General features: G+C 70.0%; 52 protein-coding genes (1 of these 52 running past the window's edge). 28 read left to right on the top strand and 24 right to left on the bottom strand.

Annotated elements, in window-relative coordinates:
* Nucleotides 1-279: 279 nt before the first annotated feature.
* Nucleotides 280-501: a hypothetical protein gene (locus tag ACWDRB_RS38130; RefSeq protein WP_449902125.1), complete on the bottom strand. Its 222-nt coding sequence runs from the start codon at nt 499-501 to the stop codon at nt 280-282.
* Nucleotides 502-511: 10 nt separating this feature from the next.
* Between ACWDRB_RS38130 and ACWDRB_RS38135 the strand changes: the two genes are divergently transcribed.
* A complete protein-coding gene (locus ACWDRB_RS38135) occupies nt 512-1,525 on the top strand; it encodes a DUF4192 domain-containing protein (protein WP_449902127.1) in 1,014 nt (337 codons plus the stop codon).
* 739 nt (nt 1,526-2,264) lie between these two features.
* Here ACWDRB_RS38135 and ACWDRB_RS38140 read toward each other — a convergent pair.
* Complete coding sequence (locus ACWDRB_RS38140; RefSeq protein WP_357748149.1) at nt 2,265-2,612, bottom strand: hypothetical protein; 348 nt, start codon at nt 2,610-2,612, stop codon at nt 2,265-2,267.
* 135 nt (nt 2,613-2,747) lie between these two features.
* Between ACWDRB_RS38140 and ACWDRB_RS38145 the strand changes: the two genes are divergently transcribed.
* Nucleotides 2,748-3,341, top strand: coding sequence for a DUF4870 domain-containing protein (locus tag ACWDRB_RS38145; RefSeq protein WP_449902129.1), 594 nt, complete (start codon nt 2,748-2,750; stop codon nt 3,339-3,341).
* Nucleotides 3,342-4,257: 916 nt separating this feature from the next.
* Here ACWDRB_RS38145 and ACWDRB_RS38150 read toward each other — a convergent pair.
* Complete coding sequence (locus ACWDRB_RS38150; protein WP_449902132.1) at nt 4,258-4,980, bottom strand: septal ring lytic transglycosylase RlpA family protein; 723 nt, start codon at nt 4,978-4,980, stop codon at nt 4,258-4,260.
* 552 nt (nt 4,981-5,532) lie between these two features.
* Nucleotides 5,533-5,949: an IS200/IS605 family transposase gene (tnpA, locus tag ACWDRB_RS38155; protein WP_449902134.1), complete on the bottom strand. Its 417-nt coding sequence runs from the start codon at nt 5,947-5,949 to the stop codon at nt 5,533-5,535.
* A gap of 22 nt (nt 5,950-5,971) precedes the next feature.
* Here tnpA and ACWDRB_RS38160 point away from each other — a divergent pair, with 22 nt between their 5' ends.
* Nucleotides 5,972-7,333 carry an RNA-guided endonuclease InsQ/TnpB family protein gene (locus tag ACWDRB_RS38160; RefSeq protein ID WP_449902136.1) on the top strand — a complete coding sequence of 454 codons (1,362 nt, stop codon included), beginning with the start codon at nt 5,972-5,974 and terminating at the stop codon, nt 7,331-7,333.
* On the opposite strand, the gene ACWDRB_RS38165 is transcribed toward ACWDRB_RS38160, so the two are convergent.
* Together ACWDRB_RS38165 and ACWDRB_RS38170 are read right to left on the bottom strand one after the other, a co-directional pair.
* Nucleotides 7,267-8,790, bottom strand: a complete 1,524-nt coding sequence (locus tag ACWDRB_RS38165; protein WP_449902139.1) for an ATP-dependent DNA ligase — start codon at nt 8,788-8,790, stop codon at nt 7,267-7,269. The two genes, ACWDRB_RS38160 and ACWDRB_RS38165, sit on opposite strands and share 67 nt — an antisense overlap.
* A gap of 856 nt (nt 8,791-9,646) precedes the next feature.
* Nucleotides 9,647-10,021 (bottom strand): FKBP-type peptidyl-prolyl cis-trans isomerase, encoded by a 375-nt coding sequence (locus tag ACWDRB_RS38170; RefSeq protein WP_319720114.1) that lies wholly within the window; start codon nt 10,019-10,021, stop codon nt 9,647-9,649.
* Between the two features lie 72 nt (nt 10,022-10,093).
* On the opposite strand from ACWDRB_RS38170, the gene ACWDRB_RS38175 reads away from it, so the two are divergent.
* Complete coding sequence (locus ACWDRB_RS38175) at nt 10,094-10,849, top strand: SDR family NAD(P)-dependent oxidoreductase (protein WP_449902142.1); 756 nt, start codon at nt 10,094-10,096, stop codon at nt 10,847-10,849.
* A gap of 69 nt (nt 10,850-10,918) precedes the next feature.
* Here the strand turns inward: ACWDRB_RS38175 and ACWDRB_RS38180 are convergent, their stop codons facing one another.
* A complete protein-coding gene (locus tag ACWDRB_RS38180) occupies nt 10,919-12,358 on the bottom strand; it encodes a GuaB1 family IMP dehydrogenase-related protein (RefSeq protein WP_350739319.1) in 1,440 nt (479 codons plus the stop codon).
* Between the two features lie 97 nt (nt 12,359-12,455).
* On the opposite strand from ACWDRB_RS38180, the gene ACWDRB_RS38185 reads away from it, so the two are divergent.
* Entirely contained in the window at nt 12,456-12,908 is a 453-nt protein-coding gene (locus ACWDRB_RS38185; protein WP_449902144.1) for a GyrI-like domain-containing protein, read from the top strand.
* On the opposite strand, the gene ACWDRB_RS38190 is transcribed toward ACWDRB_RS38185, so the two are convergent.
* Nucleotides 12,905-13,423: a TetR/AcrR family transcriptional regulator gene (locus ACWDRB_RS38190; protein WP_363966351.1), complete on the bottom strand. Its 519-nt coding sequence runs from the start codon at nt 13,421-13,423 to the stop codon at nt 12,905-12,907. The two genes, ACWDRB_RS38185 and ACWDRB_RS38190, sit on opposite strands and share 4 nt — an antisense overlap.
* 78 nt (nt 13,424-13,501) lie before the next feature.
* Here ACWDRB_RS38190 and ACWDRB_RS38195 point away from each other — a divergent pair, with 78 nt between their 5' ends.
* Nucleotides 13,502-14,731, top strand: coding sequence for an FAD-dependent monooxygenase (locus ACWDRB_RS38195; RefSeq protein WP_449902147.1), 1,230 nt, complete (start codon nt 13,502-13,504; stop codon nt 14,729-14,731).
* Here ACWDRB_RS38195 and ACWDRB_RS38200 read toward each other — a convergent pair.
* Nucleotides 14,686-15,807 (bottom strand): CaiB/BaiF CoA transferase family protein, encoded by a 1,122-nt coding sequence (locus ACWDRB_RS38200; RefSeq protein WP_449902150.1) that lies wholly within the window; start codon nt 15,805-15,807, stop codon nt 14,686-14,688. The genes ACWDRB_RS38195 and ACWDRB_RS38200 overlap by 46 nt on opposite strands.
* A gap of 119 nt (nt 15,808-15,926) precedes the next feature.
* Between ACWDRB_RS38200 and ACWDRB_RS38205 the strand changes: the two genes are divergently transcribed.
* From ACWDRB_RS38205 to ACWDRB_RS38250, 10 genes are all read left to right on the top strand, one after another.
* Nucleotides 15,927-17,465, top strand: coding sequence for a serine/threonine-protein kinase (locus ACWDRB_RS38205; RefSeq protein ID WP_449902152.1), 1,539 nt, complete (start codon nt 15,927-15,929; stop codon nt 17,463-17,465).
* Entirely contained in the window at nt 17,462-18,445 is a 984-nt protein-coding gene (locus ACWDRB_RS38210; RefSeq protein ID WP_449902154.1) for an NAD(P)-dependent oxidoreductase, read from the top strand. Before ACWDRB_RS38205 ends, ACWDRB_RS38210 begins: the two co-directional genes overlap by 4 nt.
* Before the next feature lie 131 nt (nt 18,446-18,576).
* Nucleotides 18,577-19,926: an FAD-binding oxidoreductase gene (locus ACWDRB_RS38215; protein WP_449902156.1), complete on the top strand. Its 1,350-nt coding sequence runs from the start codon at nt 18,577-18,579 to the stop codon at nt 19,924-19,926.
* Between the two features lie 3 nt (nt 19,927-19,929).
* Nucleotides 19,930-21,189, top strand: a complete 1,260-nt coding sequence (locus ACWDRB_RS38220) for a class I SAM-dependent methyltransferase (protein ID WP_449902158.1) — start codon at nt 19,930-19,932, stop codon at nt 21,187-21,189.
* 317 nt (nt 21,190-21,506) lie between these two features.
* The gene (locus ACWDRB_RS38225) at nt 21,507-21,806 is read left to right on the top strand and encodes a type II toxin-antitoxin system RelE/ParE family toxin (protein ID WP_449902161.1); all 300 of its coding nucleotides are present in this window, start codon (nt 21,507-21,509) and stop codon (nt 21,804-21,806) included.
* Complete coding sequence (locus ACWDRB_RS38230) at nt 21,803-22,138, top strand: helix-turn-helix domain-containing protein (protein WP_449902164.1); 336 nt, start codon at nt 21,803-21,805, stop codon at nt 22,136-22,138. The genes ACWDRB_RS38225 and ACWDRB_RS38230 overlap by 4 nt, the downstream gene beginning before the upstream one ends.
* Before the next feature lie 421 nt (nt 22,139-22,559).
* Nucleotides 22,560-23,036, top strand: coding sequence for an SRPBCC family protein (locus ACWDRB_RS38235; RefSeq protein ID WP_449902167.1), 477 nt, complete (start codon nt 22,560-22,562; stop codon nt 23,034-23,036).
* Nucleotides 23,037-23,161: 125 nt separating this feature from the next.
* Entirely contained in the window at nt 23,162-23,668 is a 507-nt protein-coding gene (locus ACWDRB_RS38240; RefSeq protein WP_350739297.1) for a SigE family RNA polymerase sigma factor, read from the top strand.
* Nucleotides 23,661-24,911 (top strand): hypothetical protein, encoded by a 1,251-nt coding sequence (locus ACWDRB_RS38245; RefSeq protein ID WP_449902170.1) that lies wholly within the window; start codon nt 23,661-23,663, stop codon nt 24,909-24,911. Before ACWDRB_RS38240 ends, ACWDRB_RS38245 begins: the two co-directional genes overlap by 8 nt.
* Nucleotides 24,908-25,285, top strand: coding sequence for a hypothetical protein (locus ACWDRB_RS38250; protein ID WP_449902172.1), 378 nt, complete (start codon nt 24,908-24,910; stop codon nt 25,283-25,285). The genes ACWDRB_RS38245 and ACWDRB_RS38250 overlap by 4 nt, the downstream gene beginning before the upstream one ends.
* Here the strand turns inward: ACWDRB_RS38250 and ACWDRB_RS38255 are convergent, their stop codons facing one another.
* The 6 genes from ACWDRB_RS38255 to ACWDRB_RS38280 all read right to left on the bottom strand — a co-directional run bounded on the left by ACWDRB_RS38255 (nt 25,286) and on the right by ACWDRB_RS38280 (nt 29,678).
* Entirely contained in the window at nt 25,286-25,666 is a 381-nt protein-coding gene (locus ACWDRB_RS38255; protein WP_449902174.1) for a YceI family protein, read from the bottom strand.
* A 214-nt stretch (nt 25,667-25,880) separates the two neighbouring features.
* Nucleotides 25,881-26,477 carry a MarR family transcriptional regulator gene (locus ACWDRB_RS38260; RefSeq protein WP_449902176.1) on the bottom strand — a complete coding sequence of 199 codons (597 nt, stop codon included), beginning with the start codon at nt 26,475-26,477 and terminating at the stop codon, nt 25,881-25,883.
* 268 nt (nt 26,478-26,745) lie between these two features.
* Nucleotides 26,746-27,627 carry a phosphotransferase family protein gene (locus tag ACWDRB_RS38265; protein ID WP_449902179.1) on the bottom strand — a complete coding sequence of 294 codons (882 nt, stop codon included), beginning with the start codon at nt 27,625-27,627 and terminating at the stop codon, nt 26,746-26,748.
* A gap of 1 nt (nt 27,628) precedes the next feature.
* Entirely contained in the window at nt 27,629-28,561 is a 933-nt protein-coding gene (locus ACWDRB_RS38270; protein WP_449902182.1) for a phosphotransferase family protein, read from the bottom strand.
* Between the two features lie 26 nt (nt 28,562-28,587).
* Nucleotides 28,588-29,235 carry an HAD family hydrolase gene (locus tag ACWDRB_RS38275; protein ID WP_449902184.1) on the bottom strand — a complete coding sequence of 216 codons (648 nt, stop codon included), beginning with the start codon at nt 29,233-29,235 and terminating at the stop codon, nt 28,588-28,590.
* Complete coding sequence (locus ACWDRB_RS38280) at nt 29,232-29,678, bottom strand: MarR family winged helix-turn-helix transcriptional regulator (protein ID WP_449902187.1); 447 nt, start codon at nt 29,676-29,678, stop codon at nt 29,232-29,234. The genes ACWDRB_RS38275 and ACWDRB_RS38280 overlap by 4 nt, the downstream gene beginning before the upstream one ends.
* A gap of 80 nt (nt 29,679-29,758) precedes the next feature.
* Here ACWDRB_RS38280 and ACWDRB_RS38285 point away from each other — a divergent pair, with 80 nt between their 5' ends.
* Nucleotides 29,759-30,187, top strand: coding sequence for an SgcJ/EcaC family oxidoreductase (locus ACWDRB_RS38285; protein ID WP_363966322.1), 429 nt, complete (start codon nt 29,759-29,761; stop codon nt 30,185-30,187).
* Here the strand turns inward: ACWDRB_RS38285 and ACWDRB_RS38290 are convergent.
* Nucleotides 30,153-30,701 carry an AAA family ATPase gene (locus ACWDRB_RS38290; RefSeq protein WP_449902191.1) on the bottom strand — a complete coding sequence of 183 codons (549 nt, stop codon included), beginning with the start codon at nt 30,699-30,701 and terminating at the stop codon, nt 30,153-30,155. The two genes, ACWDRB_RS38285 and ACWDRB_RS38290, sit on opposite strands and share 35 nt — an antisense overlap.
* 65 nt (nt 30,702-30,766) lie before the next feature.
* Complete coding sequence (locus tag ACWDRB_RS38295; protein ID WP_449902194.1) at nt 30,767-32,302, bottom strand: long-chain-fatty-acid--CoA ligase; 1,536 nt, start codon at nt 32,300-32,302, stop codon at nt 30,767-30,769.
* Nucleotides 32,303-32,443: 141 nt separating this feature from the next.
* On the opposite strand from ACWDRB_RS38295, the gene ACWDRB_RS38300 reads away from it, so the two are divergent.
* Both ACWDRB_RS38300 and ACWDRB_RS38305 read left to right on the top strand, forming a co-directional pair.
* Nucleotides 32,444-33,988: a GMC family oxidoreductase gene (locus ACWDRB_RS38300; protein WP_449902196.1), complete on the top strand. Its 1,545-nt coding sequence runs from the start codon at nt 32,444-32,446 to the stop codon at nt 33,986-33,988.
* 44 nt (nt 33,989-34,032) lie between these two features.
* Nucleotides 34,033-35,286, top strand: coding sequence for a cytochrome P450 (locus tag ACWDRB_RS38305; RefSeq protein WP_449902198.1), 1,254 nt, complete (start codon nt 34,033-34,035; stop codon nt 35,284-35,286).
* Here ACWDRB_RS38305 and ACWDRB_RS38310 read toward each other — a convergent pair.
* Nucleotides 35,274-36,566: an MFS transporter gene (locus ACWDRB_RS38310; RefSeq protein WP_449902200.1), complete on the bottom strand. Its 1,293-nt coding sequence runs from the start codon at nt 36,564-36,566 to the stop codon at nt 35,274-35,276. The two genes, ACWDRB_RS38305 and ACWDRB_RS38310, sit on opposite strands and share 13 nt — an antisense overlap.
* A gap of 75 nt (nt 36,567-36,641) precedes the next feature.
* Between ACWDRB_RS38310 and ACWDRB_RS38315 the strand changes: the two genes are divergently transcribed.
* A complete protein-coding gene (locus tag ACWDRB_RS38315; protein ID WP_449902203.1) occupies nt 36,642-37,523 on the top strand; it encodes an alpha/beta fold hydrolase in 882 nt (293 codons plus the stop codon).
* On the opposite strand, the gene ACWDRB_RS38320 is transcribed toward ACWDRB_RS38315, so the two are convergent.
* The gene (locus tag ACWDRB_RS38320) at nt 37,513-38,565 is read right to left on the bottom strand and encodes a methyltransferase domain-containing protein (protein WP_449902205.1); all 1,053 of its coding nucleotides are present in this window, start codon (nt 38,563-38,565) and stop codon (nt 37,513-37,515) included. The genes ACWDRB_RS38315 and ACWDRB_RS38320 overlap by 11 nt on opposite strands.
* A gap of 217 nt (nt 38,566-38,782) precedes the next feature.
* Here ACWDRB_RS38320 and ACWDRB_RS38325 point away from each other — a divergent pair, with 217 nt between their 5' ends.
* Complete coding sequence (locus ACWDRB_RS38325; RefSeq protein WP_350739250.1) at nt 38,783-40,024, top strand: cytochrome P450; 1,242 nt, start codon at nt 38,783-38,785, stop codon at nt 40,022-40,024.
* On the opposite strand, the gene ACWDRB_RS38330 is transcribed toward ACWDRB_RS38325, so the two are convergent.
* Nucleotides 40,025-41,932 carry a hypothetical protein gene (locus tag ACWDRB_RS38330; RefSeq protein WP_449902208.1) on the bottom strand — a complete coding sequence of 636 codons (1,908 nt, stop codon included), beginning with the start codon at nt 41,930-41,932 and terminating at the stop codon, nt 40,025-40,027.
* A 562-nt stretch (nt 41,933-42,494) separates the two neighbouring features.
* Between ACWDRB_RS38330 and leuS the strand changes: the two genes are divergently transcribed.
* Nucleotides 42,495-44,945, top strand: coding sequence for a leucine--tRNA ligase (gene leuS, locus ACWDRB_RS38335; protein WP_449902211.1), 2,451 nt, complete (start codon nt 42,495-42,497; stop codon nt 44,943-44,945).
* A gap of 1 nt (nt 44,946) precedes the next feature.
* On the opposite strand, the gene ACWDRB_RS38340 is transcribed toward leuS, so the two are convergent.
* Nucleotides 44,947-45,915, bottom strand: a complete 969-nt coding sequence (locus ACWDRB_RS38340; protein WP_449902213.1) for a TIGR03557 family F420-dependent LLM class oxidoreductase — start codon at nt 45,913-45,915, stop codon at nt 44,947-44,949.
* A gap of 29 nt (nt 45,916-45,944) precedes the next feature.
* Nucleotides 45,945-46,367, bottom strand: a complete 423-nt coding sequence (locus ACWDRB_RS38345) for a hypothetical protein (RefSeq protein ID WP_364258693.1) — start codon at nt 46,365-46,367, stop codon at nt 45,945-45,947.
* Nucleotides 46,368-46,532: 165 nt separating this feature from the next.
* Here ACWDRB_RS38345 and ACWDRB_RS38350 point away from each other — a divergent pair, with 165 nt between their 5' ends.
* Nucleotides 46,533-49,634 carry a S41 family peptidase gene (locus ACWDRB_RS38350; protein WP_449902215.1) on the top strand — a complete coding sequence of 1,034 codons (3,102 nt, stop codon included), beginning with the start codon at nt 46,533-46,535 and terminating at the stop codon, nt 49,632-49,634.
* A gap of 467 nt (nt 49,635-50,101) precedes the next feature.
* On the opposite strand, the gene ACWDRB_RS38355 is transcribed toward ACWDRB_RS38350, so the two are convergent.
* Nucleotides 50,102-51,211 carry a MalY/PatB family protein gene (locus tag ACWDRB_RS38355; RefSeq protein ID WP_449902218.1) on the bottom strand — a complete coding sequence of 370 codons (1,110 nt, stop codon included), beginning with the start codon at nt 51,209-51,211 and terminating at the stop codon, nt 50,102-50,104.
* 65 nt (nt 51,212-51,276) lie between these two features.
* Between ACWDRB_RS38355 and ACWDRB_RS38360 the strand changes: the two genes are divergently transcribed.
* A complete protein-coding gene (locus ACWDRB_RS38360) occupies nt 51,277-52,122 on the top strand; it encodes an aminoglycoside adenylyltransferase domain-containing protein (RefSeq protein WP_449902220.1) in 846 nt (281 codons plus the stop codon).
* A 543-nt stretch (nt 52,123-52,665) separates the two neighbouring features.
* Here the strand turns inward: ACWDRB_RS38360 and lexA are convergent.
* Nucleotides 52,666-53,373 (bottom strand): transcriptional repressor LexA, encoded by a 708-nt coding sequence (gene lexA / locus ACWDRB_RS38365; RefSeq protein WP_221520107.1) that lies wholly within the window; start codon nt 53,371-53,373, stop codon nt 52,666-52,668.
* A gap of 1,021 nt (nt 53,374-54,394) precedes the next feature.
* Here lexA and ACWDRB_RS38370 point away from each other — a divergent pair.
* From ACWDRB_RS38370 to ACWDRB_RS38385, 4 genes are all read left to right on the top strand, one after another.
* Nucleotides 54,395-54,667, top strand: coding sequence for a hypothetical protein (locus ACWDRB_RS38370; RefSeq protein ID WP_449902225.1), 273 nt, complete (start codon nt 54,395-54,397; stop codon nt 54,665-54,667).
* A complete protein-coding gene (locus tag ACWDRB_RS38375; RefSeq protein ID WP_449902228.1) occupies nt 54,658-54,969 on the top strand; it encodes a LysM peptidoglycan-binding domain-containing protein in 312 nt (103 codons plus the stop codon). The genes ACWDRB_RS38370 and ACWDRB_RS38375 overlap by 10 nt, the downstream gene beginning before the upstream one ends.
* Nucleotides 54,970-55,934: 965 nt before the next feature.
* The gene (gene nrdR, locus ACWDRB_RS38380) at nt 55,935-56,390 is read left to right on the top strand and encodes a transcriptional regulator NrdR (protein ID WP_185078046.1); all 456 of its coding nucleotides are present in this window, start codon (nt 55,935-55,937) and stop codon (nt 56,388-56,390) included.
* Nucleotides 56,387-56,827 carry the 5' portion of a vitamin B12-dependent ribonucleotide reductase gene (locus ACWDRB_RS38385; RefSeq protein WP_449902231.1) on the top strand. Its footprint extends 2,400 nt past the window's final position, so only the first 441 of its 2,841 coding nucleotides appear in the window; it begins with the start codon at nt 56,387-56,389; its stop codon lies off the right edge, out of view. The genes nrdR and ACWDRB_RS38385 overlap by 4 nt, the downstream gene beginning before the upstream one ends.

The following is a 56,827-nucleotide window of genomic DNA, read 5'->3' on the forward strand; positions in this document are numbered from 1 at the left end:
CGGCTCAGCCCACCCCCTCCGGCTCCGGTCACCCCCTCCGGCTCCGGCCACTTCGCTTGGGGGCCTCGCGGGCTCAATCACCCGTCATCACCCATCGGGCACCAGCCGTCGCCGCCGCCCGCTACCAGCACCAGCCCTGGCTTGGGCAGCAAGAACCACCATCACCCAAAGAGCCCCAGCCGAAACCGGCGGGCAGTTATCCACAACGCCACTCCTGGACGTCCCCACTATCCCCAGAATCGCATTCGGGCCCGATCCCGCAGCCCTCGCCCGGGCACCCTAAGGGCCCATGACGACCAACCACTCCACCCCCGCGACCACCCCAACCCCCAACCCCACTCCCACTTCCACCTCCAAGGACTCCGACCCCACCACCGTCGCTCCCTCGCCGTCACCCTCAACCTCCCCTACGTCACCATCCCCGCCCTCCCCTCCCTCCTCATCCTCATCCAGCTTCACGTCGCTGGAGCCCTGTCTCACCCTCACCAGCCCCACCGACATCCTGGCCGCCGTGCCATACCTAGTCGGTTTCCACCCGAAGACCAGCCTCATCGTGATCGGCCTCGACCGTCGCCAGGCCAAGCTGGTGGCCAGATGGAGCCTCCCGTTCCCGCCCGGCACTCTCGCCTCCCTGGAGCCGGTCTTCGACCGGGAGGGCGTGACAGAGATCGTCGTCGTCGGCTACGGCCCGGGGGAGCTGGTGACCCCGGCAGCCGACGAGGCCAGACTCCTCGCCGAAAAGACCGAACTCCATGTAGGCGAAGCACTACGAGCACACGAGGGCCGTTACTGGTCTTACATCTGCGATCTCGCGACGTGCTGCCCGGCCGAAGGCACTCCGTACGACCTGACCACCAGCCAGATCGCCGCCGAGGCGACCATCCGAGGCCTGGTAGCCCTCCCCGATCGCGAATCCCTGGAACGTACGATCGCCCCCATCGCAGGCCCCGTACGCATGGCCATGCGCCGAGCCACAGCCGACGCGATCGCAGAATTCCGAGTCGACCTGACAGCCACCACAAACCTCGACACCTTCGCGACACAGTTCATCGCCGAAAGCCTGAACAGAGTCCGATCAGCCCTCCAGACCCACGAGGAAGGCGGCCGCCTGGACGACGCGGAGGCGGTGAAACTGGGCCTGGCCCTATCGATCACCCGAGCCCGCGACGAGGCCTGGACCCTCATGCAAGATTCCCACGTGCTCCTCTGGAAGGACCTGACCCGCAGGCTGGAGCCCCGCTTCATCCCACCGGCCGCATCCCTCCTGGCGATGGCTTCCTGGCGCGCGGGAAACAACGTCCAGGCCACCATCGCCCTGGAACGCGCCCTGACCATCGACCCCAGCTACTCGATGGCCAACCTCCTCATGCACGCCCTCCAAAATCTCCTGTCTCCCACGATCCTCCGAGACCGCCTCCCCACCCCGGCCGAACTCGACGCCGCCATGGGCCCACCCCACGCCTCCTGGCTCCTCCCCCTGGTGAACCTCCTGGACGAAGACGACCCGCACTCCCCACCCGAATAACGCCCACCCACCACCCACAAGCACCCTGCCAAGAGCACCAATCGAGGCCACCGAGCAACAACGCAATGGGGGACGACCTAATCCACGGGGAGGCGCCGATCGTCGCCATCCACCAGCCGCGAAAAAGCGGATCGTCGCCAACTGCCCGCCACGCGGAAGCGGATCGTCACCAACCGCCAGTCGTAAACCACCGACTGCCGGTTGCAGGTCGCGGGCCACCGACCGCTGGCTGTCAATCGCGGGTTGCCGATTGCGGGCGGTTGGTCGCGGTCATGAGCGATTGGCCGCGGGCGGCTGGCGTGAGCTGGGGCGGTCGGTCGCGGGTTGCCGATTGCGGGGTTGCTGATTGAGGGCTGCCGACTGCCGGTTATTGGGGTTGGCTGCCAGTCGCTGGCCGCGAGGCGGCGGTTGTTGGTCGGGTCGCAGTTCGGAGGGTTGTCGGTCGCCGTTTGCCAATCGTGAGCGGTTGGCCGCCAGCCGCGGGCTGCTGTTTGCGCTTGACGGTCGCAGTTGCAAGCGGGGTTGGTCGCCGATCGCCGGTTGTTGGTCGCCGGTCGTGCTGGCCGTGGGACGGCGGCTGTTGGTTGTGAGCCGCAAGCCTGGCCGCAAGTCGGGTGGCTGCCGGTCGCTGGCCGCCGGTTGTGAGTTCGCGGCCGCCAGCGTCAGCAGACACTGCGCCAATCGCCAGTTAGTCAGTGGTCCGCCAACGGGTGACCCGCTGGCGGACGGTTGTCGGGGGTCAGCTGCCGGTGTCTTCTTCGCGGCGGCGGCGCTCGTTGTAAGCGCGCATGCGCGGCGGATAGCCGGTGAGTTGTACGTCATAAACCGGGAGGGCAAGATCGCGGGCAACCTTGTGGATCACGGCAGGGGAACCAACCCTGCGCCTGGTCCATTCGCCGTCGTCGGCGACCGCCACGGCGGTCGTGTCGGTGGCGAAAGTCTCTGGCTCGACGTAAAACTCGACGCCGCGGCGCGAGCGGGCAAAAGCGATAAGCGCTTCGATGTCGGCGTCAGTCGCCTCGCGGTCGAACTTCGCGACCTTGGGGCCGCGCAGTCGACGAATGCCGTAGCGGTCTCGCCATCTCATGCATCCTTTTTATACCGTCTGGAGCCTCCGTGCGTCGGGGATGATCTAGGGGTCACATCCGGGATTCTCCCGATAGCACCGAGGGTCCGAGGGACGCAGTATGAGAGGTGACTGCCCGATTCTCAAAGGAGAGGCATGGCGATTATGGCTGGGGTACCACAAACCCCTGGGCCGGGACAGGTGCAGCCAGCTCATCTGCGCGTCACCCACCAGGACAGAGAGCACGTGGTCGAGCACGTCAAGGCCGCCTACGCGGAGGGCCGCTTCGACAAGCTCGAGTTCGACGACCGGCTGGAGCGCGCGATGACGGCGCGCACGCACGGTGACCTGATGCCCATCATGACCGAGCTGTACGGCGCTCAAGCCGTACCCCGGCTCGCCCCGATCCCGCCCCCGGTCCGCCCTGAGCGGGCGCCGGAGAGCAACGAACGTCTCGCCGCCGCCGTCGGTCACCTGCTGATGGTCGTCGGCATCCCGATCGCCGGCCCTCTGATCCTGCTGCTCACTGGCGCGAAGACCTCGCCCTACATCCGCAGGCAGGCGCTCGAGGCACTCAACTTCCAGCTCACGGTGGTGGGGGCCACGATTCTCCTGCCGTTCACGGTCATCGGTGTCGTGCTGCTCCCGGTCATCTGGGTCGCCGCCGTCGTCCTCTCCATCGTCGGTGGCATTACGTCCCTGACGGAGGGCAACTTCCGCTACCCGATGACGCTGCGCCTGGTGAAGTGACTCCACTCGCCAGCACCCGCCGAGATCGATACGAGCCCGGCCTGGTCCAGCCCAGCAAGGGGCCGCATCCAGTTAGGCCCTTTCGGAGTGGCGGCTGGGTCGGGGTTCAGCGCGAGAAGTGCGCTGATTCGGTGTGACGACCGAACGCTGGCCAGCGTTGGGGTGGGTGTCGGGGCTGGGGTTGATGTGGGCGGGCGTGTGTTGGTTTGGTGTGACGACTGCGCCAGTTGGCTTGGGGTGGGTGTCGGGGTTGGGGGTTGATGCGGGCGCGTGCTGGTTCAGTAGAACGGTCGTGTCGGCTGGCTTTGGGGTGGGCGTCAGGGCGGGAGTTGATGTGGGCGGGCACTGGTTCGGTCGAACGGTCGCGCCGGCTGGTTAAGGGTGGAGGTCTGGCCGGGCGAGGCTTGGTGCGGGGTGGGTGGTGGTTCGGTGTGACGACCGCGCCCCGTCTGGTGCCGTCGCTTGGGTGCGTTGGGTGCGTTGGGTGCGTTGGGTGCGGTGGAAGGGCTGCGGGGCTCCGGCCAGGCGTAGAGGTGCGGTGGACTGACGTCACCGTTGAGCCGGGCGCCCTGTGCCGGCGTCACACTGAATGGCCGCGTGGTTCAGATGCGGTGAGGGGGCTGCGGTAGCGGGGCAGGAGCTTTGAGCGTGCTGGCGGTAGTGGGGCAGGACCTCGGGACGGGGCGGCGTTAGCGGGCAGGGCCTTGGGGTGGGTGGCGTAAGCGGGGCAAGCCCTTGGGTGGGGTGGCGTACGCGGGTCGGGACCTCGGATGGCGCAAGCGGGGCAAGCCCTTGGGGTGGGGTGGCGTACGCGAGTCGGGACCTCGGATGGCGTACGCGGGTTGGGACCTCGGGGGGCGTACACGGGTTGGGACCTCGGGGGGCGTACACGGGGCAGGGCCTTGGGGAGACGGGGTTAGCGGGACAGGACCTCGTACTTGACGCGCATGACGCCGGCGCTGGTGTTGCCGATGGCGGAGAAGGCGGCTTCGGAGAGGTCGAGGCAGCGGCCGCCTACGTACGGGCCGCGGTCGTTGATGCGGACCGTGACCGATTCGCCCGTGCCGGGGTTGGTGACGCGGACCTTGCTGCCCAGGGGGAGGGTCTTGTGGGCGGCGGTCATGGCCGAGGGGTCGAAGCGCTCGCCGCTGGCTGTCATCTGGGGGTCGCCGTAGTAAGAGGCGCCGCAGGTTCCGGATGAGAGTACGCGGGTCTTCGGCTTGTGGGCCGGGGACTTGGCGGCCTTCGTAGGCGTGGGCGACGTGGTCCCGGGGGTTGAGCGCTTGGTCGCCGTGGGCTTGGCGGCCGGGCTCGAGGAGGACTCTGCCGGGGAGGCGGTGGTGTTCGGCTGGGCGGTCGCCGGGGACTTGGTGGGCCTCGGGCGGGCCGCCGCGGGCTTGGGGAGCGGCGAGGGCGACTGGGGGGTCGCCTGGCGAGCGGCTTCGTTAAGCGGCTTGGCCTGGAGTGGGGTGGGGGCTGCCGAGGGGTGGTTGGGGGAGCCGGTGGTGTCCATGGCGGCCCAGGCAGCGGTGGAGGCCGCGGCCACGACGGCGGCGCCGGCCGCGAGGGTGATCCAGCGGCGCTTGCCTGCGATGAGCTTGCGGTACTGAGGGGTCGGCTTGAGGGAATGCTGGCCCAAGGTAAACCACAGTCCTAGCTAGGGGATAGGGCAGGGAAAGGCCGGGCCGGAGGGGGCGGAGGGCGTACGGCGGCCGATCCGTAGGCGGGGAGGGGGATCCCGCGCAGTGAGGACGAACATATGCGACAAAGACTGAGTAAAGGCAACTTAATACGACAGTCAGTGACATATCTCACTTAAGCCACAAGATTGCTAAGAAGGCCCAGCGTGCGCCGTGGATCTTTGGGGGTTCCGGGAAACGCGAGAAAGCAGGCTTGATCGGCAATTGGTGCAGCTCAGGTGGGTGATAGGCGGAGCTGGGTGGGTGATAGGCCGAGGTGGGTGTGGTGATCGGCCGAGCTGGGTGGGTTGATATGCCGAGCGCCTGGTGATCAAGCCGTCAATCGTGGGTGTTTTTGTTCTTGACGGTTGCTGCTTGCTGATTGCAGGCAGGACCGGCTACCGGAATCGTCGGCAGTGCTCCGGCCTTCAGACCGGGGGTGAAGCCGACCAGCCCGCGTAGCGGGGCAGGAACAGCCGTTTCGCCGCCGGGCGAAACGGCGTTCACCCAGCTCAGACGGGCCGGTTTTGCTGCTCGATGTACTGGCGCAGAACACTGATCGGAGCGCCGCCCACCGATCCGGCGAAGTAAGAGCCCGACCACAGCTTGTTCGACCGGTAGTAGTGGCGGGCCAGTTCGGGGAACTCCTGACGCATCCGGCGCGAGGACACGCCTTTGAGGCTGTTGACCAACTTGGACAGGGCCACCTTGGGCGGGAAGTTGACCAGCAGGTGGACGTGGTTGTCTTCGCCGTTGAACTCGCGCAGTTCGGTTTCGAAGTCGGCGCACACGGATCTCATGATCTCTTGCAGTCGGGTGAGGTGCTCGCCGGTGAACACGCGATGGCGGAACTTCGTTACGAAGACCAAATGCGCATGCAGCACGAAAACACAATGTCTGCCGGTCCTGATATCGCCTTCGTCGGCCATAACCCAACCGTAGGATGATCGTGTGCGGTTGCGGTACTCCTTCCGGATCGACCCGACCTCGGGCCAGCGCATCGCGCTCGCGCGGGCGTTCGGGTGTGCCCGGGTGGTGTTCAACGACGCGGTCGCACTGCGCAACCACGCCCATGAGCGGGGCTTGCCGTTCATCACCGACGCGGAACTGTCCCGCCTGTTGATCACCAGGCGAAGCAGACACCCGCAACGCTCCTGGCTGGGCGAGGTGTCGGCGGTGGTGCTCCAGCAGGCGCTGGCCGACGCCTGCGCGGCGTTCCGGAACTTCTTCGCTTCTTTGGCCCAGACCCGCAAGGGGCCCAAGCTGGGGCCGCCGCGTTTCCGGTCCCGCAGGGACAACCGGCAGGCGATCCGCTTCACCGGCAACGCCCGTTTCGCCATCACCGCAGCCGGCAAGTTGCGGCTGCCGAAGATCGGCGATGTGGCGGTGCGCTGGTCACGGAGCCTGCCGTCCCAGCCCTCTTCCGTCACCGTGGTGAAGGATGCCGCCGGGAGGTATTTCGCCTCGTTTGTGGTCGAAGCAGCCGAAACCCCCTTGCCTGCGACCGAGGCCGAGACCGGGATCGACCTGGGCCTGACGCACTTCGCGGTGCTGTCGGGCGGACGGAAGATCGACAGCCCGCGGTTCCTGCGCCGAGCGGAGAAGAAACTCAAGCGGGCACAAAAAGCCCTGTCACGTAAGGAGAAAGGCGGCAAGAACCGGGCCAAGGCCCGAGTGAAGGTCGCCCGCCGGCATGCCAAGGTCACCGACGCGCGCCGCGAGTTCCACCACCGGTTGTCCACGATGCTGATCCGCGAAAACCAAGCGATCTATGTGGAGGATCTGGCGGTCAAGGGACTGGCGCGCACCGGACTGGCCAAGAGCATGCAGGACTCGGGCTGGGCATCGTTCATCGGCATGGTGGAGTACAAGGCGAAGCTGTACGGTCGGACGTTCGTGAAGATCGGCAGGTTCTTCCCCTCCTCCAAGCTCTGTTCGGCCTGCGGGGCGCTGGTCGAACAGATGCCGCTGGGACCTGCCCGTGTGGGGTCACCCATGACCGGGATGTCAACGCCGAGATCAACATCCGGGCTGAGGGACGCCGGATCGTCGCCGCTGGACGGAAACCCGTGCCTGAGATGGGCGGGAAGCGGAGACGGAAAACGCCTGCGGAGACCCGTAAGACCCCTTCGCCCGCTCCTCGGGGCGAGCGCGGGGGCACGGTCGATGAAACAGGAAGCCACAGAAGCGCCGCGTGACATCACACGGCACAGGCTGAATCCACGGCGTTCACGCCGGGGAGCGCGTCAAAGCATCAGAGAGCGCACGGTGTCGACCGTGTCGGCGTCTTCGACGCGCTTGTCCGGGCGGTAGCGCAGGACCCGGGCGAAACGGAGGGCCATGCCGCCGGGATAGCGGGGCGAGCGCTGGACCCCGTCGAAGGCGATCTCCACCACCAGCTCCGGTCGCAGCGTGACCGTCCAGTTGTCGGTGGGCCCCTCGGCCAGCTCGAGGAAGCGTTCGGTCTGCCAGGCCAGCAGTTCGTCCGTCAGGCCCTTGAACGTCTTGCCGAGCATCACGAAGCCGCCCGAAGGGTCACGCGCTCCGAGGTGGAGGTTGGAGAGCTTGCCCTCGCGTCGCCCATGACCCCATTCGGCGGCCAGGACCACCAGGTCGAGCGTGTGACGCGGCTTGACCTTGATCCATCCGGCGCCCCGGCGGCCGGCTGCGTAAGGGGAGGCCAGGGACTTGACCACCAGGCCCTCGTGGCCCGCCTTGACCACATCGGTGAAGAACTTCTCCGCCTCGGCAACGTCCCCCGTCACCAGTCGCGGCGTCAGCAGCCCCTGAGGGACCGCGCGGGCGAGCGCCTCCTGGCGCTGTGAATAGGGCAGGTCGAGCAGGTCGGCGCCGTCCACCCGCAGGGCGTCGAAGAAGAACACGCTCAGCGGCGTCTGCTCGCGCAGCTGGGCGACGTTGGTCTTGCTGGTCGCGCGGCTCGCCGTCACCTGGAACGGGTGCGGCCGCCCGTCAGGACGCAGCGCGAGCACCTCGCCGTCCAGTACGAGATCGTCGTACGGCATGTCGAGCACGGCCTCGACCAGCTCGGGAACCTGCGGCGTGATGTCGTCGAGCGTACGCGTGAAAACCTTGACCTCAGAGCCCGAACGGTGGGCCTGCACCCGCATGCCGTCGAGCTTCCACTCCAGCGCCGCGGGGGTGCCGGCCTTCTCCAGCGCGGCGGCGACGTTGGGCGCGCTGCCCGCCAGCATGGGCGAGACCGCCTGCCCCACCTGCAGCCGGAACGCACGCAGCGCCTCTACCCCGCCGCTCAGTGCGGCCGCTCCGACGGCGGGAAGCCAGCCGCGCAGCGTGAGCGCGCGGCGCACGTCGGCCGACGGCGCGCCGGACGCCTTGGCCACCGCCTCGATCATGACGCCGTCGAGCGCGCCCTGCCGCAGCTCACCGAACAGCAGCCGGCGCATGAACTGCTGCTCCTGGCTCGTCAGCCCCGCGAACAGCTCGGCCACCAGCGCCTTGCGCGCGGCCTGCGAGCCCGGCCCGGAAACCGCCTTGATCCTGCTCAGCAGCTCGTCGACCGCGGTCAGGGTGGCGGTGGCGGCCAGCTTGGGCTGGGGGATGTCCTCCAACGTGCGCCAGCCCACGCCCACCTGCCGCTGAGGCAGCTCACCCGAGAGGTACGAGATCGCGATCTCCGCCTCCTCCGGGCCGACCCGGCCCAGCAGCTCCGCCAGATGGCCCACCTTGCCGAGCCGAGCGGACGTGCGCGCCACCGCCTCGGAAACCCGGACCACGTCGATCAGAAGCACACGCCTATGTTGCCTTATGGTGCCGACATTTCCCCACCCGATATCGGCCAAGTGTCTGCCTTGTTCCCGGCACGGCCCCTCGTGCGGTTGCTCCCTTTTGGGATCATCGCGCGGGTTTCGTAGATGGGTGTCGCGTATAGGGCCCTTATTTGGGGCTTCTCAGGCGGGGGCACTCGGGTGCGCGGGCGGGGCCTCTCGTTTCGGGGGGCGAGGGTGATGCGGTGCCACGGCGGTACATGCGCCAGGGCGGCTGTCGCGTTGAATGGGCGATCGCCGTAGCGGGGTGGGCTGGCGTATCGGGGCAAGGCGGGGCAAGGCGCGTCGGGGACGTCGGTCGGGAAGGAGGGGGGAGGGAGCGGGGGCGTCGGTCCGGAACAGCGGCGCAGGGCGCGTGGGCGCGTCGGTTTGGACAGGCGGCGCAGGACGTGTGGGGGCGTCGGTCCGGAGGCGCGAGGCGGGAGGACATGGGGGCGCGGGTCCGGAAGCGACGGGGGTGCTGGTGTGGCGGCGTCGGGTCCGGGCGGGCGGCCAGTGTGAGGAGGAGCGTCGGGTCCGGAGGGGGTGGGGTGGGTGGGTGTGGAGGCGTCGGGCTCTTACGGGGTGGAGTGAGTGGTGTGGGGACGTCGCGTCCGGGCGGGCGGGCGGCGTGGGGAAGGGCGTCAGGCCCGAGAGGGTGGGACGGGTGGTGTGGGGGCGTCGGGTTCGGGCGGGCGGCGTGGGGAGGAATGTGGAGTCTGGAAAGGGGTGGGGTGTCGGGCTGGAAAGGGGTGGGGTGTCGGGCTGGAAACGGGTGGGGTGTCGGGAGGGAAGGGGTGGGGCGGGCCGTTTTGGGTTGGGTGGCCCGCCCCGGGAGGTGCTAGCTGACGCCGAGCAGGTCGACGACGAAGATGAGCGTCTCGTTCGGCTTGATGCGCGCGCCGGCCCCCCGGCTGCCGTAACCGAGATGCGGCGGGATGACGAGCTTGCGCCGCCCGCCGACCTTCATGCCCGCGACCCCCTGGTCCCAGCCCGCGATGACGCGGCCCGCGCCGAGCGGGAACTCGAACGCGTCGCCGCGGTTCCACGACGCGTCGAACTCCTCACCGGTCGAGAAGGCCACGCCCACGTAGTGGACGCGTACGCTGTGGCCGGGCTTGGCCTCCGGGCCGTCGCCCACGGTCAGGTCGACGATCTCCAGGTCGGCGGGCGGGTTGCCCTCGGGAAAGTCGATCTCGGGCTTTTCGAGTGCCACGAAGTGCTCCTGTTGATGATTGCTGACAATGAGACCCGACGACTCTATGCGGTCGGGATATCGTCATCGTTCATGACCGCCCTTTCTCCGGATGGGATCCTGCTCACCGGGCGCGTCGCCGTGGTCACCGGGGCGGCCAGGGGCATCGGGCTGGCGATCGCGGAGACGTTCGCCGCGTTCGGCGCTCATGTCGCGGTGTGCGACCGCGACAAGCCGCGGGCCGAGCTGGCGATGAAACTCGACGTACGCGATCACGTGGCGGTGGAGATCTTCGCCCAGGCCATTCGTGAGCGGTGGGGCCGGGTGGACATCCTGGTCAACAACGCGGGCGGCACCTTCCACGCGGCGTTCGCCGACACCTCGCCCCGCGGCGAGCAGATCCTCGTCGAGGAGAACTTCACGCAGGTCACCGGCATGATCAGGCGGTTGCTGCCGATGATGTCGCCGGGCGCGTCGATCATCAACGTGACCTCGAGCGAGGCCCACCAGGCGGCCCCTGGGTTCGCGGTGTACGCGGCGATGAAGGCCGCTCTGGAGAGCCTGACGAAGACGCTCGCCCTGGAGCTGGCTCCCAGGGGCATCCGGGTGAACGCGATCGCGCCCGACGCGCTGCGGACCGAGGGCGAGTCGGGCGTGCGTGAGCGCATGCTGGCCCGCCCCCTGCCCTACGAGCCGGTACGCGTCCCGCCGCTCGGCCGGCTGGGCGGCCCGGAGGAGGCCGCCGGCGCGGCCGTGTTCCTGGCCAGCGACCTGGCCAGGTTCGTCACGGGGGCGACGTTGCACGTGGACGGCGGCATCCACGCCGCCGGCGGCTGGCGCCGAAGCTGAAACAGCCGAAGCTGAAACAGCCGAAGCTGAAACAGCGGAAGCTGAAACAGCCGAAGAAGAACGCACAAGTCACCAGCTCTGGTGCAGCGGCATCCCCTCGGCGTACCCGGACGAGCTCTGGATCCCGACCACGGCCTGCGCGTGGAACTCCTCCAGGTTCGACGCCCCCGCGTACGTGCACGCCGACCGCAGCCCCGCCACGATGCCGTCGATCTGGTCCTCCACGCTCGGCCGCTTCGGGTCCAGATACATGCGGGAGGTCGAGATGCCCTCCTCGAACAGAGCCTTCCTGGCCCGCTCGAACGCCGAGTCGTCGGCCGTCCGCAGGCGCACGGCCCGCGCGGAGGCCATGCCGAAGTTCTCCTTGTACTTGCGCCCGTTCGCATCGGTGTGGGTGTCGCCGGGCGACTCGTACGTCCCCGCGAACCATGAGCCGATCATCACGTTCGACGCCCCCGCGGCCAGCGCCAGCGCCACGTCGCGCGGATGGCGTACCCCGCCGTCCGCCCACACGTGCCGGCCCAGCCGCCGGGCCTCCGCCGAGCACTCCAGCACGGCGGAGAACTGCGGCCGGCCCACCCCGGTCATCATCCGCGTGGTGCACATGGCGCCGGGCCCGACCCCGACCTTGAGGATGTCGGCCCCGGCGTTCACCAGGTCGCGCACGCCCTCGGCCGTCACCACGTTGCCCGCCACGACGGGCACGCCGGGGTCGAGGGCCTTGACGGCGCGCAGGGCCGAGATCATCTTCTCCTGGTGGCCGTGCGCGGTGTCCACGACCAGGCAGTCGATCCCGGCGTCGAGCAGCTCCTTGGCCTTGGCGGCCACGTCGCCGTTCACCCCGACCGCGGCCGCGATGCGCAGCCGTTCCTGCGCGTCGATCGCGGGCTGGTAGAGGGTGGCGCGCAGCGCGCCGAGGCGGGTGAGGATGCCGACCAGCCGCCCGCCGGGATCGACGACGGGGGCCAGCCGGTGGCGGCCGCCGTGCAGCCGTTCGAAGGCCGTGCGCGGGTCCAGCCCGGCGGGCAGCGTCAGCAGCTCGCTCGACATGACCTGTGAGAGCTGGGTGTACATGTCGACGCCCTGGCAGTCGGCGTCGGTCACGACCCCGACCGGCCGGTTGTCCCAGTCGACCACGATGATCGCGTCGTGCGCCCGCTTGGGCAGCAGCTGCAGCGCCTCGCCGACGGTGTCGTGGGGGGTGAGCGTGAGCGGCGTGTCGTGGACGAGGTCGCGCTTCTTGACCCAGTCGACGACGTCGGTCACGACGTCCTGCGGAATGTCCTGCGGGATCACGGCGATGCCGCCCCGCCGTGCCACGGTCTCGGCCATGCGCCGGCCGGCGACCGCGGTCATGTTCGCCACGACGACGGGAATGGTGGTGCCCGTGCCGTCGTTCGTCGACAGATCGACTGCGAGCCGCGAACCGACCGCGGATCGCGACGGCACCATGAACACGTCGCTATAGGTCAGGTCGTAATGAGGCTCGAGGTCGTTGAGAAACTTCACGTTCATTCATCTTATGCGGTGACAGCCCATTGAGGGGTTTCCCCCGTTGGATGGGGCTTATGATCGGCCGGGACACTTTTGGGGGAGGGAGGGCCCTGTGGACGTCACCGAACGGGGCGAATTGATCGTGGTCGGCCTCGCCGTACGCACCACGAATGCAGACGAGATGGATCCGTCGCGGGCGAAGCTGCCCGTACTTTGGCAGCGGGCCGGCGCTCCGGGGGCTTTCGCGCACGTGCCGGGGCGCGTGGACGAGAACCTGTACGCGGTGCTGACCGACTACGAGAGCGACCATCACGGCGCGTACACGCAGATCGTCGGCACCGGCGTGCGCACCGTGCCGCGGCTGCCGGAGGGCATGGTGGCCGTGCGCGTGCCGGCGGTCCCGTCGCTGCGGGTGGAGGTCCGCGGCCCGATGCCGCAGGCCCTCGTCGACATGTGGCAGCAGGTGTGGAAGCACACCGAGTCAGGGGGTACGCCGTCCCGCGCGTTCACCACTGACCTCGAGGTCCACCACCCGGACGGCGTGGACCTCTACCTGGCCATCTAGAGACCGAGCGCGGCGGCCGCCGCCTCGACGGCCGCCGGCTTGACCTCTTCGACCGGCAGGTTCGCGTATTCCACCGAGCAGTCGGACATGCCGCCCAGCGCCACCGTCGCCCGGATGTGCTGCGCCTGTGTGAGCTCCGGGCCCAGCAGCAGCGTGATGATCCGCCGCCGCCAGTCGAACATGCGGGTGCCCAGGTCGAGGAAGCCCAGCACGGACAGCTCCCGCACCATCATCATGGTCACCTCGCGGTGCCGCCAGATCAGCTCGAAGTAGTCGTCGAGCAGTTGCCGGGCGTCGCCGGGCTGACGCGTCGCGACGAACCGCTCGATGTCCTCCACCATCGGCTGCACGATGCTGCGGACGAGGTCGTCGCGCGAGGCGAAGTGGTAGTAGAGCGCGGGCTTGGTGATGCCCAGGCGGTCTGAGATCTGGCGCAGGCTCGTGTTCTGAACGCCCTGGGAGACGAACAGCTCGCGGGCCACCTCCTGGATGCGCGTCCTCGTGTCACTGGGCATGGCTGAAGAATACCCCTTACCTATCGTTAAGTAAGCTGCTAGCCTGGCACTTACCTATCGTTAAGTAAGGAGGCGGTCATGCGGATCCTCATCTCGGGAGCGAGCGTCGCGGGCCCGGCTCTCGCGTACTGGCTCACCAGGTACGGCTCCACCGTCACCGTCGTGGAACGGGCCCCGGCGCTCAGGAAGACCGGGGGCCACGCCGTCGACCTGTTCAGGCCGGCGATGGACATCGTCGAGAAGATGGGCCTGCTGGAGCAGGTCATGGCGAAGAAGACCGGCATCGAGCGGCTCACGATGCACCGGGAGGGCGAGTCGCGGCCCATCGAGCTGGAGCTGCGCCGCGTGATGAGCGCCGTCTCCGACCGGCACGTCGAGATCATGCGCGACGACCTGAGCGAGATCATCTACGACGCCACCAGGGACGACGTCGACTACGTCTTCGGCGACTCCATCGCCTCGATCTCCGACGACGGCGAGGTCACCTTCGACAGCGGCAGGACGGACACGTTCGACCTGGTCATCGGCGCCGACGGCCTGCACTCGAACGTCCGCCGCCTGGTCTTCGGCCCGGAGTCGGACTACGCCACGTGGATCGGCGCCTATCTGGCCGTCGTCTCGGTGCCCAACTACCTCGGGCTCGACGGCCGGACGGAGGTCATCGCGGGGGCGGGCCGGATGGCCGGGATCGGCACCGTGGACATGGGCGACGCGCGGGCGTTGTTCCTGTTCAGGACGCCGCGGCAGCTCGACTACCATCACCGCGACGTCCCCCGGCAGAAGGAGCTGCTGCGCGAGCACTTCGAGGGGATGGGCTGGGAGGTGCCGCGGCTGCTGGAGGAGCTGGACCGCACGCCGGCCTTCTACTTCGACTCGATCACGCAGCTCCGCATGGACACCTGGTCACGCGGCCGGGTGACGCTCGTGGGCGACGCCGGGTACTGCCCCGGTCCGGCCGTCGGCGGGAGCACGAGCCTGGCGGTCGTCGGGGCGTACATCCTGGCGGGCGAGCTCGCGACCTACGGCGGCGACCACACGCGGGCCTTCCCCGCCTATGAGGCCGAGATAGGCGATTACGTGCGCCGCAGCCGTACGTTCGCCATCAACGCGGCCAAGAAGATCGTCCCCGGCAGCCGGTTCGACCTCTGGGCGCTGGCCGCGACGGTGCGGCTGATCAACCACCTGCCGGTCGCGCTCACCACGGCGGCCGCCAAGATCAGCAGCAAGGGCGTGCGGCTGCACGACTCGATCGTGCTGAAGGACTACGCGAGCACCCCCTGGTCGCGAAGTTTGTCCGCCTCCTCCTGAGACAGCCCCCACTCCGAAAGGTCGCTGAGGCGGGTGGCGGGGGAGAGGTCCGGCCGGGGCGCGCCGAGCAGGCGGGGCGCGGGCATCGGCTGGGTGACGCCGCCGACCTCGACGAAGGAGCCCCGGGCCGTGTTGTGCGGGTGGTGGGGGGCCTCGGCCATGGACAGGACGGGCGAGACGCACGCGTCCGAGCCCTCGAAGAGCGCCTCCCACTCGGCCCGCGTGCGCTTCCTGAACTCCTCGGCCAGGCGGGCCTTCAGCGCGGGCCACTGCGTCCTGTCGTTCCTGTCGGGCAGGTCGGCCAGCCCCATCAGGCTCACCATCGCGTCCCAGAACTGCGGCTCCAGCGAGCCCACGGCCACGAACTCGCCGTCGGCCGTCTCGTACGTGTCGTACTGCGGGGCGCCGGTGTCGAGCAGGTTCGTGCCGCGCGGCCCCCAGTAGCCGCTCTGCGCCGCCTGGTAGAACATCGAGAACAGGATCGACGCCCCGTCCACCATGGCCGCGTCGATCACCCGCCCCTTGCCCGTGCGCTCCCGCTCGAACAGGGCCAGCAGCACCCCGTACGCCAGCATCAGCCCGCCGCCGGCGAAGTCGCCGAGGATGTTGATCGGCGGGGTCGGCCGGCCGCCCTCGCGCCCCAGCATCGACAGGACACCGGAGATCGCGACGTAGTCGATGTCGTGGCCGGCCGTGGACGCGAGCGGCCCGTCCTGGCCCCAGCCGGTCATCCGGCCGTAGATCAGCCGCTCGTTCACCGCGTGGAGGTCGTCGGGGCCGATGCCGAGCCGCTCGGCCACTCCCGGGCGGAACACCTCGATCACGACGTCGGCGTGCCGCGCCAGCTCCTTGAATGCGGCCACGCCCTCGGGGGACTTCAGGTCCAGCCCGATCGTGCGCTTCCCGCGATCCATGACATCGCCGCGCGGCCGGTCGGAGACCGCCTTGACCCGGTCCACGCGCAGCACCTCGGCGCCGTGGTCGGCCAGCATCATCCCGGCGAACGGCCCAGGTGCGAGCCCTGCGAGCTCGAGTACGCGTACCCCGGCGAGCGGGCCGTTGTGAACTTCAGGCATCTCCCCAGTAGAACAACATTCGGTGATCTATCGCAAGCGGCCTTCGCGACCTTCCGGCGAAGAGGTGGGAGGTATGGGAAACTTGCCCACTGTGTTCGGGTGGTCAACAGGGGTAGGACATGGTTTCGGATAGCAACCGGCTCATCGCGGCCCGCTACCAGTTAGTACGCGAACTGGGCCGCGGGGGCATGGGCGTGGTCTGGGAAGGGCAGGACACCCTGCTCAACCGGCAGGTCGCCATAAAGGAGGTGCTGCTGCCCGACGGGCTGTCGCCGGGCGAGCAGGAGCGCCAGCTTTTGCGGACCGCCCGTGAGGCCCGCACCGCGGCCAAGCTGAGCCATCCGTCAGTCGTCGCGATCTACGACGTCGTCGAGGAGGGCGGCCGTCCGTGGATCGTGATGGAGCTGCTGCGCCACCCCACGGTCGAGGAGGTCGTGCTCACCTCCGGCGCGCTCCCGGTGCGGGAGGCGGCCGAGCTGGGCCGGCAGGTGCTGTCGGCGCTGCGGACCGCCCACGAGGTGGGCATCCTGCACCGCGACGTCAAGCCGAGCAACATCCTGATGGCCGAGGACGGCCGGGCCGTGCTCATGGACTTCGGCATCGCCACCGCCGAGGGCGACCCGTCGCTCACCAAGACCGGCATGGTCACCGGCTCGCCGAGCTTCCTCGCTCCCGAGCGGGTCCGCGCCGAGCACGCGGGACCGGCCTCCGACCTGTGGTCGCTCGGCGCCACGCTGTACGCGTGCATGGTGGGCCGCTCGCCGTTCGAGCGGGGCGACCCCATGTCGACGCTCAACGCGCTGCTCAGCGAGGAGCCCGACTACCGCAGGATCCCGCCGATCATGCATCCGGTCCTGCGCGGGCTGCTGAAGAAGGAGCCGGAGCAGCGGGTCGACGCCGCGGAGGCCGAGCGGCTGCTCCAGGACATCCTCACGGCCAGGCCCGCGAGCGCCGACCGGGACGTGCCGGAGCGGAAACCCGGCGGCGGCCGGGGCCGTGCCGTGCTCGCGGCGGCCGCGGCGGCGGTCCTGGTGATCGTGGGCGGCTCGGTGGCGTACTTCCAGCTCGCGCCCCCGGCGGAGGGCGCCCCGCGGCAGACCGCTCAGCCGGCCGCCGCGACCCGCCCGCTCACGCCGGCGGCCACGGACACGCCTGAGCCGAGCACGACACCCACTCCGACGCCCAGCGTGACCAGGGCCGTCCCGATCACGCGCATGTGGAGGTCGCGTGACGGCTGGTCCATCATGCGGCCCACCGGCTGGCGCGGAGCTCTCAAAGAGGCCTACACGGAGTGGACGCGCCGGGACCGGAACGCGCATCTCGGGGTGGAGGCCGTCTACTCCGTCGTCGACCCGCACCAGATCATGCGCGACGCGCAGGAGACCGTCGCCCAGAACGCCCAGAACGTCGTCAACCGCGGTCGCAGGGTGGTCGTGCACCAGGGTACGAAGGCCGTGGAGTGGGAGTTCTCCTGGACCGCGGGCACCGGGGGCGACGCCCCGTGGGCCACGCCGGGCACCCGGTACCACGAGATCCGCCGCGCCGTCGCGATCGGCGACACGGCGTACGTCCTGTCCTGGACGGTCGACGAGGCCCAGTGGATGCGTAACAGAGGACTGATGCGGCAGGTGATCAGCAGCTTTACTGTGGGGGCATGAGCCCCTGGAACCTGCTCGCTCTGCCCCCGCTCCCCGAAGAGCTCCTGCGCCACCTGCTCGCCCCGCTGGGCGACCAGGTGACCGTACGTGTGCCGGCCGCCCGCGACAGGGACGCGCTCCTGGCCGCGCTGCCGGAGGCGGAGATCGTGCTCGGCGACTGGACGGGCACGCTCGCGATGGACGCCGAGGCGGTCAAGGCCGCGCCCCTGCTGGCGTTCGTGCAGCAGCCGTCCGTGGGCGTGGACGGCCACGACCTCGACGCCCTGGCGGCGGCCGGGGTGCCGCTGGCCAACACGCCGGGCGTCAGCGCGGTGGCGGTCTCGGAGTGGTGCCTGGCGGCCACGTTCTCGCTGTCGCGCAAGCTGACCGCCGCCGACGCCGCCGTACGCGCGGGTGAATGGCCGCAGCAGGGCCTGCAGCCGTACGAGCTGCGCGGGCGCCGCGTCGGCATCGTCGGGTACGGCCCGATCGGCGCCACCTGCGCGGAGATGTTCCGCGCTCTCGGCTGCCACGTCTCCTACTGGACCCGCACGTCCCGCGCGGACCCCGGCTTCGCGGACCTGCCGGAGCTGATCTCCTCCAGTGACGTGCTCGTCGTGGTGATCGCGCTGTCCGACGAGACCCGCGGCCTCGTCGACCCCGGCCGCATGAAGCAGGGCGCCCTGCTCGTCAACGCCGCGCGGGGTGGCGTCGTGGACCAGCAGGCGCTCGTCACGGCCCTGCGCGAGGGGCGTCTGGGCGGTGCGGCGCTCGACGTGTTCGACGTGGAGCCGCTGCCGCTTGACGACCCGCTGAGGGACCTCCCGAACGTCCTGCTGTCGCCGCATGTCGCGGGGGTCACGCCCGAGGCCACAGGCCGTCTGCTCACGGCGACTCTGGACAACCTCACCGCCGCCGTCGAGGGCCGCGAGGTGCATAACGTGCTTAACGGCGTAAGCTCCGTGATCTTTAGAAAGTTTACGCAATCGCCTACCAAGTAGGCATTTCACCTGTCACTATGAACAGTTTTCGTGTCTTTAACGACCCCGGTCTATTCGAGGTCGCTCACGGGAGATACCGTCTTACGGACGATCTCTACCAGCTCAAGGGGGTGCTTGCCGTGCCGACGAAGATGTCGACACACCAACGGGCAGTAGAGCAGATCCGGCAGTCGTACGCCGAGATCCCGGGCGGTGCCGCCCCGCGCCTGGCCAAGTCCACGTCCAACCTCTTCAGGTTCCGCGACGGCGGCAGGACGGCCAAGCTCTCGGCGAGGGATCTCGACGAGGTCATCAGCGTCGACCCCGAGACCATGACGGCCGAGGTCCAGGGCATGACGACGTACGAGCACCTGGTGGACGCCACCTTGCCGTACGGGCTCATGCCGTACGTGGTGCCGCAGCTCAAGACGATCACGCTGGGTGGCGCCGTGACCGGGCTCGGCATCGAGTCCACGAGCTTCCGGGACGGCCTGCCGCACGAGTCGGTGGAGGAGCTCGAGATCCTCACCGGTGACGGGCGCGTCGTCGTGGCCCGCGGCGACAACGAGCACCGGGAGCTCTTCCGCGCGTTCCCCAACTCCTACGGCACGCTGGGCTACGCGCTGCGCATCCGGATCAAGCTCCGCAAGGTCCATCCGTACGTGCATCTCACGCACGTCAAGTTCACGGACGCGGCCAAGTGCATGCTGGCCCTGCAGGAGATCTGCGACAGCATGGTGCACGACGGGGAGAGCGTCGACTTCGTCGACGGCGTCTACTTCAACCCGGGGGAGATGTACATCACGGTCGGCCGGTTCGCCGAGCGTGCCCCTTATGCCTCGGACTACACGGGGATGCGCATCTACTACCAGTCGATCAGGCAGCGCAACCGCGACTGGCTGACCGTGCGCGACTACCTGTGGCGCTGGGACACCGACTGGTTCTGGTGCTCGCGGGCGTTCGGCGTGCAGCAGCCCGTCGTGCGCTCCCTCATGCCGCGCCGCTGGATGCGTTCCGACGTCTACCGCCGCCTCGTGGCGCTGGACAGGAAGTACGGGGTCACCGCCCGCATCGACAGGTGGCGCGACCAGCCCGTGCAGGAGTCCGTGATCCAGGACGTCGAGGCTCCGGTCGAGCGGGGGGCGGAGTTCCTGGAGTTCTTCCACGACAAGGTGGGCATGACACCGGTGTGGATGTGCCCGCTGCGCTCGAATTCGCGCTGGCCGCTCTACCCACTGGAGCCGGGCAGGCTCTACGTCAACTTCGGATTCTGGGGCATGGTGCCGTTGCCGCGGGGGCAGTTCGACGGCTACTACAACCGGCTGATCGAGCGCGAAGTGCACGAGCTCGACGGTCACAAGTCGCTCTACTCGACCTCGTTCTACGCGCGCGAGCAGTTCTGGCAGCTGTACAACGGCGACGCCTACTGGCCTGTCAAGCGGGAATACGATCCGAACGGTCGCCTGCTTGACCTCTACGAAAAATGTGTAGCGGGAAGGTGAGCTGTGGCGCTGGCAACCATCTTTGAGAAAATCGTCGGCTCGGAAGCGAACGTCGCGTTCCAGGCGTACGACGGCAGCAAGGCAGGTCCGGACGGGTCCGACCTGAGCATCGAGGTCAAGTCGCCGATCGCGGTCGCCTATCTGGCGCAGGCGCCCGGCGAGCTGGGCCTGGCAAGGGCGTACATCTCCGGCCACATCGACGTACACGGCGACATGTACGCACTGCTCGACCGCATGTGGAACATCACCACCAACGACCTGACCACCCAAGAGAAGATCGCCGCCGTCCGCGCCCTGGGCGTCAAACCACTCCTCATGCGGGTGCCACCACCACCACAGGAGATGCGGCAGAGCGCCCTGGCCAGGCTGGGCTCCCGTCACGCCAAGCAGCGTGACGCCGAGGCCATTCACCACCACTACGACGTCTCCAACCGCTTCTACGAGTGGGTCCTGGGGCCGTCCATGGCGTACACGTGCGCCGTCTTCCCCTCGGAGGAGTCGACGCTCGAGGAGGCCCAGTACGCCAAGTTCGACCTGGTGGCCCGCAAGCTCGACCTCAAGCCGGGCATGCGCCTGCTGGACGTCGGCTGCGGCTGGGGCGGGATGGTCATGCACGCCGCCAAGCACTACGGCGTCAAGGCCCTCGGCGTGACGCTGAGCCGCCAGCAGGCCGAATGGGCCCAGAAGGCCATCGCGGACGCGGGCCTGCAGGACCTGGCGGAGGTCCGCTTCATGGACTACCGCGATGTCAAGGAGTCGAACTTCGACGCGGTCAGCTCGATCGGCCTCACCGAGCACATCGGCAAGGACAACGTCCCGTCGTACTTCGACTTCCTGTACGGCAAGCTCAAGCCGGGCGGCCGGATCCTCAACCACTGCATCACTCGGCCGACCGGCAAGGAGAAGACGTTCAACAAGGGCGGCTTCATCAACCGGTACGTCTTCCCCGACGGCGAGCTGGAGTCGGTCGGCTGGCTGGTCAGGCAGATGGAGGACACCGGCTTCGAGATCCGCCACGAGGAGAACCTGCGCGAGCACTACGCCAAGACGCTGCGCCACTGGTGCGACAACCTCGACGCCAACTGGTCGGACGCGGTCGAGGAGGTCGGCATGGGCACGGCCCGGGTGTGGGCCCTGTACATGGCGGGCTGCATCGTGGGCTTCGAGCGCAACAAGGTCCAGCTGCACCAGGTGCTGGGCGTCAAGCTCGACAAGAACGGCCGCTCCAGCATCCCCCTCCGCCCGGCCCTCGACTGGCCCTGAAACACGGCCTTCGCCTTGGGAGGCGCTACGCGCCATGCGAGCGCTCAGCCAGCGCCTCCCAAGGGGGGCTGCCGCCCCCTTTCGATCCCCCGCAAACCCCCGCTCGCTGCGCTCGCCGGAGCGCCGGCGGGTTTCGCGGTTACCGGGTCCATTGACTTGTCGGCCAGGTGCGACGCCGGATGAATGAGGTTCGGGCGCGAGACAACGTGCCTCCACCCTGGCCCGCTTGCCGCGCAGGCTTGGTCGCCTGTCAGCTCAGCGGGGGGGTCACCGCCGAATCCGGCGACCGGCAGCCATAATTGTTCAAGCGATCCCGGGTGCAGGTCGTCGATGCCGTCGACCGACTGGCAGAGGCCGGTCCGAGCCTGGGCCGTCCGCTGGTCGACAAATTAGAGGGCTCCCAGGTGCACAACCTGAAGGAACTACGTCCTGGCTCGGCAGGTCGCTCCGAGATCCGGATCTTGTTCGTGTTCGATCCGTGGCGGTCGGCGATCTTGTTGGTCGGCGGAGACAAGTCCGGTGACTGGTCGGACTGGTATCGGCGGACCATCCCCCACGCCGAAGAGCTGTATGCGAAGTACCTGGCCGAACGCGAGGCGGAAGAGAAGGACCGATGACGAACTTTCCCAAGTGGAGCGACGTCCGAGCCGACATCGTGGCCACCTCCGGCGGCGAGGAGGCCGTGGCTGGGGCCCGGCGGCGTAATCAGGCCTACATCGACGGCTACCGGCTGGCCGAACGGCGCAAGAGCCTGGGCCTGTCACAGACTGAGGTCGCTGACCTGATGGGTGTGACCAAGAGCCGGGTCTCCCAGATCGAACGCGGTGAGGTGTCCACCGTGGAGGCCATCGCCCGCTACGTACAGGCTCTCGGCGGGCAACTCCAGATCTCGGCCGTGTTCGGCGATGACCTGTACATCCTGCGCGGCACCGACACTCACGCGGCATAAGCCGAACACCATCTTCACGGCCCGATCATGCAACTCCTGGGGATACGTCCCTGCGCGGGCTTGGCTGCCGGCCTTTCAGTCTTGGAGCTTCCGATCGTGGTCGTCATTCCGCTGGGAACGTCGGAACCGTCCAGAGGTTCGGCGGGCGAGGTGGTGTGCTCGACGGGCGAAGGTTCCTCTCAAATGATCGGCATGGCATGGGGTGCCATTTCTCCTCCAAAGCGGAGGATCCTCCCCCCGAGTAGGAAGAACCTCCACCGTGAGACGTCTCCGGGTGACGCCCTGTCCTCGGAGCGGGACGGCACCGGCAGGGACCCCGTTCGCGAGTTCCGCCCGGAGGAGGACGTGCCGGGCCCGGACCGAGCACCAGAGTGCCGTACTCGCACGGTGACGCCTTTCACCTGATGGCTAAGATCCGCGCATGTCCCGTTTCGAGGTGGCCACCCTGGTCCTCGCACCGCCGCCGGTCGTCTTCGATGCGTCCTTGTCGGTCGAGCTGCACGCCTCCTCCATGCGCGGCTCGCGCGAGCAAGCGGTCGCAGGGGTCACTTCCGGACAGCTCTCCCTGGGCGACCAGGTCACGTGGCGAGCGCGGCACTTCGGCTTCACCTGGCACCTGACCTCGACGATCAGCGCCCACATCCGCCCGTCGTACTTCGTCGACGAACAGGTGAGCGGCCCGTTCCGGTATTGGCGCCACGCGCACGCCTTCGAACCGGCACGCGACGGCGACAGCGGCGTCGAGGCGACCCTCATGAAAGACATCGTCGACTTCGCCGCGCCCGCCGGGCCACTGGGTACTCTCACCGATGCTCTCGTCCTGCGGCGTTACATGACCAAGCTGATCCTGCTGCGGAACGCGCACATCAAGGAGACGACCGAAACCGCCAGGCAGTGACGACCCCACTGTCGCCGTTCATCATGGCCAAGGTCCGCAACACCTGGTGAGGCTCCCGGCCCGAGTGCTGTCCGCGGCATTTTTCTGTCGTCACTCAACCATCCGGCCGACTGAAGTGTCCTTGGATGCCGGAGGTAGGAGTGGACGACCCGACATTTGAGAGATTCGCGGAGCAGCGGCTGCCGGCGCTCTATCGCTACGCCATGGTCCTGACCCAGAACAGGCATGACGCCGAGGACCTGGTGCAGGAAGCGCTGACCCGTACCGGCCTGCGGTGGAGCGCGATCAGGCGCAAGGACGACCCGGAGGGGTACGTCCGCACGGCCATGGTCCGCATCATGGCCAACCGCTGGCGGCGGCCGAAGCGTGAGGTGAGCGTGCCGGATCCGCCCGAGCCCGCGACAGAGGACGCGGGGCTGGAACGCCTGCTGGACGACGGCCTCCGCGCCAGGATCGCCGAGCTGCCTCCGCGCATGCGAGCCGTACTGGTGCTGCGTTACGTCGAGGAACGCGGCGACGAGGAGATCGCCCGGCTGCTCGGCTGCAGCCGCGGGACCGTCAAGAGCCAGGCGTCACGGGGGCTCGCCCGGCTGCGTGAGGCCGTCAAGACCGAGGAGATCGAGCATGGATGACCTGGAACGCCGTCTCGCCGCGCTGCTCAGCGAGCCTTCCCCGGACGATCCGCCGCCCGGCCTGGCCGATCGGATCCACCGGGCCGTGGCCACGCGCCGCAGGAACAAGCGGGCCTTGGCGCTCGCTGTAGCGGCGGGGGCGACGGCGGTGCTGGTGGGCGTGCCCCTGGCCGTACGCGGCGGGAACGGCGACGCGGCGACCACGGCGAACTTGAGCCCGACCCCCGCCTCGACCGCACCTTCCGAGCCGACCGTGACGGCGTCCAGCCGGCCCGAGCCCACCGTGACCAAGACCGTGACGGCCACCCCGGACCAGGCTGACGTCAGCCTCCCCGCCGGGGTCCGCCTCGAACAGGCCCTGCGTCAGTTCATGAACGTGACGAGCGTCGTGGACGTCGAGGGCCGCACGGCGCAAGGCCGGCCGTTCGTGCCCGCGGCGCTGGGCAGCGACGGGACGGTCCTGGGCGCGACGCCCGACGGACAGGTGGCGGAGGTGGACGCCGGCGGCGGCACGCCCGAGGAACTCGGCTTCCGGTCTCGGTCGGGGCTGGGGACGGCCGCGGACTTCCGTACCTGGACGGAGTTGAACGGCTCGGCGGCCGACCAGCGGTGCCGCACGGCGGACGGGACCACGCGCACGATCAGCCCGCAGGGCACGGACCCACGGGGGAGGGTCTGGGTGGACGGCGGCGTGGTCGTCGGCAACGACGTCATGCGGCAGCCCTGGATGGCCAAGGGATGTGCGCAGGTGGGTACGGTCGTCAAGTCCGGGGACCCGGCGAGCGGGTCGGCGGTGGCGTTCTCCTACCCCGACCTGTTCACCGCCGAGCGGGCGAACGACAAGGTGCTTCGCATCGTCGACGTCGAGACCGGCAAGGTGACAGCCGAGCATCCGCTGCCCGACGGCGTCCGCGCACAGAGGATGGGCGATCCGGACCAGAAGTGGTACGCGGCGGCGTCCGGGAAGTGGTTCGCCTGGGTGGCCGGCGACACGCTGCGGTGGACGCCGCGCGACACCTGGGGGGCCGTGTCGGTGCTGCCCGGAGTTCCGACGCCGAAGAAGGGCGTCTCGCCCTGGATGACGGCGGGCAACCGGATCATCACCTACAACACCGGGGCCACCTCGTTCGTGCTCGATCCGGTCACCGGCCGGCGGTACAAGAGCCCGGACGTCGTCCTGGCGGCAGGCGACTGGCTGCTGTGGAGGTCCGGCGACGGCTACCGGCTGGCCAACCTTCGTTGAGGTCTCCGGCAGGCGTCCTGCTGGTGCTCGTCGCGATCCCGACCGTCGCGAACCTGGCCGGCGGCGGCCCGACGTGGATCTGGACGCCGTCGCTCCCGATGCCTTTGCTGCGTCTGGTCACGGAGGCGGGACTGCTGGACATCTGGCTGGTCGCCGACCTGCTCGCCGCCGTGGGTGTGCTCGGCGGGCTCGCGGTGGCGGCCACGGCCGTCGCGGAGCAGGCCGTGGCCGCGACACTGCTGGCCCTGGTCGGCGCCGTCAGCCTCGCCGCCGCGGCGACCGGGGCCCCGCTGCCCCTCTGGTACGCCCTCGCCTACACGGCCGGACTCGTGCTGGTACTGCGGGCGTGGCGCCGGGGTGGCGACGTGCGGTGATCAGGCGGCCTTGACGGCGGACAGGTCGAACTCGAGCGTGACCCTCTCGGAGATCATCACGCCGCCCGTCTCCAGAACCGCGTTGTACGTGATGCCGAAGTCCTTGCGGTTGATCACCGTGCTGCCCTCGAAGCCGACCCGGGTCAGGCCCTGGGCGTCGATCGCGGTGCCGGTGTAGTCGAGGGGGACGGTGACCTGCCGGGTCACGCCGCGGATGGTCAGCTCGCCGGTGACCTCGAACCTGTCGCCGCCGAGGTGCTTGACGTCGGTGGCGTCGAAGGTGATGTACGGCTGCGCGGCGGCGTCCAGGAAGTCGCCGGTGCGCAGGTGGTCATCGCGGTGCTGGTTGCCGGTCTGGATGCCGGCCACGTCGAGGACCACGTGAACGGTGGAGGCTCAGCCTCGCGGACGGCCGCACGGCATCAAGACGGCCACGCTGCTGATCCGTGGCGATCAGGGTCTCGTCCGCCCGTCAGAAGGGTTGCATTTCGTCGAGCACCGAACGGCCGCAGGCTCTTGCCCAGTGGCGCCCCGATCGAATCCTGCTCCAACGCCGGACGGGCCGTCGCCACGTGCCTCCCGGCCTGGTCGAGCCTCATTGATCCGCACCCTTGTCGATCGTGAGGCGTACGAGCGGCCGGGCCTTGACCGTCTCCAGAAAAGGATCCCCCTCCGGGGAGTCCCAGTCCTCGCGACTCAGCCGGCGAATGTTCACCTCGCGGCCGAGCTGCCGCTCCGCGGCTCTGGCGGCGTCGTAAAGCTCGTCCTCGTCCGCGGTGCCGACGACGAGGACGTCCACGTCGTTCGGCACCCTGCCCGGCTCGCCGGAGCAGCGTGCGGCCCAGGAGCCGTAAATGCAGGCCTCCTCGATGCCGGCGATGCCGGAAAGCTGCTCGCCGAGCACGGCCACCGGGCCGTAGGTCAAGGCGAGCAACTCGGTCAGCGGGCGGGCCACGACCACGTTCGTGTCGGCGCTGACCATCCGCATGTTGCCTGCTCTCCGAGTGCCCACCAAGCCTGCCGCGGCCAGGCGATCGATCTCCCGGGTCACGGTCGAGGGTGAGACCTTGAACCTCGTGGCCAGCTCGACCTGGGAATACTCCTCGCCCGGATGCAGGAACAGCCAGGCCGGCAGCTCGCCATGGAAGGGGGATCGCAACAACGGGAGCAGGACGGGTGGCGGTTGTTTCATAAACTGCAAGGTGCAGTTTATGCAAGTCAGCGGCGGCGCACCGTCCCCTGATGGGGGGCGGTGCGCGTCTACTGTGACGGCTGCCGGTCCTTGGCGTGTTTTCCGCGACTGGTGTGGATTTCGTCCTCGGTGGAGTCCTCTTGGGGCTCTGGTAGCTCGTCCTTGGGACTATGGGGCTTGGCGTGCCTGCCCACGTGATCTCCTTTGGCGAACGTCATTGCTAAGGGTGACCATATGGCTACAGTATGCATTGAAGCAAGAGTAAGATTCACGAATCCAGGAGGGCGAGCACGCGTTCGGCCTGACGGTCGAGGGTGCCGGGGGGATTGCGGGGGGTGGCGGGGCCGTCGGGGCCGAGCATGAGGAGCCAGCCGAGCGCGAGCAGCCGCCGGAATTCGTGTACGCGGACCGCCTCCGCCGGTGCCAGGTCGAGGTGGGCCAGGAGGAGGTCGCTGTCCAGGTCGCCGTCGACGTGGGAGATGTGCTCGGCGACCTCGGCGAGTTCGAAGGCACGGTCGGCGAGGCCGGAGTCCTCCCAGTCGATGATGTGGACGCGGGCGGTGTCAGGGTCCCAGAGGTAGTTGGCGAGGTTGCCGTCGGCCATGCCGAGCACGGGCGGGAACGGGTTGACCGGCAGCCGGTCGAGGGACGGGTCGGACAGCCAGGCCGTCCCGAGGGTGAAGGCCCGACGGGCGCCGGGGGAGTCGCCCAGGTCGGGGTGGGCGGCGGCGAGGGCGCGCACGTGCGCGACGGCCGCGGCCGGGTGCCAGGCGGCAGGCTTGAGCACGGGTTCGAGCGGGTGCCGGGGGGTGGGGTCGGGGGAGTGCCGGGAGGTGGAGTCGAGGGGGTCTGCTTCGGAGATGGCGTGGTGGAGGTGGGTGAGGGCGGTGGCGAGGGCGCGGACCTGCTCGGGGCCGGTGGGGAGGCCGCGGAGCGGGGTGCCGGGCAGGCGGCTCATGACCACCGTGGGCGGCGATCCGTCGAGGTCGGCGCGCACGGGAGCGGGCGCGAGACCGGGGGCGTGCTCGGCGAGCACGTTGAGGGCGGCCCACTCGCGGCGGTGTTCGCCACGCTCCCACGAGCGGTATCGCTTGATCACGATGTCGTCGCGGATCTCGATGTCGTGCGTGGTGGATCGCCCGGCCGTCACCCTAGGAGGCCAGCGTCTTGAGGGTGCCCGTCAGGGCGTCCCAGCTCTCTTCGGCGTCCGGCGTGCGCCCGTGCGGCGAGCGGAACCACTCCACGAACTCGGCCACGTCGTCCAGGGCCCACCGCAACCGGTAGAGCTCCAGCGCCGCCGGGTCGGGCGTGCGGCCGGTGGCGTCGGCGTAGCGGGCCAGGTCGTCGGCGTCCCTGGCGACCAGCCACAGGTCGCGTTCGGGCACCGCCAGCCCCACCGTGTCCCAGTCGACCAGCAGCCACCGCTCGCCGGACCGCAGCAGGTTGCCCGGGTGCGGCTCGCCGTGCGTCACGACGGGCTCGCCGGCGCCGGCCGCCGTCCGGTCGAACTCAGCGAGCCTGCGGCGCAGCACCCCGGCGTGGTCGGCGATCACCTCCCTGGCGGGCTCCGCGTACGGGCCGCCCGGCCAGGGCCGGCGCGTGTCCTGGAGCGCCTGCTCCAGGACGGCCCGGCCCGAGAGCTCCAGGGGGCGCGGGGGAGTGGACAGGGGCGGTGGCGTGGCGTGGAGGGCGGCGAGCAGGTCGATGATCGCGGCGCGGTCTCCGGCCGGCTGCTCCTCGCCGAACTCGCCGGCGAGACCGTTCGCGTAGGGAAAGACGCTCATCGCCCACCGGTGGCGGTCGAGCCGCAGGAGCGTCGCGCCGTCGGCGGTGCGCAGCGGCGCCACCACGAAGTCGAGCCCCGCCTCGGCCCGCAGCGCGGCGGCCGTGTCCATGGCCAGCCCGAGCCCGTCGAAGCCGCGCCGCCGCACGTCCGCGACCGTGATGAACCAGCGCCCGTCCGCGACCCAGTGGTAGTCGCCGAAGCCGACCGGCGCGTAGTCCAGCGTGCGCGCCCCGATGCCCCACGCGCCGAGCGCGGGCAGCAGCAACCCCTCGTCGAAAGCATCCGGCCTGTCCCGCATCCGGCCACGCTATCGATCCGGGCGGTTCAATTCAGCTCGATTAGCAGCTCGATGGCGGAGAGCGCGTCGGTCACCGTGTGATCGGCCATGACCCCGCCGGTGACTCCCCGGTCGATCCAGATCGTCCGCAGCCCCGCCCGGCGGCCGCCCTCGACGTCCTTCTCGGGGTCGTCGCCGATGACCCAGCCGCCCGATTCCAGCGACGCGCCGCATCTCCGGGCGGCGATCTCGAACAGCCGTATGTCGGGCTTCCGCACGCCTTCCGCCCCGGAGATCGCCCAGCCGTCCACGCGGGTCGCGAGCCCCGTACGCTCGATCTTGCCGGTCTGGTTGTCGGCCATCCCGTTCGTCGCGATGCCCACCGCCCATCCGGCCGCCCGAAGCCGGTCGAGCCCGTCGAGCACCTCGCCGGGGCAGCGGACCAGGTGCGGCAGCCGGGCCCGGTACGCCGCCCACAGCTCGTCGGCCGGCTCGGCCAGCCCGAACCGCTCGCGTACCAGCCCGAAGAACGCGTCCATGGGCAGGGACCCGTCCGCGTCGGTCGCCACCATCCACGCCGCCGCCCTCTCGCCGAGCCCTCGCCCGGCGGCGAACTCGGCGGCCCACAGCTCGAAGGCGGCCAGCCGGTCGATCAGCGTGTTGTCCAGGTCGAAGAGGGCCAGGCGTCGGGTCATGCGTCCCGCGCCGCGATGAGCTCGTCGGTGGCAGACCGGTACGCCGTCGCGGCCCGCTCGAAGTAGTCGAACAACGTGGCCCGCTCCGCCTCCGGATAGCCCTGCAGCAGCTCGGCCAGCCGGGCCCTGGTCCCCGCCAGCACCTCCTCGAGCCGTTCCGGCCGGCCAACCGACTCGACCATCACCTTGCGCCGGTCCGCTGGGTCCGGCGCGCGGCGTGCGTACCCGCCCTGCTCCAGCCGGTCGATGAGCCGCGTCGTGGCGCCGGTGGTCAGCCCTGTCTGGGCGGCCAGCTCGCCGGAGGTGAGCGGGCCGGTGAGGTCGAGCAGGTTGAGCGCGTAGTAGTCGGTGGCGTTGAGCCCGGCGGCCTCGGCGGCGGCCAGGCTGTTGAGCACCATCGCGCTCAGGTAGCGCCGGAAGACGGCGCTCGGGTCGGTTGACAAGCCCAACTCCTCTTCCTTAAGTTGATATCTGCATGAGAGCAGAGATTTAACTAGCGCAAATAATATCAGAGGGAGCGGAAATGATCACCAGCGAGATCCAGAACCTGTTCACCGAGCTGGAGGGCGCCTGGGACCGCGGCGACGGCATCGCGTACGGGGCGTGCTTCACGGAGGACGCCAGCTACACGACCTTCGTCGGCACCGTCTATCACGGCCGCGACGACCTGGCCGCCGGTCACCAGGCCCTCTTCGACACGGTGCTCAAGGGCACGAAGATGTTCAACGAGATCACGGAGGTGCGCTTCTACGGTCCCGGCGCCGCCGTGGTCACCGGCAGAGGAGACGTGGCCAAGAAGCGACCCGCCAAGCTGGCCAAGGTGCAGACGTACACGCTGGTCCGCGAGGCCGACGGCAGGTGGCGCATCGCGTCCTTCCACAACACCCGGCGCCGGCCGCTGATGGAGGCGGTGTCGTTCACGTACGTGCCGGCCAGTCGGCCTCGCGGATGAGGAACGCGGCCCGCTCCTCGACCGGCGCCCGCGGCAGCGTGACCACCGAGTAGCCGTAGTCGGCGTAGGCCCGCACGACCGCGTCGTACGTCCGGTCGGCCTCCCCGAGGCTCTGCCTCCGCTCGCTGTCGTGCTCGTAGATCTCCGGCCACGGCGGCGCGGCGAACACGCGCCGGTGATAGCGGTACGTCCGCGCCGCGTTGTGCAGGTGCCGCGGCACCCTACGTCCCAGCATGCGCAGATATCCGATCGTGTCGACCAGCCCCCGATCGAAGACCACGGGCCCCGTCCCCGAGGCGGCGTGGTAGGACCGCAGGTCCCACGCCAGCATCAGCTCGGCGAACAGCTCCGGGTCCAGCCACGGCAGCGCCGGCCCCGAGATCGCCACCTGGTCCCGGATGATCGCCCGCCCGGCCTCCGGCTGCACCCGGAACCCCAGCGAGGCGAGGTGCTCGACCAGGGTGCTCTTCCCGGCGCCCGGCCCTCCGGTGATGACGACGTACCCGTCCGCCACGAGACCTCCACAAAAGAGAAAGGCGCGGGCAGAGTGCCCGCGCCTGAGGGAAAGGAGTCGACCGGTTACCGCAGCTCGCGCTTGAGGATCTTGCCCGTGGCCGTCATCGGCAGGGAGTCGCGGAACTCGACCATCCGGGGGTACTTGTAGGCCGCCATGTTGTCCTTGGCCCAGGCGATCAGCTCGTCCTCGGTGATCGCAGAGCCCGGCGCGGGGATGACGTACGCCTTGATCTCCTCGCCGTGGGACTCGTGCGCGACCCCCACCACGGCGGCCAGCGACACGGCCTCGTGGGTCATCAGGACCTCTTCGAGCTCCCGCGGATAGACGTTGAAGCCGCCACGGATGATCATGTCCTTGGCCCGGTCGATGATGGAATAGTAGCCGTCCGCGTCACGGGTGGCGATGTCACCGGTGCGGAACCAGCCGTCGTTCATCACCTCGGCCGTCGCCTCCGGGCGGCCGTAGTAGCCCTTCATGATGTTGTGGCCGCGGATGGCGATCTCGCCGGGGCCCTCGCCCTCGACGGTCTTCCAGTCGCCGTCGACCAGCTTCATCTCCACGCCCCAGATCGGGGTGCCGATGGTGCCGGGCTTGGTGGGACGGCCGAGCTGGTTGAAGCTGGCCACCGGCGACGTCTCCGACAGGCCGTACCCTTCCAGAATGCCGATGCCGAAGGTGCGCTCGAAGTCCTTGAGCACCTCCACGGGCGAGGACGCGCCGCCCGCGACGGCGACGCGCAGGGAGCCGGGCACCTCCACGCCGTCCGCGTGGATCTTGGTGAGCATGCCCCAGTACATCGTCGGCACCCCGGCGAAGAACGTGACGCCCTCCTTGGCCATGAGCGCCAGCGCGTCGCCCGGATCGAAGCGCGGCAGCAGCACGACGGTGGCGCCGCGCAGGAAGCCGGTGTTCATGACCACGGTCTGGCCGAAGGAGTGGAACAGCGGCAGGACCGCCAGGTACGTGTCGCCCTCGTCGGAGCGGGGGAACATCTTGTCGCTGACCATGGCGTTCAGCAGCATGTTCTGGTGGCTGAGCTCGGCGCCCTTGGGCTGGCCCGTGGTGCCCGAGGTGTAGAGGATCACCGCGGTGTCGTCCGGCGACGTCTGCACGGTCTCGAACTCGCCCGCCATGCCGCCCAGCGCCGCCCAGACCGACTCGCCGTACTCGGACTCGGTCGCGAGCGGGGTCGCGGGCAGCACGAAGAAGTGCTCGCAGCCCTCCGCGGCCTCGAAGCCCGCCTTGCCGCGCTCGCCCAGCGGCAGCTCGGGGGTGCCCTCGAAGCAGAAGAAGGCCTTGGCGTCGCTGTCGCCGAGATGGTAGGTGATCTCCCGCGACTGCAGCAGCACGTTGAGCGGCACCACCGTGGCGCCGGCCTTCAGGATGCCGAAGTAGACGAACGGGAAATACGGCAGGTTGGGGCACGCCAGCGCCACCTTGTCCCCCTTGCCGACACCGCGGGCGACCAGGAGGTTCGCGACCTGGTTGGCTATGGTGTCGATCATGGAGTACGGCAGCCGCATGTCGCCGAAGACGATGGCGGTGCCGTCAGGGGTGTTCCTGGCGCTGTCCTCCAGGACGGTCGACAGGTTGAGCATGACGCCTTCCTCCTCAAAGCCGGGGCTTGGGCGCCATCCTCGCAGCAGGCCATACCGACCGGTAGGTAACGGAGGTCACAACTGCGTATGGACGTGCCGCCCGGCCTGGAGTAAGCAAGTAACAAGTTACTTGGAGGAGCCATGGAGTACGACTACGTGATCGTCGGGGCGGGATCCGCCGGGTGTGTGCTGGCCAACAGGCTCTCGGCCGATCCCGGCGTGACGGTCGCGCTGGTCGAGGCGGGTGGCCAGGACGACAAGCTGGAGATCCGCATGCCCGCGGGCTTCGCCAAGCTGTTCAAGACCGACTACGACTGGAACTACACCACGGCCAAACAGGGAGAGATGTCGGGCCGCGAGCTCTACTGGCCCCGCGGCCGCGTGATCGGCGGCTCGTCCTCGCTCAACGCCCAGATGTGGGTACGCGGCTGCGAACGCGACTACGACCAGTGGGGCGTCCCCGGCTGGTCGTACGGCGAGGTCCTGCCGTACTTCACCAGGGCCGAGCACCGCGTCGGCAGCAACGAGGGCGGCGTCTACGGCACCTCCGGGCCCCTCTACATCTCCGAGCTGCGCAGCCCCAACGTCACCACCGCCGCCTTCCTCAAGGCGTGCGAGGAGCTCGGGCTCACCCGGCTCAAGGAGCTGAACGGCCCCTCCAACGAGGGCTACAGCCCCACTCCCGTCACCCAGAACCGGGGCCGCCGGTGGAGCTCGGCCGACGCCTACCTGCGCCCGGCCAAGGGCCGGCCCAACCTTCACGTGATCACCGGGGCCACCGTGGACCGGGTGGTGTTCGAGGGCAGGCGCGCGATCGGCATCGAGCACAGCGGCGGGGCCCAGGTCAGGGCCAAGGGTGAGGTCATCCTGTCCGCGGGCGCGATCGGGTCCCCGTACCTGCTGATGCGCTCCGGGGTGGGCGCCCCCGACGAGCTGCGCGACGCCGGGGTCACGGTCGTGCACGAGCTGCCCGAGGTCGGCAAGAACCTCCAGGACCACCTTTCGAGCGGTGTGTACGTCGAGTGCAAGCAGCCGGTGACGCTGACCAAGGCCGAGTCGATCAGCAACCTGCTGCGTTACATCGTGCTGCGCTCCGGCATGCTCACCACGAACGTGGGCGAGGCGGTCGCGTTCATCAGGACCTCGGCCGAGGAGCCCGCCCCCGACATCGAGCTGATCTTCGCGCCCGGGCCGTTCGTCGACCACGGCCTCACCCCGCCGACCGGCCACGGGCTCACCGTCGGCGTCGTGCTGCTGCAGCCGGAGAGCCGTGGCAGGGTCGGGCTCAACGGCCGGGACGTGGTCATCGACCCCGGCTACCTGAGCGCGGAGGCCGATGTCAAACGCCTGGTCGCGGGGCTGAAGACGGCCAAGCAGGTCTTCGCCACGGCCGCGATGAAGCCGTGGGCGGGCGGGCCGATGGCGCCGTACTGGGCGCCGGAGAGCGACGAGGAGCTCGCGCGGTGGGTGCGCGAGCGCGGCGAGACGCTCTACCACCCGGTCGGCACCTGTCGCATGGGGACGGACGACGCCTCCGTGGTCGACCCCTTCCTGCGCGTACGCGGGGTCGAAGGGCTCAGGGTCGTCGACGTGTCGGTGATGCCGACGTTGAACCGCGGCCACACCCATGCCCCGGCTATCATGATCGGCGAAAAGGCAGCCGATCTGATCGGGAAGCACCGGTAAGTGCCCCTTGACGTAAGTGGGCACTTGCAGAAGGCTTGTGTGATATGACACTGTCCGCTGACCTGGACCTGTCGCAGATCCCGTTCTGGGGCCTGCCGCAGTCCGAGCGCAATGAGGCCTTTCGCAGGCTGAGACAGATGGACCGCCCGGTCTTCATGCGGGAGCAGATCCTGCCGTTCATCGGCGGCGGCCCCGGCTTCTACGCCCTGGTGCGCCACGCCGACGTGACCGAGGCCAGCAGGAACGCGGCCGTGTTCAGCAGCGAGCCCTGCTCCAACAGCATCCCCGACATGCCCCGCTGGCTGAGCGTGTACTTCGGCTCCATGATCAACATGGACGACCCGAAGCACGCGCAGTTACGGCGGATCGTCTCCAGGGCGTTCACGCCGCGCATCCTGGCGAAGATGGAGGAGGACCTCGCCAGGGCCGCCGCCGAGATCGTGGACGACGCGATCGAGCAGGGGCCGGGCGACTTCGTCGCGCAGGTGGCCGCCAAGCTCCCCGTACGGGTCATCTGCGACATGATGGGGATCCCGGCCGAGTTCCATGACATGGTGCTGCAGCAGACCAACGTCATCCTGGGCAACGCCGACCCCGAGTACACCGGCGTCGGCACCGAGCTCACCCGCCGCAACGTCGCCAAGGGCCTGGGCAAGCTGCTGCGCGCCGGCTACTCCCTCAACCGGCTGGCCGCCCGCCTCGGTGACGAGCGGCGCAAGCGTCCCACGGGCGACCTGGTCAGCCTGCTGGTCAACGGCGAGGAGCGGCTCAGCCCGCAGCAGCTCGGGTCGTTCTTCATCCTGCTCGTGGTGGCGGGCAGCGAGACCACCCGCAACGCCATCGCGCACGGCCTCAGGCTCTTCACCGAGCACCCCCACCAGCGCGCGATCCTGCTGAACAACTTCGACGGCCACATCGTCACCGCGTGCGACGAGATCATCCGCTACGCCACGCCGGTGATCCAGTTCCGCCGCACGCTGACGCGGGACCACGAGATGAACGGCATGCGGTACAGGAAGGGCGACAAGGTGCTGCTCTTCTACAACTCCGCCAACCGCGACGAGGCCGTCTTCGCCGACCCCGACACCTTCGACATCACCCGCGACCCCAACCCGCACGTCGGCTTCGGCGGGCCCGGGCCGCACTACTGCCTGGGCGCGCACCTGGCGCGCAGGGAGATGACCGTGATGTTCCGCGAGCTGTTCACCCGCGTGCCGCACATCAAGGCCGTGGGCGAGCCCGACCACCTGCTGTCCAACTTCATCAACGGCATCAAGCACATGAGCTACACCTTCTGACCTGCGCGCCGGAGCAGCGCCACCGGCAGCAGCGCTCCGGCCAGCGCCAGCCCGGCCGCCACCAGCAACATCGAGGTGACCCCCGCCCGGTACGGCGCCGCCAGCCCGGCCACGCCCACGGCCGTGCCGACCTGCTTGACCGTGTTCACGACGCCGGTGGCCATGCCCACCCGGTCCATCGGCGCGGTCAGGCCGACCTGGTTGGCGACGACGTTCCCGGCGCCCAGGCCCAGGCCGCCGAGGAACAGCCCGAACATGATCGGCGTCCACGGGTCGGCCGCGGGGACGCTCATGACCAGCAGCGCGACCGCGATCAGCGCCGGGCCGGCGGCGATGAGCACGCCCATCGGCCACCGGTGCAGCACCCGGCCGATCGCGACGGGCCCGATGACGGCCGCCGCGCTGAAGGCCAGGAAACGCGTGCCCGCCTCGACGGGGCTGGTGTGCAGCTCGCCCTGCACGTACAGGGTGAGGTACGTGAACGCGCCCAGCAGCGCCGCCAGCATGAGCAGCGTCGTTCCCGAGCCGACCGCGAACACCCCGTTCCTGAAGAGCCCGAAGTCGATCATCGGCTCGGCCGAGCGCCGCTCCACGACCACGAACGCCGCCAGCAGGACCAGCCCCGCCACCAGCAGCCACGGGAGGTCGTGGATGAGCGCCGGGATGATCGCGAACAGCGCCGCCGCGACCAGCACGATCCCCGCCGGGTCGAGATGGCCCCTGCCGCGCGACTCCGCCACCCGCTGCCGCAGCGCCACCAGCACGAACGCGCCGATCGGCAGGTTGATCAGGAAGATCGCCCGCCAGCCGAACACCCCCGTCAGCGCCCCGCCCACGACCGGGCCCAGCGTCATGGCCAGGCCGGAGACCGCGCTGAAGATCCCGAGCGCCTTGCCCCGCTCCGGCCCCTCGGGGTAGACGGAGGCGATCAACGGTGTCGTGGTCCCGTACAGCGCCGACGCGCCCAGGCCCTGCACGCCCCTGGCCAGGTCGAGCAGGGGCGCCGTCGGGGCCAGGGCGCAGGCCAGCGAGGCCAGGGTGAAGACCGAGACCCCGATCGTCAGCAGCCGGCGCCTGCCGTAGCGGTCGGCCAGGACCCCGGCGGGTAACAGGACCGCGGCCAGCGTGAGCGCGTACGCGTCCACCACCCACTGCACCTCGGGCAGGCTCGCCCCCAGGCCGGAGCGGATGTCGGGGAGCGCGATCGTCACGGCGGTCAGGTCCACCACGACGAGCACGATGGTCAATGACGCGAGCGCGAGCACCCATCCCCGCCGCATGAGTTCTCCTCTGTGAGGTAGCCCCCTTCGAGTAGTGGTACTCCTGAGGCGGGCCGAATGCTAGGTTTCGCAGTCATGGAGATCAGGACTATCCACGCCAACGGGGTGGAGTTCGCGTATCTGTCGTTGGGTGAGGGGCCGCTGGCGCTGTGCCTGCACGGCTTCCCCGACTCCGCGCACACCTGGCGGCACCTGATGCCCGCGCTGGCCCAGCGCGGCTACCGCGCGGTCGCGCCGTTCATGCGGGGATACGCGCCCACCGAGGTGCCCGCCGACGGCGCGTACGAGGACGCCGCGCTGGTCGCCGACGTCCGCGCGCTGCACGAGGAGCTCGGGGGCGACGAGGACGCGGTCGTCATCGGGCACGACTGGGGCGCCTTCCCCGTGTACCACCTGGCAGGACGTTTCCGGCGCGCCGTCACGCTCGCGGTGCCGCCGCCCGGCTCGCTCGGCGCCGGATTCCTGGAGTACGAGCAGCTCAAGCGGTCGTTCTACGTCTTCCTCTTCCAGACGGCCGTGGGCGAGGCGGCCGCCGCGAGCCCCGGCTTCCTCGAGGGCCTCTGGCGCGACTGGTCGCCCGGCTACGACGCGCGCGAGGACCTGGAGTTCGTGCGGCGCAGCATCGGCCAGCCCGCCAACCTGAGCGCGGCCCTCGGCTACTACCGGGCCATGCTCGGCACCACGCCTCCGTCCGGCCGCTACCCGGCCCTGGAGGGCGGGATCACCGCCCCCGTCCTGTTCCTGCACGGCGCCCAGGACGGATGCCTGAGCGCCGAGCTGGCCAAGAACGCGATGAGCCACCTGCCCCCGGGGTCGCGGGCCGAGCTGGTGGCGGGAGCCGGGCACTTCCTCCACCTGGAGCGCCCGGCCGAGGTCAACCGGCTGATCCTGGACTGGCTCGGCTCGCCGTCCGCGGCCGAGATGACCCAGGTCCGCCCGCGGGGGTTCACCTCCTGACGCGGCCCGCCTCTTTCCTGAGGACCGCGATCTCCGGATGCTGCCCCGAGAGGCTGACCCGGACCGCCTCCTCCAGCGCGAACCCGCGCGGGATCCCGTCGTGCACCAGCGCCACGGCGAGCCCGTCGTCGGCCAGCACCCGATGGACCTCCCGCCAGAGCGGGCCGAGGTCCCGCGCGAGCAGCCCGCGGGGCGGCACCTGACGCCCCCAGGGCGGGTTCACCAGCACCCGGTCCACGCTCCCGTCGGCCAGCGGGATCCGCCCGCCGTCCGCCACCCCCCACCCGAACGCCGCCCCGCCCCCGAGCCCGGCGCTTGCTGCGCCCCCGGCCCGTGCGTTGGCGGTCGCGGCGCGGAGTGCGGCCGGGTCGTGGTCGAAGCCCAGGAGACGCGCCCTGGGGGCCAGCGCGTGGGCCTCGATGAGCGTCGTGCCCGCGCCGCAGCACGGGTCGAGCACCGTCCCCGCGCCCCCGAGGCGGGCCAGCGCCGCCATGGCGGCGGCCACCGGCGGGTGCAGCGTGCCCCGGATCGAGTCCGTCTTGTACGCCCGCCGGTGCAGCGGCCGGTCCGCCAGCCGCAGCGCGATGAGCGCCCGGTCGCCCTCGATCGTGACCCGCCACGACATCGCGTCCCGCGGCGGCCGCGCGCCGTCCCTCCTGGAGTGGTACGGCAGCCGCAGCGGCCGCGCCAGCTCGGCCCCGACCGCGTCCTCGATCTCGAACCGGGTGTAGTTGCGCCGCCCGACGAACGACGCCGACACCTCCACCCCGCTACCCGTCAGCCCTCCCACGCTCACGGAGCGGGCCGCGAGGGCCAGCCTGCGCAGCGCGGAGCGGCCGTGGCCGATCCCGTCCACCACGGCGGCGGCCAGCAGCACGTCGTCCGCGGTCCGCAGGCCCGTCAGGTCGGCCCCAGGCGCGGCCTCGAACCACACCTCGCGATGGCGCACCCCGTGCACCACGCCCAGCCGGGAACGTCGAATCTCCGTGGCCACCAGGGGCTCGATGCCATGCACCGCCCTGGCCACGGCAAAGGTATGCACGTGTCCTTCTCCCACGTCGCGACCCGGGACGGCGCTCGCTCAGCCGTCCCGCATCGCCGGCGGTGGGGTCGTCCGCGACCCGCCGGCGGATCGCTACCGGAGGTGGAAGAAGAACGTCATGCGCGCCACCCTAGAGCCCGCCCGCCACCGGGAGCCACTGGTTTTCCGGGCCATGAGCACATTGACGTAAGTGGTTGCTTTCACAAAAGATGGCCTTATGAGCGTCCTTGACTTCGATCTGTCTGATCGCGACTTCTGGGCCAGGCCCATGAGCGAGCGCGAGGAGGCGTTCGAGCGGCTGCGCGCGCTGCGGACCCCCGCCTTCTTCCAGGAGATGGAGATCGACTTCGCGCCCAGGGGCCCCGGCTACCACGCCCTCGTCAAGCACGCCGACATCCTCGAGGCCAGCCGCAACCCCGAGGTCTTCTGCTCGGGCGACGGCGGCGCGACGAACATCCCCGACATGCCCGCCGAGTTCGCCGAGTACTTCGGCTCGATGATCAACATGGACGACCCGCGCCACGCGAGACTGCGCAGGATCGTCTCGCGCGCGTTCACGCCCAAGATGATCAAGCAGTTCGAGGCGGACGTGGAGGCGGCGGCCGCCGGCATCGTGGACGACCTGCTGGCGAAGGGGCCGGGCTGCGACTTCGTCACCGAGGTCGCCGCGCGCCTCCCCCTGAAGATCATCTGCGACATGATGGGCATCCCCGAGCGGGACTACCGGTTCGTCTTCGAGCACTCGAACGTCATCCTCGGCGGCTTCGACCCCGAATACGGCGGCGCCGACCTCACCCAGCTCGCCGAGCGCCTGCTCACCGCCGGCATGGAGCTCCAGCAGCTCGTGCAGGACCTCGCCGCCCACCGCGCCGAGAACCCCACGGACGACCTGACGTCGTCCCTGGTCAACGCCAACATCGACGGCGAGCGGCTGACGATGCAGGAGCTGGGGTCGTTCTTCATCCTGCTGGTGGTGGCGGGCAACGAGACCACCAGGAACGCCATCTCGTACGGGCTGCGCCTGCTCACCAACAACCCCGACCAGCGCGCGCTCTGGCTGGAGGACATCGACGGGCACGCGCCCGGCGCGGTGGAGGAGATCGTCCGGCTGGCCTCCCCGGTGAACTTCATGCGCCGCAAGGTCACCAGGGACCACGAGATGAACGGGCACCTCTACCGCAAGGGCGAGAAGGCGGTCCTGTTCTACTGGTCGGCGAACAGGGACGAGAGCGTGTTCGCCGACCCGCACCGCTTCGACATCACCCGGCAGCCCAACCCGCACGTCGGCTTCGGTGGGCCCGGGCCCCACTTCTGCCTGGGCGCGCACCTGGCCCGGCGGGAGATCACGGTGATGTTCCGCGAGCTGCTGCGCCGCGTGCCGCGCATCGAGGGCGGCCGTCCCGACCGGCTGCACTCCATGTTCATCAACGGGATCAAGCACATGGAGTGCGACTTCTGATCAGCCCTGGGCGCCGATCCTCAGCTGGTTCATGACCGTGCGGATGTCGGGCAGGAGCTGCTTGCTGTCCGCCGGGATCGACATGTAGACGATGGCCGGGAGGTTGCCGCCGGTGTTGACGGCCATCGTCACGATCGTGGCCTTCTCGGTCTCCGACGTCAGCGAGTACGCGATCAGCCGTCCCGTGTTGTCGCCCACCTTGATCGGCTGCTGGGCGATCTTGCGGACCTTGTTGCCGGTGGGGAAGAAGCGCTTGCGCGCGTCCAGCACCACCTGCTTGATGACCGGCTCCAGGTTGTCCTTCTCGTAGTACGAGGCCAGCTTCTGCGGCAGCGGGCCCGACATGAGCTGGGCGCTCGTGTCCTGCGTGATCGGGACGAACTGGCGGGTGTCGTAGTTGTACGTGGCCTTGACGGTGGTACGCGTGTCCAGCCGCCACGTGCCGCCCAGGCGCGGGAGGGAGATCCCGGCGGCGGCGTCGGGCACCCTGCCGAGGACCGGGGCGGCCTTGCCCGGGTACTTCGGCAGCGCGCCGATCGTGGTCGAGGTCCTCGTGGAGCTCGGCTTCTGCGGGGTCGTGGGCTTCTCGGCCACGGTGTTGGAGGCCGCCGGGTCGTCACCGGCCAGCGGGCCGGCGAGGAACGCCCACAGCAGCGCCGCGACCAGCGCGATCGCCACGGAGCCGCCGAGCGCGTAGATCCAGATGGGCCTGCCCTGACTCTCCTCCTCCAGGGAGTCCTCGTCGCCCATGGCCTGGTAGTCGTCGCCGAAGACGGTGTTCCAGAGCTCCTGCTGGCGCTCCGGCGGCGGTGTGCGGGAGCCGCTGATCTGGCCTGCGGTCACGAACGGGCGGTCGGGGTCCGAGGGGTCGCGGTTCAGGTTCGAGCCGGGGCGCGGGGCGCCGGTGTCCTCGGCGGGGGGTGTGGCGCTGATGTTCGATGAGTCCATGGTGGGGGAGGGGGTGGCGCGGTCGTTGAGCAGGTTCTCCGTGTGCTGGGCGTACGTCATCGTCCGCTCTTCGGAAGGGTGTGCATGCCGGGGCGGCGCGTGCGCGCCCTGCGGAAGGTCGTCGACCTGGTACATGGCCGTCGCCTGCTCCGGGGAGCCGGCGTTGTCCCGCTCGGCGGGGGGCCAGGGGGCGGGGGAGGAGAGGTTCGACCAGGAGCCGGCGGCCGGGGGCGGCTGTTCCCACGCCGGGATCGGGTCCGGCGGCTGCTCCCACGCGGGGATCGGGTCCGGCACCGGGCGCTCCCCGCCTCGCGGGGGGAACTCCGAGCCGCCCCGCGCCGGAGCCTCGGACCAGGAGGCCGGACCGGCGCTGCCCTGCTGAGGCCCGTCCGGCCATGAGGACGGCCCGCCGGGGAGCGAGGACGGCCCGCCCGGGAGCGGCGACGGTCCGCCGGGGAGCGGAAGGTCGGGCCGGGAGGACCGCCCGCCCTGCGGTGCGGCATCCGGCCACGAGGACGGGCCGTTCTGCGGCGGGGAGTCGGACCAGGAGGAGGGGCCGTTCTGCGGAGGAGAGTCGGGCCAGGCGGTCGGCGCGCTCTGCGGGGACGCCTCCGGCCAGGAGGACGGTCCGGCGCTCTGCGGCGACGAGTCGGGCCAGGAGGATGGGCCCGCCGCGCTCGTGGGCGGCACGTCCGGCCAGGAGGAAGGGCCGGAGGCGCCCTGCGGGGAGGGCTCGGGCCAGGAGGGGCCGGTGGCGTCGCGGGCCGGCGGGGCCGGCCAGGAGGGTCCGGTGGCGCCCTGGGGCGGCAGGTCCGGCCACGACTGCGGGCCCCCGGCCTCGGAACGGGCGGGCTCGGGGCGGGACCTGCGGGGTGGCTCCGGCCAGGAGTCGTCCGTGCGCGGCGGCTCGGGCCACGCCGGGTCCTGCTGAGCGGACCTCGGGGCCTCGGGCCAGGACATGGGGACCTCCGTTGCGGGGGAGCCGGGCGCGTCGCGGCGCGGTGCGTCTGGCCAGGACGGTGGCAGGTGTGGTCCGGAATTCTCCGTTGCCATTGCTGCCGGCCCTCCCGAGTATCTGTCCGGATAGCCCGTTATATCCGGATTTGACGTACCAGGCATGATCTCATGGGATTTTCCAGGAGATACAGGTGGTTCCGCAGCGAAACGAGCGAAGCCGTGCGGATCCGTCGGCGGGTCCTGCATGGGCAGGCCTGCCTCCGGTCGCTCGGGCTCAGCTGGGTACACCACGGTGACAAGGGTATTCATAGGGGACGAATGAGGTCACAACGGATACATCACCATCAGGTCTCGCTGGACCTGAAGGGTCCATTGTGCCTGCGGACCTCGATCGAGTATCTGCATTCAGCCGAAGACGTGCGCTAGGCTTGACACATGCGTTCCGCGACCCTGCTTCTTAGCGGGCCGCGACGGCCCTGAAGATTCTCGCCGTCGCGGCTACCCCTCGTTGTGTGCACGGGGGGTTTTCTTATGGGGTCCGAATCAAGCCAGAAGGACAGTAGCCGTGAGTGAGTACGATCCGCAGGCGCTGCAGGCCAAGTGGCAGCAGCGGTGGGAGGAGCAGGAACCCTACCGGGCGAGCGAAGACCCGGCTGACCCGCGCGAGCGCCGCTACATGCTCGACATGTTCCCCTACCCGTCCGGCGACCTGCACATGGGGCACGCCGAGGCCTTCGGGCTGGGCGACGTGGTCGCTCGTTACTGGTACCAGCAGGGTTACAACGTCATGCACCCGATCGGGTGGGACTCCTTCGGCCTGCCGGCGGAGAACGCCGCGATCAAGCGGAACGCCCACCCGGCCGAGTGGACCTACGCCAACATCGAGACGCAGGTCACCTCGTTCAAGCGCTACGCGCTGTCCTTCGACTGGTCGCGCCGTCTGCACACCAGCGACCCCGACTACTACCGCTGGAACCAGTGGCTGTTCAACCGGTTCTTCGAGCGCGGCCTGGCCTACCGCAAGGGCGGCCTGGTCAACTGGTGCCCCAACGACCAGACCGTGCTGGCCAACGAGCAGGTCGTGGCCGGCAAGTGCGAGCGCTGCGGCGCCGACGTCGTCCGCCGCGAGCTGACGCAGTGGTACTTCAAGATCACTGACTACGCGCAGCGCCTGCTGGACGACATGGACCAGCTGCAGGAGGGCTGGTCCGAGCGGCTGCTGACCATGCAGCGCAACTGGATCGGCCGCTCCGAGGGCGCCGACGTGCTGTTCGAGATCGAGGGCCGCGAGGAGCCGGTCCACGTCTACACCACGCGGCCCGACACGCTGTTCGGCGCCACCTTCTTCGTGGTCGCCGTGGACGCCAAGCTGGCCGACGAGATCGTCACCGACGAGCACCGCGCCGAGTTCGAGGCCTACCGCGCCGAGGTCGCCAAGCTGAGCGACATCGAGCGGCTGTCCACCGACAAGGAGAAGACCGGCGTCTTCCTGGGCCGCTACGCGGTCAACCCGGTCAACGGCGAGCGCATCCCGGTCTGGGCGGCCGACTACGTGCTGTCCGACTACGGCCACGGCGCCATCATGGCCGTGCCCGCCCACGACCAGCGCGACCTGGACTTCGCGGTGAGGTTCGAGCTGCCGGTGAAGGTCGTCGTGCACACCGGCCTGGCGGACCCGGGCGAGACCGGCGAGGCCACGCCGGGCGAGGGCACGCTGGTCAACTCCGGGCCGCTCGACGGCCTGACCAAGGTCGAGGCCATCTCCAAGATCATCGAGATCCTGGAGCGCGAGGGCAGGGGCACGGGCGCGGTCAACTACCGGCTGCGCGACTGGCTGCTGTCCCGCCAGCGGTTCTGGGGCACCCCGATCCCGATCATCCACTGCGGCGACTGCGGCGAGGTGCCCGTCCCCGACGAGCAGCTGCCGGTCACGCTGCCCGACATGCGCGGCGAGGCACTGGCCCCCAAGGGCGTCTCCCCGCTGGCCAGCGCCACCGAGTGGGTCAACGTCGAGTGCCCCAAGTGCGGCGGTGCGGCCAAGCGCGACACCGACACGATGGACACGTTCGTCGACTCGTCGTGGTACTACCTGCGTTACTGCTCGCCCGGCTACACCGAGGGCCCGTTCGACGTCGAGCGGGTGCGCAAGTGGGGCCCGATCGACCAGTACGTCGGCGGCATCGAGCACGCGGTGCTGCACCTGCTCTACTCGCGGTTCTTCACCAAGGTCCTGCACGACATGGGCATGGTCGACTTCACCGAGCCGTTCCGGCGCATGCTGAACCAGGGCCAGGTGATCAACGGCGGCAAGGCCATGTCCAAGTCCCTGGGCAACGGCGTCGATCTGGGGCAGCAGATCGACGACTTCGGCGTCGACGCCGTGCGCCTGACCATGGTCTTCGCCGGGCCGCCCGAGGACGACATCGACTGGGCCGACCTCTCGCCGGCGGCGTCGCTGAAGTTCCTGGCCCGCGCGCTGCGCGTCATGTCCGAGGTGGACAGCGCGCCCGGCGTGGCGTTCGAGGGCGGCGACGTGGAGCTGCGCAAGGTCACCCACCGCACGATCGACGAGGTCACCAAGCTGGTCGAGTCCTACCGCTTCAACGTCGCGGTGGCGCGCATGATGGAGCTGACCTCGGCCACGCGCAAGGCCATCGACGTCGGCCCCGGCGCCGGTGACCCGGCGGTGCGCGAGGCCGCGGAGACGCTGGCGATCATGCTGTCGCTGGTGGCCCCGTACACCTCCGAGGAGGGCTGGGAGCGGCTGGGCCGCACCGGCGCCGTCGCCTTCGCCGGGTGGCCGGTGGCCGAGCCCGCGCTGCTGGTGCAGGAGTCGGTCACCTGCGTGGTGCAGGTGGCGGGCAAGGTGCGCGACCGGCTGGAGGTCTCGCCGGACATCACCGAGGACGAGCTGCGCCAGCTGGCGCTGGCCTCGGAGAAGGTCGCCCCGTACCTGACGAACTCGCCCCGCAAGGTGATCGTCCGGGCGCCCAAGCTGGTCAACATCGTCCCGTAACTCATAGCTCGCGCAGGGCCGGCAGCAGCTCCTTCTCCGCCCAGTCGAAGAAGGGCTGCTGCTGGTCGTGCCCGATCTGGACGAGCGCGACATGGGTGTACCCGGCGTCGGCGAACTGCCTGGCGCCCTGCACGACCGCGTCCACGTCGTTCCCGCACGGCACGCTCTGGGCCACGTCCTCGGGGCGTACGGTGCCGGTCGCGGCGGCGAAGTTCACCGGACCGGGCAGCTCGGCCATGACCTTCCAACCGCCGGCGGCCGCCCAGCGCCACAGGCGGTGTGCCCGATCCCTGGCGGCCTCGGGATCGGTGTCGTACGCGATGGGCAGCTGCCCGTACACGGGCCTGCCGTGCCCGCCCGCGGCGTTGAACTGCCTGACCACGTCCGGCAGCGGTTCGTTGACCACCAGCACGTCGCCGTACTCGGCGGCGATCTCCGCGGACTGGCCGCCCGAGGCGGCGATGGCGAGCGGGACCGGCCGCTCCGGCAGGTCGTAGAGCTTGGCCGAGTCGACGTCGTAGAACTCGCCCTGGTACGTGACGTAGTCGCCGCCGAACAGCAGCTTGATGATCCGGATCGCCTCGGCGAACATCCGGTGCCGGGTGTCCACGGGTGGCCAGCCCTCGCCGATGACGTGCTCGTTCAGGTTCTCGCCCGCCCCGAGGCCCAGCGTGAACCTGCCCTCGCTCAGCACACCCATGGTCGCCGCCTTCTGGGCCACCACGGCCGGGTGGTAGCGCATGATGGGGCAGGTCACGTACGTCATGAGCGGCAGGCGCCGGGTGACCTGGGCCGCCGCGCCGAGCACGGACCAGCAGTACGGCGAGTGCCCCATCTCCTCGATCCACGGGAAGTAGTGATCGGAGATGACCGCGTAGTCGAAGCCGATCCGCTCGGCCACCGCGGCGTGATCGACCAGCTCCCGCGCGGGGGTCTGCTCGGACATCAAGGTGTAGCCGATTTGTACCATATGGTGCCGCGTACCCGGGTTTGTCGGACTTAGTCGGTGGACTGGAGTTCCTCCAGTACCAGCCCTATGCCGATGCCGAGCAGCCAGATGTCCTTGACCAGCCCGATGCCCTGCTCGGACGGGCGCAGGCTGCCCTCCTGCCGCATCCCCGGCGTCCTGAGATACAGGCCGACCAGCCCCGCCGCGAACCCGGTCAGAGCGGCCCCCGCCACCAGCGACGGCACGATCGGCACGAGCAGCGCGGTCCCGATCGCGATCTCGCTTCTGGAGAGCAGCCTGGTGAAGGCCACCGGGTCCATGTCACGCAGGAACGGGTACGTGTTCGCGGCCATGCCGTGCAGGCCCGCCGCGGTCTGCTCGTCGGCGTGGACCTTGCTGAGCCCGGAGTTGAGGATGACGGCCGCGGCCGCCAGGCGGGACGGGAGCTGGTGTGGACGGGCGCAAAACTTCATAGTCCACCCTCTTCCCGGCATTTCAGGCACATCCCCTACTTGACAGTTCGCGGGACGTGGTGGGCCCGTTCGAGGGAGAATTCTTGGGCTGACCTTGGCATCTGGCATTAATCTGCACATGTGACAAATGGCGCATACCTCAGATACCCGCATATCCACGGTGACATGGTCACCTTCGTCGCAGACGACGATGTCTGGCTGGCTCCCCTGTCCGGAGGCAGGGCCTGGCGGTTCACCGCCGACCGCGTCCCGGTGTCGCACCCGAGATTCTCGCCCGACGGCACGCGCATCGCGTGGACGGGCGGCAAGGAGGGCGCGCCGGAGGTGTTCGCGGCCGGGATCGACGGCCCCGAGGGCGAGCGGCTGACCTACTGGGGTAGCGCCACGACCGGCGTACGCGGCTGGACGGGCGAGGGCGACGTGCTGGCGGTCACCGCGGCCGGGCAGAGCGAGCGGGGCCGGACCTGGGCGTACGCGGTGCCACTCGACGGCGGCCCCGCCACGCGCCTGCCGTACGGGTGGGTCAGCGACGTGGCCGTCAGCGGCGCGCGGGTGGCCACCGTGTCGCCGATGTGGCGCGAGCCGTCGCAATGGAAGCGGTACCGGGGCGGCACGGCCGGCAAGATCTGGGTCGACGCGGAGGGCGACGGGGAGTTCGCCCGACTGTTCGCCGACAGCACCGCGCAGTACTGGGCGGTCAACTGGGTGGGGGACCGGCTCGTCTTCCTGTCCGACGTCGACGGCGTCGGCAACGTCTACTCCGCCCTGCCCGACGGGTCCGACCTGCGCAGGCACAGCGATCACCAGGAGTTCTACGCCCGCCACGCCGCCGGCGACGGGGAGCGGGTCATCTACGGCCACGCCGGGGACCTTTGGCTGCTGGAGAGCCTGGACGCGGAGCCGTACCGGCTGGACGTGACGCTGGGCGGGCCGCGGCCGGGGCGGGCCAAGCGCCCCGCGCCGCTGCGGGTCGGCGCGTTCTCGCCGGACGCGAGCGGGCGGGCCAGCGCCGTGGAGATCCGCGGCACCGCCCACTGGGTGACCCACCGCGACGGGCCCGCGGGCGTGCTGCGGGCGCAGCCGGGTGTCCGCGTACGGCTGCCGCAGGTGCTCGACGCGGACGGCCGGGCCGTCTGGGTGTCGGACGCCAGCGGCGAGGACGGGCTGGAGATCGGCACGCCGGGCGGCGAGGTCAGGACGCTGGCCACCGGGGAGCTCGGGCGGGTGCTCGAACTGACGGTCTCGCCCGACGGCAAGCACGTGGCGGTCGCCGCGCATGACGGTCGGCTGCTGGTCGTCGACGTCGAGTCCGGAAATATCCGGCAGCTCGACCGGACCACGCAGGGAGACGTCAGCGGGCTCACGTTCTCGCCCGACTCGGGGTGGCTGGCCTGGGTGCACCCGCACCACGAGCCGCTGTCGCAGATCAAGATGGGGCGGGTCGACGGGACGTCGGTGATCGACGTGACGTCGGTGCGGTTCTCCGACTTCGACCCGATGTTCACCAAGGACGGGAAGCACCTGGCGTTCCTGTCGGTGCGGACCTTCGACCCGGTGTACGACGCGCACGTCTTCGACATGTCCTTCCATGGTGGGTGCAAGCCGTACATCGTGCCCCTGCAGGCCACCACGCCGTCGCCGTTCGACCCCTCCTTGCAGGGACGCGGGTTCAACGGCGAGGACGACAAGCCCGCCAAGGACGACAAGAAGGACGACGCCGCACCGCGTACCGAGGTCGATCCCGAGGGGCTCCCCTCGCGCGTGGTGCCGGTGCCGGTGCCTGCGGGCCGCTACGGCAACCTGCGTACCGCCAAGGACGCCCTGCTCTGGCTGCGCCACCCCCTCGCGGGGCAGCTCGGCGACGGCACCGAGCCGGTCACCGAGATCGTGCTCGAACGCTACGACCTCAAGAAGCGCGCCAAGTCCGAGCTGGGCAAGGAGGTGCGTGCGTTCGAGGTCAGCGGCGACGGCGGCAGGCTCGTCACCAACGGCAAGAACGGCCTGCAGACCCGCGCCGCCACCGAGGGCGACGAGGTCGTCTCCATCGACCTCGACCGGATCGCCGTGGAGATCGACCCGATCGCCGAGTGGCGGCAGGGCTTCCGCGAGGCCGGCCGCCTCATGCGCGACCACTTCTGGCGCGAGGACATGAACGGCGTCGACTGGCAGGGCGTGCTCGACCGCTACGAGCCCCTGGTTGGACGCATCGGCGCTCACTCCGAGCTGATCGACCTGCTCTGGGAGACGCAGGGCGAGCTGGGCACCTCCCACGCGTATGCGAGCGCCAACGGCGCCGGCGTCGACCCGCGCCGCCGCCAGGGGCTCCTGGGCGCGGACCTCGCCAGGGACGACGACGGCGTGTGGCGGGTCGTACGCATCCTGCCCGGCGAGTCCTCCGACCACGACGCACGCTCCCCGCTGCTCGCGCCCGGGGTGGCCGTCCGTTCCGGCGACGCGATCGTCGCGGTGGGCGGGCGTCCCGTGGATCCGGTACGCGGTCCGCTGGCCCTCCTGGCGGGCACCGCCGACCAGCCCACTGAGCTGACCGTACGGCCGGCCGCCGGTGGGGACACCCGCCGGGTCGTGGTCAGCCCGATCGCGGAGGACACCCGGCTGCGCTACCACGACTGGGTGGAGAGCCGCCGTGCCCGCGTCCGGGAGGCCTCCGCCGGCAGGCTCGGATACCTGCACGTGCCCGACATGGTGGCGACGGGGTGGGCGCAGTTCCACCGCGACCTGCGTACCGAGATGGCCTTCGACGGGCTGGTCGTGGACGTGCGCGAGAACGGCGGCGGGCACCTGTCGGAGCTCGTGCTGGAGAAGCTGTCCCGCAAGGTCACGGGGTGGGCGCGGGCACGCGGCTACGAGCCGATGCGCTACCCGGAGGACTCGCCCCGGGGGCCGATCGTGACGATCACCGACGAGTTCGCGGGCTCGGACGGGGACATCGTCAGCGCCGGGATCAAGATCCGCGGCATCGGCCCGCTGGTGGGGACGCGGACCTGGGGCGGGGTGATCGGCATCGACTCCCGGTACTCGCTCGTCGACGGGACGCGGGTCACGCAGCCGCGGTACTCGTTCTGGCTCGAAGGGCACGGCTGGGGCGTGGAGAACTACGGGGTGGAGCCGGACATCGAGGTGGTGATCACGCCGCAGGACCGGGTGGCGGGGCGGGATCCGCAGCTCGAGAAGGCGATCGAGCTGGCGCTGGCCGCCCTCGAAGAACACCCATCCGCCACGCCGCCGGACCTCCCGCCGCTGCAGTAACCTCGCTGCGGTAACCCCCCACTCACCGCCTCACCCACCGCCCCGACCGGCACCCGGCCTCGCCGTCGGGGCCTCTGCCCACTCACCCCCCATTCGCCACCTGGCCGCCAGCCTCGCCGTCGGGTCCACCCCCCTGCGCCTCATGTCCACACCGACGTGCCGCGCCCCGAGCGTTCCCGCCGCTCCGCCACCTCCGGTACCGGGCCACACCCCTGCCGACCTCCGCACTAACGCCGCCAACGCCGCGCCGCCAACGCCGCGCCGCCAACGCCGCGCCGCCAACGCCGCGCCGCCAACGCTGCGCCGCCAACGCCGCGCCACCTCGTGCGCCGCGCCATTCGCGCGCCCAGTGGGACGGGCGCCTGCCTGGCGCCCCGTCGTCTGGTGCGCGGGTCCATCACCACCCAGCCGGGCGGCGTGGCAGGAGTGTCGTGGGGATCCCGCCACGCCCCTTGGGAAAACCAGGGTCAGGGCATCTGGGTCAGCCGGTCGAGGATCTCGGCCAGGATCGCCTCCGTGGTGGCGAAGTTCAGCCGGACGTAATGCTCGCCGCCAGGCCCGAAGACCGCGCCGTCGATCAGCCGCACCCTGGCCTCCCGCTCGTACACCTCCGCCATTCCCGGCCGCCCCATGTTCAGCCACGCCAGGTACGTGGCCTGCGGAACCCGATAGCCGACCGACGCCGGCAGCCGGGAGGCGATGATGCGGCGGTTGCGGTCCAGCAGGGCGCGGGTCGACTCCAGCCAGGCGTCCCCGTGCCGCCACGCCGCCACGGTGGCCTCCACGCCGAAGAGGTTCGCCGAGCCGTACACGAAGGGCGGCTGCGCCTCCAGGGCCTTGCGGACGCCCGCGTGTCCCAGGTGGGCCACCGAGCAGCGGATGCCGCCCAGGTTGAACGCCTTCGTGGCGGACGTGAGCGTGACGGTGCGTTCGGGGAGGATCGTGGCGAACGGGATGTGCTGGTGCGGCTCGAACGTGAGGTCCGCGTGGATCTCGTCCGCGATGACCAGCAGGTCGTGGCGTTCGACGTGCTCGGCCAGCTTCGTCAGCTCCTCGCGGGTGAACGAGCGGCCGGTCGGGTTGTGCGGGTTGACCAGCAGGAGCACCCGGCAGCCCGACAGGTCGGGCACCTCGAAGCGCCACGCGTCCCCGTCGGGCTCCAACTGGATCGGATGAAGGGGCCGTTCCATGACCTTCAGCGTCTCCAGGAACGGATGGTAGGCCGGGGTGTGCAACGCGACCCCGTCGCCCGGCCGGGTCCAGACCTGGAGGAGGACCTGGAGCGCCTGGTTGAGGTCGTTGAACGAGCGTACGAGCGAGGGGTCGGCCTGCCAGCCGTACCGGTTCGCCATGCGTTCGGCGAACGCCTCGGCCAGCGGCCCGGCTGAGGGCAGTTCGAGCCAGGTCGGGTAGCCCAGATCGCCGGCGGCCCGCCGCCGCAGTGCCTCGATCACCTCGGGAGCGGTGGACAGGTCCATGTCGGCGACCCAGGCGGGGATGACGCCCGGCGGGACTTCTGACCACTTGATGCCATCGTGGGATGTCTTGAGGTCTTCAGGGGTATATGCCTCATTCACGCGGCAATTCTAGGATTATTGATTGTGATGAGGTGGCGAGGCCGCTTATGGGAGGCTGGACGGCGATGATGTCTAACCCCAAGGTCGATGCCATTGTCGAGACCTACCTGTCGGTGGCCGACGCGGAGGCTCCCGGGCTCGTGGAGGGTCTCTATCTGGAGGGCTCGGCGGCGCTGGGCGACTACCGGCCCGGCGCGAGCGACGTGGACTTCGTCGCGGTGACGGCCTCGGAGGCGCCGTTCGGGGTGGTGGAGCGCATTCACGCCCGGTTGGGCGCGTACCCGTTCGAGGGCTGCTACCTCACGTGGGACGACCTCGGCCGGGACCCCGCCGAGCTGGGGACACGTCCCCGGGCACACGCGGGGAAGATCAACCCACGGGGCGGCCTCAACCCGGTCACCTGGCACACGCTGGCCCAGAACGGCCTGACCTGCCGCGGCCCCAAGCCGGACGAGCTCGATATCTGGCACGATCCAGCCGCCCTCGCGGCCTGGACCGACGGCAACCTCGACCGGTACTGGCGCCGCCTGGTGGCCAGGGCCTCCCACCTGGCCTCGCCCTGGGGGCTGGCCTGTCTCGGCGGCTACAACACGGTCTGGGTCGTCACGGGCGTCGCCCGGCTCCACTACACGCTGGCGACCGGCGAGATCACCTCCAAGTCGAGGGCCGGGCAGTACGCGTTGGCGGTGTTCCCCGAGCGCTGGCACCGCGTGGTGAACGAGGCGCTACGCCTGCGCGAGGAGGACGAGACCGCGCTGCCGACGCTCTCGGGCGCGGTCAGCGGGCTGAGCGAGCACTTCGGCACCCCCCGCAAGTCCCTGTACGGCTCGCCGTTCGAACGGCGGCGCGACGTGCTCGCCTTCGCCGACCAGGCGATCATGGCCGCGCACGAGCTGTACGCGGCCCGTTAGAAGCCCCCAGACCTTCAGTCGGTGCCGCACGCGGGCCGCGACTCGAGGGTCGAGCAGAACGACGGGTCGAGCGCCTTCAAGGGCAGCGTGAGCTTCGTGCAGGAGTGAGCGGGCCGGTGCGGCGACGTCCGGGTACTGCGGGTGTGGCGAAGGATGGGGTGGCGGCGAAACGGGGCGACGACGAGACCGAGACCGAGTTCTGCGCGAGTGCCCGATAGCCGGGTGGCGAGACGGTGCGATGCTGAGACCGAGTTTGGTGCCAATGTCCGATGGCGGGGTGGCGATACGGTGCGATGTCGGCGTTGGGTGGCCTTGAGCGCCGCGACCGACAACATGGGACTGGATGGCGCTCCCCGGACGGCTCAGCTCCCAGGGGCATGGCGTCCCTCGCCGGTCCGGATGTCCGGTGACGGGGCTTCGGCCCGAGGGCGAGGTGGAGTTGGAGCCGTACGTACCCCATGAACAGGTGTGTTTCGGCGCGCGCCGGAACGCGGCGCGAGCGGTTGGACGCGCGCCCGAGACCCTTTCGGGCCCTGACCGCTGCTAGAGGCGGCGCAGGACCGCCACGACCTTGCCCAGGACGCTGGCCTCGTCGCCGGGGATGGGCTCGTAGTTGGGGTTGTGGGGGACGAGCCAGACATGGCCGTCCTTGCGCTTGAAGGTCTTGACGGTGGCCTCACCCTCGATCATGGCGGCCACGATGTCGCCGCTCTCCGCCACGGGCTGCTGGCGGACGACCACCCAGTCGCCGTCGGCGATGGCGGCCTCGATCATCGAGTCACCGGCGACCTGCAGGAGGAACAGGGTGCCCTCGCCGACGAGCTGCTTGGGCAGCGCGAAGACGTCTTCCACGCTCTCCTCGGCCAGGATCGGACCACCGGCGGCGATGCGGCCGACGAGCGGGACATAGGCGGCCGTGGGGCGGTTGATCGTGGGCTCTTCGTCGGTCGCGTCAGGGTCCACCCACAGCACGGGCTCGCCCGGGAGGCGCACTTCGAGCGCGCGCGGCCGGTGCGGGTCGCGACGCAGGTAACCCTTGCGCTGAAGCGCCGTCAACTGGTGCGACACGCTCGACGTGCTGGTCAGCTGGACCGCCTCGCCGATCTCGCGCATGGAGGGCGGATAGCCGCGCTGCTGCACCGAGTCGCGGATGACTTCAAGGATCTTGCGCTGCCTGGGCGTCAGGCCCAGAGAGTCGCGCCGGCGCACCGCGAGGTCGCTGACCCCGTTTGCGCCATCCTGCTCGCTCATGCTCTTCCTCCTCGCCTGGCGGCCCGCCTCACCGGCGCACCTCCCGGTCTGTGGTCCCAATGTCGCACACAGCGACCGTATCGCTGTTGAAGATCATCTTCAAACAATTGTTCGAGTCTTCCTCGAAATTGTCGCCAGCGTGGTGTACAACATCGTACGGGAGTTCGATCGACACCGTGTTCGATTTGCTGATCTTTATTTGGCCTTTTCCTCGGGCCGCACGGCAGGAGGTCAACCATGCGAACGCCCACAAATACCGACACGACCAGCCAAGACGCCAAACGACTCACACTCATCGCCGACGCCACGCAGGGTAACGATCGACGGGGAGACAATACGCGGACTGAGGCCGGTTCCCGCGGGAATTCGGGGAAGAGGTTGGGGCCCCGCACGGCTCATGGTGGAAGGCCCCATTTGCGATTGGTGCCGCCGCCGCGTCCGGGTTCCGACGCGGACGCCACCGTACCGCCGGGCAGGGGAGGAGCCCGTGCGGACGAGGGCGACGAAACGGCGGCCGGCCGGAGATCCGGCGCAGACAGAGACCAACGGCGCTCGGGCGGGGGTGCCGACGCTGGGCGGGGGACGAGGGTGAACGATCGGGGCGCACGTGCCCCTGCGGGCGACGCGCGGTCGCGGGCGCGCGGACCAGGAAACTCCGGGACGAGAGAAGCGGGAGGCGCCGTCGGCCCTCGAGGTGGCGTCCAGTCCGCCGAGGGTGGCACGCGCGGCAGTCGGCGCCCCGCGCAGATCGCGGGGAGAGACGTGGACGGTGCTCGGGGTGCTGGGGGAGAGGTTCTGGGTCTCGGGGGTGGTGTCCGGGGCTCCGGGGAAGGCGTTCGCGGTGCCCGGGGCCTGGCCCGGAGCACTGGGGAAGGCGCGCGCAGTCCCCGGGGTCCCGCCCGGAGAGCCGTGGGAAAGGCCCTTGGCTCCAGGGGTGGCGTCCGGAAAGCCGTGGGAAAGATCCTTGGCCCCAGGGGCGGCATCCGAAGCGCTGGGGGAAAGGACTTCGGTCCCGGGGGTGATGGCCGAGGTGCTGGAAAGGGCGCTCGCGGCGGTCGTCGTGCCGCCCAGGGTGCTGGGGGAGGCGTTCGTGGTGCTCGGAGTGGGGGTGTCCGGGGTGCCGGCGGGGATGACCGGGCTGCGCGGGGAGGCGTCGTCCGGGCCGGCCGATCTCGGCGTGGCACAGGTGGCGGGCGGTGGGGATCTCGCCGGTGGGGCCGTCGGGTGGCGAGGTGGCGCGCGCGGCGGGCGTTGGCGCGCGTGCGTCGGCGGTCCGCTCCGCCGTTGCGGCTGACCCGGCGCGGGCGGGTCGTGCTGGTGGTCGCCGTGGCGTTGCTGTCGCTCGGCGGGTTCTGGCTCGGTACGCGTGCGGTGGGGCAGGCGGCGGTGCAGGTCGTCGTGACCGGCCATGCGGGGTTGCCGTGGGTGGAGGTGCGCGAGGGTGACACGCTCTGGGCCATCGGGGAGGCGCTCTCCCAGGGGGACGATCCCGGCCCTGTGGTGGAGGAGATCAAGCGCCTCAACGGCCTGTCCGACTCCCCCATTCGCCCGGGCACCCGCCTGTACGTCCCGAGCAACACCGCCGCCTTACACTGACCGCCCAACCCGCGGGTGCGTCCGGCCCGCCGGTCCGCCCGAGCTGTGAGTTCGCTCGGCTCGCAAGTCAGCCCAGGCCACCAGCTCGGCCGGCCCGCCGGTCCGCCGAGGCTGCCGGTCCGCCCGGGCCGCAACCCCGCTTCGGGCTGTGAGTCTGCGCGGGCTGCGAGTCCGCTGGGGCCGCCAGGCTGCTCGAACCGTGAGTACGCTCGGGCCGCTGGTCCGCTCGGGTTGTCAGCGCGCTCGGCCTGGGAGTCTGCTGGGGTCGCCAGTCCGCTCGGACGGTGATTGCGATCGAGGCGCTGGTCTACTTGAGTTGCGAGTCCGCTCGAACCCGCGAGTACGTCCGGGCTGCGAGTACGTCCGGGCCGCGAGTCCGTGCGGACCACGAGGCCACGCGTGGGAGCGCGCGTCGGCAGGCTGCTCGGGTGTGACTGGCCGGCGGTGTGTCGCATGGGGTGCGGAGTTGCCTGGAGGCAGGGGTCGGGTCGGGTCGTGGGACCGGTCGCCCGTGGGGCTGTCGGCGGGTCGTGGGTCCGGTCGCCCGTGGGGCCGTTGGCGTTGCGAGGCTGTCCGGTTGTGAGGTGGTTCGGGGGGTGCGGTGGTGGGGCTGGTGGGGGAAGGTTTGGGGGTTGGGTACCGTTGTGAGGTTTGTTCACGAAGGGGCGCGTAAGCAACTCGTGTGACGCCTCCAGCAGCACAAAGATCACCTCGACGGGCGACACGCCCAAGCTCCGCCGGTGACGGCGGGCTGATCAGCGACTTCGGTTCGATGGGCTTGCTCAACTTGCGTTCATGGTCGCTCGCTTCTACGGTTGGACCACAACATCTAGTAGTTACACCGATGTAGTTCACCACACCTTGTGTTTTATGTACCGCTCCATGGCTAGCCGTGGAGCGTGCGCGAGCGTCCCTCGACGGCGGTTTCGCGGCGTGTGGTGGCCGCAGGTCTGGGAGGCGAAAGCGTGCACTGTCCGTTCTGTCGCCACCCTGACACGAGGGTCATCGACAGCCGCTCCACGGATGACGGCGCGGCCATCAGGCGGCGCCGCACCTGTCCCGAGTGCGGGCGCAGGTTCACCACGCAGGAGACCGTACTGCTGATGGTGAGCAAGCGCAGCGGAGTGACAGAGCCGTTCTCGAGGGACAAGGTCGTCGCGGGCGTGCGGCGGGCCTGTCAGGGCAGACCGGTGGGCGAGGATTCGCTGGCGCAGCTCGGGCAGCGGGTGGAGGAGGCCATCAGGGCCAAGGGCGCGGCCGAGATCCCCTCCAACGAGGTGGGGTTGGCCATCCTGGGCCCGTTGCGGGACCTCGACGAGGTGGCCTACCTGCGGTTCGCATCGGTATATCGCGGTTTCGAGAGCCTGGCGGACTTCGAGGCCGAGATCTCACAGTTGAAGGCGGAGAAGGGGGAGTCATGACGGAGACGGCCAGCGGTTCAGTCGCGCGCGGGGGGAAGCGTCCGCGTAAGGGGCTGAAGATGAAGCGGATCTTCACCAAGCCCGGCGTGCACCCGTATGACGAGATCCAGTGGGAGCGCCGCGACGTCGTCATGACGAACTGGCGCGACGGCTCGATCAATTTTGAGCAGCGGGGCGTCGAGTTTCCCGAGTTCTGGTCGGTCAACGCGGCCAACATCGTGACGACCAAGTACTTCCGCGGCGCCGTGGGCACTCCGCAGCGCGAGTGGAGTCTGAAGCAGCTGATCGACCGGGTCGTCGGCGTCTACACCAAGACGGGGATCGAGCACGGCTACTTCGCCAGTGACGAGGACGCCGAGATCTTCGATCACGAGCTCAAGCACGCGCTGGCGCACCAGGTGTTCGCGTTCAACTCGCCGGTCTGGTTCAACGTGGGC

The organism is Nonomuraea sp. NPDC003707, assembly GCF_053587055.1.

Bases quoted from the DNA above. Each gene is read 5' to 3' on its own strand.
- ACWDRB_RS38145 (WP_449902129.1), top strand. From the start codon at position 2,748: ATGGCGATTATGGCTGGGGTACCACAAACCCCTGGGCCGGGACAGGTG.
- ACWDRB_RS38130 (WP_449902125.1), bottom strand. From the start codon at position 501: ATGTCGGTGGGGCTGGTGAGGGTGAGACAGGGCTCCAGCGACGTGAAG.
- ACWDRB_RS38200 (WP_449902150.1), bottom strand. From the start codon at position 15,807: ATGCCTGAAGTTCACAACGGCCCGCTCGCCGGGGTACGCGTACTCGAG.
- ACWDRB_RS38240 (WP_350739297.1), top strand. From the start codon at position 23,162: ATGCCGGAGGTAGGAGTGGACGACCCGACATTTGAGAGATTCGCGGAG.
- ACWDRB_RS38260 (WP_449902176.1), bottom strand. From the start codon at position 26,477: ATGAAACAACCGCCACCCGTCCTGCTCCCGTTGTTGCGATCCCCCTTC.
- ACWDRB_RS38370 (WP_449902225.1), top strand. From the start codon at position 54,395: ATGGCCGAGGTGCTGGAAAGGGCGCTCGCGGCGGTCGTCGTGCCGCCC.
- ACWDRB_RS38330 (WP_449902208.1), bottom strand. From the start codon at position 41,932: ATGTCCTGGCCCGAGGCCCCGAGGTCCGCTCAGCAGGACCCGGCGTGG.
- ACWDRB_RS38310 (WP_449902200.1), bottom strand. From the start codon at position 36,566: ATGCGGCGGGGATGGGTGCTCGCGCTCGCGTCATTGACCATCGTGCTC.
- lexA (WP_221520107.1), bottom strand. From the start codon at position 53,373: ATGAGCGAGCAGGATGGCGCAAACGGGGTCAGCGACCTCGCGGTGCGC.
- ACWDRB_RS38275 (WP_449902184.1), bottom strand. From the start codon at position 29,235: ATGACCCGACGCCTGGCCCTCTTCGACCTGGACAACACGCTGATCGAC.
- ACWDRB_RS38285 (WP_363966322.1), top strand. From the start codon at position 29,759: ATGATCACCAGCGAGATCCAGAACCTGTTCACCGAGCTGGAGGGCGCC.
- ACWDRB_RS38345 (WP_364258693.1), bottom strand. From the start codon at position 46,367: ATGAAGTTTTGCGCCCGTCCACACCAGCTCCCGTCCCGCCTGGCGGCC.
- ACWDRB_RS38305 (WP_449902198.1), top strand. From the start codon at position 34,033: ATGACACTGTCCGCTGACCTGGACCTGTCGCAGATCCCGTTCTGGGGC.
- ACWDRB_RS38295 (WP_449902194.1), bottom strand. From the start codon at position 32,302: ATGCTCAACCTGTCGACCGTCCTGGAGGACAGCGCCAGGAACACCCCT.
- ACWDRB_RS38230 (WP_449902164.1), top strand. From the start codon at position 21,803: ATGACGAACTTTCCCAAGTGGAGCGACGTCCGAGCCGACATCGTGGCC.
- ACWDRB_RS38315 (WP_449902203.1), top strand. From the start codon at position 36,642: ATGGAGATCAGGACTATCCACGCCAACGGGGTGGAGTTCGCGTATCTG.
- ACWDRB_RS38205 (WP_449902152.1), top strand. From the start codon at position 15,927: ATGGTTTCGGATAGCAACCGGCTCATCGCGGCCCGCTACCAGTTAGTA.
- ACWDRB_RS38300 (WP_449902196.1), top strand. From the start codon at position 32,444: ATGGAGTACGACTACGTGATCGTCGGGGCGGGATCCGCCGGGTGTGTG.
- tnpA (WP_449902134.1), bottom strand. From the start codon at position 5,949: ATGGCCGACGAAGGCGATATCAGGACCGGCAGACATTGTGTTTTCGTG.
- ACWDRB_RS38340 (WP_449902213.1), bottom strand. From the start codon at position 45,915: ATGGTACAAATCGGCTACACCTTGATGTCCGAGCAGACCCCCGCGCGG.
- ACWDRB_RS38215 (WP_449902156.1), top strand. From the start codon at position 18,577: ATGTCGACACACCAACGGGCAGTAGAGCAGATCCGGCAGTCGTACGCC.
- ACWDRB_RS38210 (WP_449902154.1), top strand. From the start codon at position 17,462: ATGAGCCCCTGGAACCTGCTCGCTCTGCCCCCGCTCCCCGAAGAGCTC.
- ACWDRB_RS38175 (WP_449902142.1), top strand. From the start codon at position 10,094: ATGACCGCCCTTTCTCCGGATGGGATCCTGCTCACCGGGCGCGTCGCC.
- ACWDRB_RS38140 (WP_357748149.1), bottom strand. From the start codon at position 2,612: ATGAGATGGCGAGACCGCTACGGCATTCGTCGACTGCGCGGCCCCAAG.
- ACWDRB_RS38235 (WP_449902167.1), top strand. From the start codon at position 22,560: ATGTCCCGTTTCGAGGTGGCCACCCTGGTCCTCGCACCGCCGCCGGTC.
- ACWDRB_RS38360 (WP_449902220.1), top strand. From the start codon at position 51,277: ATGATGTCTAACCCCAAGGTCGATGCCATTGTCGAGACCTACCTGTCG.
- ACWDRB_RS38350 (WP_449902215.1), top strand. From the start codon at position 46,533: ATGGTCACCTTCGTCGCAGACGACGATGTCTGGCTGGCTCCCCTGTCC.
- ACWDRB_RS38195 (WP_449902147.1), top strand. From the start codon at position 13,502: ATGCGGATCCTCATCTCGGGAGCGAGCGTCGCGGGCCCGGCTCTCGCG.
- ACWDRB_RS38245 (WP_449902170.1), top strand. From the start codon at position 23,661: ATGGATGACCTGGAACGCCGTCTCGCCGCGCTGCTCAGCGAGCCTTCC.
- ACWDRB_RS38325 (WP_350739250.1), top strand. From the start codon at position 38,783: ATGAGCGTCCTTGACTTCGATCTGTCTGATCGCGACTTCTGGGCCAGG.
- ACWDRB_RS38190 (WP_363966351.1), bottom strand. From the start codon at position 13,423: ATGCCCAGTGACACGAGGACGCGCATCCAGGAGGTGGCCCGCGAGCTG.
- ACWDRB_RS38270 (WP_449902182.1), bottom strand. From the start codon at position 28,561: ATGCGGGACAGGCCGGATGCTTTCGACGAGGGGTTGCTGCTGCCCGCG.